Origin of the sequence: Vibrio sp. SCSIO 43132 (genome assembly GCF_019904195.1) — a bacterium.
Taxonomy (GTDB): domain Bacteria; phylum Pseudomonadota; class Gammaproteobacteria; order Enterobacterales; family Vibrionaceae; genus Vibrio; species Vibrio nigripulchritudo.
Genome location: NZ_CP063199.1, coordinates 3574821 through 3628574, shown reverse-complemented (window position 1 = coordinate 3628574; position 53754 = coordinate 3574821). Strand labels below are relative to the sequence as shown.

The following is a 53754-nucleotide window of genomic DNA, read 5'->3' as shown; positions in this document are numbered from 1 at the left end:
GTATGCGCTTTATGGCGGATACAGACCAGGGGCCAATCCCAGTAGAAGTGACAGAAGTTGATGGCGATGAAGTCGTTGTTGATGGAAACCACATGCTTGCAGGTCAGACACTGACGTTTGACGTAGAAGTGATTTCGACTCGTGAAGCAACGGCTGAAGAAATCGAGCACGGTCACATTCATCAAGAAGGTGGTTGCTGCGGTGATGACCATGATCACGACCACGATCATGGCGAAAAAGACGGCTGCTGCGGTGGTGGTAGCTGCGGTTCACACTAATTCGCTGGATTAGTGTCGCTTAAAGTGAACAAGTTTGAGAACGCCGACTGATGACTCAGTTGGCGTTTTTTTATGACCTGTGAGAAATTAGCCCGGCAGTTTTTAGAAATTAAGGATACGTTATGACCAAGCCTTTTTCCATTGCTATTCACGGTGGAGCTGGAACCATTCTGCGAGACAAAATGACCTCTGAAATGAGAGCGGAATACCAGCAAGTCCTGACCGAATCTGTAAAAGCAGGTCACAAGATCTTAGCTTCCGGTGGTGATGCACTAGACGCTGTAGTTGAAGCAGTGAAAGTGATGGAAGACAGTCCTTTGTTTAACGCAGGTAAAGGTTCGGTGCTGACCAATAGCGAAATGGTCGAAATGGACGCATCAATAATGCATGGTGCTGCGAGTGAAGCTGGTGCCATCGCTGGAGTCAGACATATTAAGAACCCCGTTGAGCTGGCTCGTGATGTAATGAAAAAAAGCAATCACGTATTTCTTATTGGTGAAGGAGCAGAAGCCTTCGCATTTGAACACGGCTACGAATTTACCGAGCAAGATTACTTTTTCACTGAACGTCGTTACGAACAGCTTCAGACAATGAAAGAAAAAGGGCTTTTCGCGCTTTCTGAGTCCAAATACCCGGACGATAAAAAATACGGAACGGTTGGCGCAGTGGCTCTCGATAGCAGTGGCAACTTAGCTGCTGCAACCAGCACGGGTGGCGTTACCAATAAAAAATACGGTCGGGTTGGGGATTCCGCTTTGATTGGCTGCGGTACCTTCGCTGAAAATGGCAACGTTGCAGTGTCAACAACTGGCATGGGTGAGTACTTTATTCGTAAAACGGTCGCTTCTGATGTGGCAGCGCGAATGAAGTATCTAAAAGAAGATGTGCATACCGCCAGCGAAACCGTGATTCAGGGCGAGCTAAAAGCCATGGGAGGGGAAGGTGGCTTAATTGCGCTGGATGCCAATGGCGATATTCACTTTGGGATGAACAGTTCGGGCATGTATCGAGCCAGCATTGATCCTTCCGGTAAGCTGGAAGTGAAAATTTTCTCTGACGAATAACAAAAATGCGGGCAATTGCCCGCATTCTCTATTTCATAATCCAAATTGAGGTGCCACAGAGCTTTAGTAGTGTGGAGGTGGCGTCTCTTCAGAAGCATCCGCCATATTGGACGCATCCATATTCTTAACCTTACCCACCACGTATTTCATCTGATCCTGCATTTTAGAGATCAGCAATTGTTGCTGGCTTAACGCATCGTTTAACTCTTCAATGGTTTGCTCCTGAAACGCCAACTGGCATTCCAAGTCTTCGATACGTTGTTGTAATTCCTTGTCGCTTTGCATTTGTATTACTCAGTTTCTATCCGCCACGCTTGTGCAATGCCTGCTGACGTGCCGGAAATGATTCTTTGCTGCTGGTCAAAGGTCGCATCATACACTACCGCACGCGGAGGACGAGCATCTTTTTGCGGCTCGACTTCCCAGTAATCCAGTCGTTTCCCGGTTTGTACATCCCACAGCATGACACGACTTCCCGGCGTTCCCGTCACCAGATGGCGACCATCGTCAGAGAATCGAGCCGATGTGAAAATTAATTGTCTGTCAAAGGCTTTTAGTTCAGAGATCTTTTCACCGTTGGATAAATCCCAAACATAAGCATCATTTGAACCATCGGAAGTAAACGCCAGTTTTCCATCTCGCTGGAGTGCTACTCTGTTAATTCTTGCACCATGTTCAAATTTATAAAGTGCCAGACCTGTCTGCGTATCCCACAAATAGGCGTTATAATCGTTGCCGCCGGACAGTGCGAAGCGACCATTGGGGGAAATAGCCACAGAATTCACTTTTTCTCTGTGAGCAAGGAACTCCAATCGGCGACCAGTGACTAAGTCCACATAAATCGCTTTGCCGTTTGATAAACCCAGTAGAACTTGTTCACCATTGCTGGAAATATCGATATCTCGGATGAGCCCGTCTGAAATGGACCAAAGCCCCTGAGCTTGAGTCCAGCCTAAATCCCACACAGCAAAGTTCTGTTGGGTAGCGGTGATGGCAAAGCGCCCGTTATCGGCGATTCGAATATGGGAAACGGTGTTGGCTTCGGGATCTTGAGCGCCTAGTTGGGCGAGTTCTTCATTATTTTCAAGATCCCACAGCAGGAGCTGATGCTCTTTTGAATAAAGCAAAGCGAATCGTCCATCCCGGCTTAAACCGAAGCTGGTGGTGCCTGTTGGCTCAATATCCCAACGTTGGTCATTTTTTTGGGTAAAAAAGCACCCATTTAACAAAAGGATGACAATGGTGAGAACAACAGAGTGAGAAACTGTTCGCATCGCTGTAGAAATCCGGTTTGTGTCAGTGGACATGAAACCAGTATATTGATACCACAACTTTTTTGCACGAAACTGTGCAAGATATTTAGGGGTCGTCGGAGAGACTCTCCGTCACACAAATTATGAATTTGGAGAAATAAATGAAACCTTTGTTTAAGGCGTCACTGCTAGCTGCAACTGTAGCTCTAGCTGTAGGCTGTCAAGAAGAAGTAAAAGAAGAGCCGAAAGTAGAAGAAACAGCACAAACGGAACAAGCTGCTCCAGCTGTGACTTTCCAGAACGAAGATGAAAAAGCGGCGTACGCGATTGGTGTGTCTTTTGCTAACTACCTAAACACCAGCATTGAGAAGCCTAAAGAAATCGGTATCGAGCTGAAAAAAGAATTGGTGCTTAAAGGTATCGAAGATGTATTTGGTGAGAGCGCTGCACTGAACGAAGATGAAATCCGCTTGGCGCTTGAGTCGCTAGACAAGCGTGTTGCAGAGAAGATGCAAGCACAGGCGGCTGAGAAAGCGGCAGCATCTAAGAAAGAAGGTGACGACTTCCGCGCTGAATTTGCTAAGCAAGAAGGTGTGAGTAAGACAGAATCTGGTCTTCTTTATCAAGTGCTAAACTCTGCTGAAGGTAGCTCTCCAAAAGAAACAGATACTGTTGTTGTTCATTACTCAGGTACGTTGATCGATGGTACTAAGTTCGACAGCTCTTACGATCGTGATCAGCCAGCGACGTTCCCTCTAAACCGAGTTATCCCTGGTTGGACTGAAGGTGTTCAGCTAATGCAGGTGGGTTCTAAGTACAAGTTCGTTATCCCGCCAGAACTGGCATACGGCGAGCAGGACACACCAACGATTCCAGCAAACTCAACACTTGTATTCGAAGTTGAGCTGCTTGAAATCGACGGCGGCGAAGAAGCGGAAACAGCGACTCAGTAAGCACTCGCTTTCATTTTAAAAAGAGCTCTTCGGGGCTCTTTTTTAGTTTGTGCAGAAGTAATTCAGTGCAATGTTTGCTCTAAGTCACTAGATAGTATGGTTATCCGTGCCCGTTTCAAATATTCTGATAAACTTCTACCAAATAGTTGAGATAAGAAAGCACTAGGTAAGGTGACCGTGAATACATCAGAAGCAATTTATGCAGACTCGCTGCTAGAGATGGAGTCGATAGATGTGAAGCCGTTTACAGAACACGATAAAATCATCCTTCGATCTTATGAAGCGGTAGTCGACGGGCTGGCCAGCCTTATTGGCGCCCATTGTGAAATCGTCCTTCACTCTCTCGAAGACTTAAACACGTCTGCTATTAAAATTGCTAACGGTGAAAACACCGGTCGTCAGGTCGGCTCACCGATCACCGATATGGCACTCAAGATGTTAAAAGACATCGAAGGGTCAGAGCGTAACTTTTCACGATCTTACTTTACTCGCGCCAAAGGTGGCGTACTGATGAAGTCCATCACTATTGCGATTCGCAATGGTGAAAACCGCGTGATAGGGCTTCTTTGTATCAACATCAACCTGGATGTACCTTTTTCTCAGGTACTTCAGGCGTTCATGCCAAACGAGGAAGCGAAAGAGGCGGCATCATCGGTAAACTTTGCCAGTGACGTTGAAGAGCTGGTGGATCAGACGGTTGAACGAACCATTGAAGAAATCAATGCGGACAAGTCAGTCTCAAATAACACTAAGAATCGCCAAATCGTGATGGATCTTTATGACAAAGGCATCTTTGACATTAAAGACGCGATCAACCGAGTGGCGGATCGACTGAATATCTCCAAACACACGGTTTACCTGTATATCCGTCAGCGTAAAACCGAGGATGGCGAGAAGTGAGCCTATCACTCAGTTACACCCTGATCGTAAATGGCGGAGTGTACGGAAGCCAGTCAGCAAGAAACGCCTACCAATTTGCACAAGCGCTGTTAGAAAAAGGGCACACTCTGGTGAGTGTGTTCTTTTATCAGGATGGTGTGTCTAACGGCACGCAGCTTTCTGTACCAGCTAACGATGAATTTGATTTAACCAAAGCGTGGCAATCTCTTGCGAAAGAGCATCAGGTTCGGTTAGAGACTTGTGTTGCAGCAGCGCTGCGCCGTGGCATTGTGAGTGAAGATGAAGCAAGCCAGCATGAGCTAGGGCAACATAACTTAGCTAGTGAGTTTGAACAGGCGGGATTGGGCAGCTTGGCAGAAGCCATGTTACAGCAAGACAGAGTGGTGCAGTTTTGAGTCAACTAACTTTTGTTTTTCGAAGCGCGCCCCATTCGACCAGCGCGGGTAGGGAAGGAGTCGATGCATTGCTTGCGGCTTCGGCATATTGTGAAGACATTACCGTTTTATTTATTGGGGATGGTGTGACTCAGTTAGTTTCAGCTCAGGACACCTCTTCTATTCTAAGCAAAAACTACCTGCCAATGTTTAAGCTGTTTGACCTTTACGACATTGAAAGCGTCTATGTATGTGAGTCTTCTCTAAAGGAGCGAGGGTTGGCAGAGGCTGAGTTGGTAATAGATGCTCAGCGTCAGTCGAAAGCAGACTTGGTCCAGCATCTTCAATCTTCCAATAAAGTGCTGACGTTTTAGGTAAACACATGCTTCATATCATCAAAACTCAATTCGCAATTGCTGACGCAATGTCTTATGTATCCGATAACGATGCAATCCTGTTGGTGGAAGATGCTGTGTATGTAAGTAACACTGAGCATAGTGGTTTTACTCATCTTTCAAAATCGATTTCTGAATGCTATGTACTTGAAGCGGATCTCAATGCAAGAGGCGTTGTTAGCTTCGTAAATAGCAACATTCAGGTAGTCGATTTTCTTGGCTGGGTAGCATTAACGGAGCAATATCAACAATCGATGACATGGGAGTAATGACGCTCCCATTTTTCATGTAATGCCTATATCGCGTCACAGCATTTTCTTCTTTTCTTCACGTGTATTTCATCAGACCAGCGAAGCTGGGAAAAAAGATCTGTATATTTCTTGACACTCACCCCCCTGCTGCATAGAATTTTGCGTCCCCAATTGTACTAGGTACATTTTGGGGAATAGATTTTTCACAAAGCTTACTTTCAAGTAATTCAGGAGCTAGTTAATGGCAACTATTAACCAGTTGGTACGTAAGCCACGTGCAAAGCAAGTTGTTAAAAGCAACGTGCCAGCACTAGAAGCGTGCCCACAAAAACGTGGTGTATGTACTCGTGTTTACACTACTACACCTAAAAAACCTAACTCAGCACTTCGTAAAGTTTGTCGTGTACGTCTGACAAACGGCTTCGAAGTAACATCGTACATCGGTGGTGAAGGTCACAACCTTCAAGAGCACAGTGTTGTACTAATCCGTGGCGGTCGTGTAAAAGACCTTCCGGGTGTACGTTACCACACTGTTCGCGGTGCACTTGACTGTGCTGGCGTTAACGACCGTAAACAAGGTCGTTCTAAGTACGGTGTGAAGCGTCCTAAGTCTTAATGTCCCTTTTCTGTTTACAGAAAGGCGTTAAGTAAGGCCAAACACTAAATTTTCATTTTTATTTTTGAAGAAACTGAAAAGTTTTGGATAACCTGAAGAATAAGACAACGGAGAATTTCCATGCCACGTCGTCGCGTCATCGGTCAGCGTAAGATCCTTCCAGATCCTAAGTTCAAATCTGAATTGCTGGCAAAATTCGTTAACATCCTAATGGTTGACGGTAAAAAATCTACTGCAGAGAAAATTGTTTACACTGCACTAGACACAATGGCTGAAAAGTCTGGTAAAGACCACTTAGCTGTATTTGAAGAAGCTCTTGAAAATGTTCGCCCTGCGGTAGAAGTTAAGTCTCGCCGTGTGGGTGGTTCAACTTACCAAGTACCTGTAGAAGTACGTCCGGTTCGCCGTAACGCACTTGCTATGCGTTGGTTGGTTGAAGCTGCGCGTAAGCGTGGTGAAAAATCTATGGCTGCTCGCCTAGCTGCTGAAATGCTAGACGCTGCTGAAAACAAAGGTACTGCGGTTAAGAAACGTGAAGACGTTCACCGCATGGCTGACGCGAACAAAGCGTTTGCTCATTACCGCTGGTAATACCTTCTGTGCTGCGAGGTTCTCTCGCAGCACTTTTCTATTTCCTAAGGTGAACCTTAGTAAGAGGATACAATCGTGGCTCGTAAAACTCCTATTGAGCGCTACCGTAACATCGGTATCTGTGCTCACGTAGATGCAGGTAAGACAACCACAACTGAGCGTATTCTGTTCTACACTGGCCTTTCTCACAAAATCGGCGAAGTTCACGATGGTGCTGCAACCATGGACTGGATGGAGCAGGAGCAGGAGCGTGGTATCACAATCACTTCAGCTGCGACTACTACTTTCTGGCGTGGTATGGAAGCACAGTTCCAAGATCATCGCGTAAACATCATTGATACCCCTGGACACGTAGACTTTACTATCGAAGTAGAGCGTTCTCTTCGTGTACTTGACGGTGCAGTGGTCGTATTCTGTGGCTCATCTGGTGTTGAACCTCAGTCTGAAACTGTATGGCGTCAAGCTGACAAGTACCAAGTTCCAAGAATGGTATTTGTAAACAAGATGGACCGTGCGGGTGCAGACTTCCTACGCGTTGTGGACCAAATTAAAGATCGTCTTGGTGCGAACCCAGTTCCAATCCAATTAAACATTGGTGCGGAAGATGAGTTCAAAGGTGTCATCGACCTTATCAAGATGAAAGCTATCAACTGGAATGAGGCCGACCAAGGCATGACGTTCACATACGAAGACATTCCAGCTGACATGCAAGAACTTGCTGAAGAATGGCATTCTAACCTTGTTGAAGTTGCGGCTGAAGCAAGTGAAGAGCTGATGGAAAAATACCTTGAAGAAGGCGAACTAACAGAAGCTGAAATCAAGGAAGCACTTCGTACTCGTACACTAAACAACGAAATCGTATTGGCTACATGTGGCAGTGCGTTCAAAAACAAAGGTGTACAAGCGGTACTGGATGCTGTGATTGAATTCCTGCCTTCACCTGTTGATGTACCTGCAATTAAAGGTATTGATGACAGAGACAACGAAGTTGAACGTCATGCAGACGACAACGAACCGTTCTCTGCTCTGGCATTTAAGATCGCAACAGACCCATTCGTAGGTACGCTGACATTCATGCGTGTCTATTCTGGCGTTGTGAACTCTGGCGACAGCGTCTATAACTCTGTTAAGCAAAAACGTGAGCGTTTTGGACGTATTGTTCAGATGCACTCGAACAAGCGTGAAGAAATCAAAGAGATTCGCGCGGGTGATATTGCTGCAGCAGTAGGTCTGAAAGACGTAACAACAGGTGACACTCTGTGTAACCAAGACCATAAAGTGGTTCTGGAGCGCATGGAATTCCCTGAGCCGGTAATCCAAATTGCGGTTGAGCCTCGTTCTAAGGCAGACCAGGAAAAAATGGGTATTGCGCTAGGTAAACTAGCTGCTGAAGACCCTTCTTTCCGTGTAGAAACCGACGACGAAACAGGTCAAACACTGATCTCAGGCATGGGTGAGCTTCACCTGGATATCATTGTTGATCGTATGAAACGAGAGTTCAGCGTTGACTGTAATGTCGGTAAACCTCAGGTTGCTTACCGTGAAACTATCCGTGGTGCCACGGAAGTGGAAGGCAAATTCGTTCGCCAGTCAGGTGGTCGCGGTCAATACGGTCACGTATGGCTGAAACTAGAACCTGCTGAAGTTGGCGACGGTTTTGTTTTTGTTGATGAGATCGTTGGTGGTGTGATTCCTAAGGAATACATCAGCTCAGTATCGAAAGGTATTGAAGAGCAAATGAACAACGGTGTGTTGGCTGGCTATCCTGTACTGGATGTGAAAGCAACACTATTCGACGGTTCATTCCACGATGTCGACTCAAGTGAGATGGCGTTTAAAATCGCTGGCTCCATGGCCTTTAAGAAAGGTGCGCTTGAAGCACAACCTGTTCTTTTAGAGCCAATGATGAAAGTTGAAGTAACGACTCCAGAAGACTGGATGGGTGATGTGGTAGGCGATCTTAACCGTCGTCGCGGCATCATCGAAGGCATGGACGAGGGGACAGCTGGCCTGAAGATAATTCGTGCACAAGTTCCGTTGTCAGCTATGTTCGGTTACGCAACTGACTTACGTTCTGCGACACAAGGTCGTGCTTCTTACTCTATGGAGTTTAGTGAGTACGCTGAAGTGCCGAAAAATGTTGCGGAAGCAATCATTGCAGAGCGTGGATAACCGTTATTTGATTAATAACGAATCTATTGCGCTGGCGAGAGTTGGCGCATAAAATAGCAAATTCTGGCGCACCTTGGAGCATAAATTCAGGGTGAATCATAACTAGGAAGGAACACGATCGTGTCTAAAGAAAAATTTGAACGTACGAAACCGCACGTAAACGTTGGTACTATCGGCCACGTTGACCACGGTAAAACAACTCTAACTGCTGCAATCTGTACTACTCTAGCTAAAGTGTACGGCGGTGAAGCGAAAGACTTCGCATCTATCGATAACGCTCCAGAAGAGCGTGAGCGTGGTATCACAATCGCAACGTCTCACGTTGAGTACGACACTCCATCACGTCACTACGCACACGTAGACTGCCCAGGACACGCTGACTATGTTAAAAACATGATCACAGGTGCTGCGCAAATGGACGGTGGTATCCTAGTTGTAGCTGCGACTGATGGCCCAATGCCTCAAACTCGTGAGCACATCCTACTAGGCCGTCAGGTTGGTATCCCATACATCATCGTATTCATGAACAAGTGTGACATGGTTGATGATGAAGAGCTTCTAGAGCTAGTAGAAATGGAAGTTCGTGAACTTCTTTCTGAGTACGAATTCCCAGGTGATGACCTACCAGTAATCCAAGGTTCAGCTCTTGGCGCTCTAAACGGCGAGAAGCAGTGGGAAGACAAGATTGTTGAGCTTGCAGAAGCACTAGATTCTTACATCCCAGAGCCAGAGCGTGCTGTAGACCAGCCGTTCCTACTACCGATTGAAGACGTATTCTCAATCCAGGGTCGTGGTACAGTAGTAACTGGTCGTATCGAGCGTGGTATCCTAACAGTAGGTGACGACGTAGAGATCGTAGGTATCAAAGAAACTACAACTACTACATGTACTGGTGTAGAGATGTTCCGTAAGCTTCTAGACGAAGGTCGTGCGGGTGAGAACGTTGGTGCACTTCTACGTGGTACTAAGCGTGATGAAGTAGAGCGTGGTCAAGTACTGGCTGCACCTGGTTCAATCAACCCACACACTAAGTTCGAATCAGAAGTATACGTACTGTCTAAAGATGAAGGTGGTCGTCACACTCCATTCTTCAAAGGTTACCGTCCACAGTTCTACTTCCGTACAACTGACGTAACTGGTGACATCCAGCTTCCAGAAGGCGTTGAAATGGTAATGCCTGGCGACAACGTACAAATGACTGTTGAACTAATCGCTCCAATCGCGATGGACGAAGGTCTACGTTTCGCAATCCGTGAAGGTGGCCGTACAGTAGGTGCTGGTGTTGTTGCGAAAATCTTCGACTAATATCGAATGATTTTGCGATAATCGCATCTTGAAAAGAGGAGCTTAGGCTCCTCTTTTTGTTTATGTATCAATTCCTTTCTTATCCCTTCACCTTTATATAACCAATCATTCTAATCAAAATGCCAATAGGATTGGCAATGCTAACCATTCTCGTTTATATTTCTAATTGAAGTAAATTGGATGTAAAAAATGTTTGTTTGTATTTGCCACGGTGTATCCGACAAAAAAATTCGACAGCTTGCTCTTGAAGAGGGCATCACAGATATCAAGGGAATTAGGCAGTGTACGCCACTCGGATCTCAATGTGGTAAATGCGTAAAAAGTGCGAAGGAAATTCTTAACGACACAGTAGCAACATTATATAAGAAAGTCGGCTAACTCATTTTTGAGAATGCCCTAAAATGATTTTGACACCTTCTTAATTGGTTCTAAAGTTAAAAGAGCCGATCAAGGAGGGCTTTGTCATGAAAGGTGATCCAAAAATCATCCAACACCTTAACACCATTTTAGGAAACGAACTTGTTGCTATTAATCAGTACTTCTTACATGCACGCATGTACAAAGATTGGGGCTTAAAGCACCTTGCTGAAAAAGAGTACGAAGAATCTATTGACGAAATGAAACATGCCGATCATCTGATTGAGCGTATTTTGTTTCTTGAAGGTTTGCCAAATTTGCAAGATCTCGGCAAGTTGATGATAGGTGAAGACACCAAGGAAATGTTGGAGTGCGACCTTAAGCTAGAAATGGACGCAATCCCGGATCTGAAAGAAGCAATTGCCTATGCGGAAAATGTTCGCGACTTTGTTTCAAGAGACCTTTTTCAGGATATCTTAGAAGACGAAGAAGAACATGTTGATTGGCTTGAAACGCAGCTTGGCTTAATAGATAAGGTCGGGATCGAAAACTACCAACAAGCTCAGTTTGTCGACGAAGACTAGCTTAGACCGCTCAATTACACAAAAAGCGAACCCCAAATGGTTCGCTTTTTTGCTATTTGCCTTCTTTTTAGACTAATTTTCCAACGACTCTTGCATACAACTTTGTGATCTGTATAATACCGCGCACTGGCTTAGCCAGTTGTGAACCAATGAGCAGTGAGGAGTAAGCGTTCCGCTTAGTAATGTAAACTCAGCTTATGTTCGCGGTTAATACAATTAGCGACCTTTCGAGGTAAAGTTAATCGAAAATTAACTGACAATGTATCCGATTTGGATACTACGGTTTCACATAAATCAATCGGCATTCTCTCGTCTATTCGAGTATGAGTGGCGATATTGTTTGTGTAATTTATTATTATTGGAGCTCTGTCTCATGCAGAACCAACGTATTCGTATCCGCCTTAAAGCTTTCGATTACAAACTGATCGACGCTTCTACAGCGGAAATCGTTGAAACAGCAAAGCGTACCGGCGCACAGGTTCGTGGTCCTATCCCACTTCCTACTCGTAAAGAGCGTTTCACTGTTCTTATCTCTCCACACGTCAACAAAGATGCACGTGACCAGTACGAAATCCGTACTCACAAGCGTCTAATCGACATCGTAGAGCCAACTGACAAAACTGTTGACGCTCTGATGCGCCTAGATCTAGCTGCTGGCGTTGACGTACAAATCAGCCTAGGTTAAGGGAGATTAGAAGAATGATTGGTCTAGTCGGACGTAAAGTGGGTATGACCCGCGTATTTACCGAAGAAGGCGTTTCTATCCCAGTAACTGTTGTTGAGGTTGAAGCGAACCGTATTTCTCAAGTGAAAACTCTTGAGACTGATGGCTATGCAGCAATCCAGGTAACTACTGGTACGAAGAAAGCTAACCGTGTTGTTAAAGCCGAAGCTGGTCACTTTGCGAAAGCAGGTGTTGAAGCAGGTCGCGGTCTTTGGGAATTCCGTATAGAAAACGGCGAAGAGTTTGAAGTTGGCGCTGAGCTAAACGTAGAACTTTTCAACGAAGTTAAAAAAGTAGACGTTACTGGCACATCTAAAGGTAAAGGTTTCCAAGGCGCTGTTAAGCGTTGGAATTTCCGTACTCAAGATATGTCTCACGGTAACTCATTGTCTCACCGTGCTCCTGGTTCTATCGGTCAATGTCAGACTCCAGGTCGCGTGTTTAAAGGCAAGAAAATGGCAGGTCACATGGGTGCTGAGCGTGTAACGACTCAAAACCTAGAGATCGTACGCGTAGACGCTGAGCGCAATCTGCTTCTTATTAAAGGTGCAGTACCAGGCGCAACTGGCGGCAACGTGATCGTAAAACCAGCTGTTAAAGCATAACGTCTAGGAGTAAGTAATGGAATTGATGGTTAAAGGTGCTGATGCACTAACTGTTTCCGAGACTACTTTCGGACGTGACTTCAACGAAGCTCTTGTACACCAAGTAGTTGTTGCGTACGCAGCAGGTGCTCGTCAAGGTACTCGTGCTCAAAAGACTCGTTCTGAAGTATCTGGCGGTGGCGCTAAGCCATGGCGTCAAAAAGGTACTGGCCGTGCACGTGCTGGTACAATCCGTAGCCCAATCTGGCGTACAGGTGGTGTTACTTTTGCTGCGAAACCACAAGATCACAGCCAAAAAGTAAACAAGAAAATGTACCGTGGTGCTATGAAGAGCATTCTTTCTGAGCTAGTTCGTCAAGAGCGTCTAATCGTTGTTGATAGCTTCTCAGTTGAAGCGCCAAAAACTAAAGAGCTTGTAGCTAAGCTTAAAGAGCTTGAGCTAACTGACGCGCTAATCGTGACTAGCGAAGTAGATGAGAATCTATTCCTAGCTGCTCGTAACCTATACAAAGTTGACGCACGTGACGTTGCTGGTATCGACCCAGTTTCACTAATCGCGTTCGACAAAGTTGTAATGACTGCTGAAGCAGTTAAGCAAGTTGAGGAGATGCTAGCATGATCACTGAAGAGCGTATCCTAAAAGTTCTACGTGCGCCGCACATCTCTGAAAAAGCAACCATGGCTGCTGAGAAAGCGAACACTATCGTTTTCAAAGTAGCAAAAGATGCAACTAAAAAAGAGATCAAAGCTGCTGTAGAAAAGCTTTTTGAAGTTGAAGTTAAGTCTGTAAATACTCTTATCACTAAGGGTAAGACCAAACGTCAAGGTCTACGCCAAGGTCGCCGCAGCGACGTTAAGAAAGCGTACGTTACTTTGAAAGAAGGTCAAGATCTTGACTTTGTTGGCGGCGCGGAATAACAGGAGTAGTTGAAAAATGGCTATTGTTAAATGTAAGCCGACTTCCCCTGGTCGTCGTCATGTTGTTAAAGTTGTTAACGCTGACCTACACAAGGGCAAGCCATACGCACCTCTTCTAGAGAAAAACTCTAAGAACGGTGGTCGTAACAACAACGGTCGTATCACAGTACGTCACATCGGCGGTGGTCACAAGCATCACTACCGTGTAATTGACTTCAAACGTACTAAAGATGGTATCCCAGCGAAAGTTGAGCGTCTTGAATACGATCCAAACCGTAGCGCAAACATCGCTCTAGTTCTGTACGCAGACGGTGAGCGCCGCTACATCATCGCACCAAAAGGCATCCAAGCTGGTGACCAGATTCAATCTGGTGTAGATGCGCCAATCAAAGCAGGTAACACTCTGCCGATGCGCAACATCCCTGTAGGTTCTACAGTTCACTGTGTTGAACTTAAGCCTGGTAAAGGTGCTCAGCTAGCTCGTTCGGCTGGTGCTTACGCTCAAATCGTTGCTCGTGACGGTGCGTACGTAACTATCCGTCTACGTTCTGGCGAAATGCGCAAAGTTCTTTCTGAAGGCCGTGCAACAATCGGTGAAGTTGGTAACTCTGAGCACATGCTACGTGAACTTGGTAAAGCTGGTGCTTCACGCTGGCGCGGCGTACGTCCAACCGTACGTGGTGTAGTAATGAACCCGGTTGATCACCCACACGGTGGTGGTGAAGGTCGCACATCTGGCGGTCGTCACCCAGTATCTCCTTGGGGTATGCCTACTAAGGGCTTCAAGACTCGTAAGAACAAACGCACTGACAAGTACATCGTACGTCGTCGTAACAAGTAATCTATATAAGAGGAATCGCCATGCCACGTTCTCTCAAGAAAGGTCCATTTATTGACCTACACTTGCTGAAGAAGGTAGAGAAAGCGGTGGAAAGCGGAGACAAGAAGCCTATTAAGACTTGGTCCCGTCGCTCAATGATCATTCCATCAATGATTGGTTTGACCATCGCTGTCCATAATGGTCGTCAACACGTTCCAGTATTTGTAACTGATGAAATGATCGGTCACAAACTGGGCGAATTCGCACCTACTCGTACTTACCGCGGTCACGCTGCGGATAAGAAAGCTAAGAAGAAATAAGGAGTAAATAATGGAAGCTATTGCTAAACATAACTTTGCTCGTATTTCTCCTCAGAAAGCTCGCTTAGTTGCAGACCAAATCCGCGGTAAATCTGTGGATCAGGCTCTAGAACTTCTAACTTTCAGCAACAAAAAAGCTGCTGAACTAATCAAGAAAGTTCTGGAATCAGCAATCGCGAATGCAGAGCATAACGAAGGTGCAGACATCGACGATCTGAATGTCGCTAAAATCTTCGTAGATGAAGGCCCAACCATGAAGCGTATTATGCCTCGTGCGAAAGGTCGTGCGGATCGTATCTTGAAGCGTTCAAGCCACATCACTGTTGTTGTAGCAGATCGCTAAGAGACTAGGAGAGTAAGCAATGGGTCAAAAAGTACATCCTAATGGTATTCGTCTTGGCATCGTTAAGCCTTGGAATGCTACTTGGTTTGCTAACACCAAAGATTTCGCTGACAACCTAGACGGCGACTTCAAGGTACGTCAGTTCCTAACGAAGGAACTTTCGAAAGCGTCTCTTTCACGTATCGTTATCGAGCGTCCTGCCAAGAGCATCCGTGTGACTATTCACACTGCTCGTCCAGGCGTTGTAATCGGTAAGAAAGGCGAAGACGTAGAGAAGCTACGCACAGCTGTAGCTAAAATCGCAGGTGTACCAGCGCAAATTAACATCGCTGAAGTACGCAAACCTGAGTTGGACGCACAACTTGTTGGTGACAGCATCGCGTCTCAGCTAGAGCGTCGTGTTATGTTCCGTCGTGCTATGAAGCGTGCGGTACAAAACGCAATGCGTCTAGGCGCTAAAGGTATCAAAGTGGAAGTAAGCGGTCGTCTAGGCGGCGCTGAAATCGCACGTACTGAGTGGTATCGTGAAGGTCGTGTACCTCTACACACTCTTCGTGCTGACATTGATTACGCAACTTCTTCGGCTCACACCCAATACGGTGTAATCGGCATTAAAGTTTGGATCTTCAAAGGTGAGATCCTAGGCGGCATGCCAGCAGCTAACGCTGTAGAGCCAAAAGGCGACAAGCCTAAGAAGCAGCGTAAAGGCCGTAAGTAAGGAGTCGACTGATGCTACAACCTAAACGTACTAAGTTCCGTAAGGTTCAGACTGGTCGCAACCGTGGTCTAGCTAAAGGTACTGAAGTAAGCTTCGGCGAATTCGGTCTTAAAGCTGTTGGCCGTGGTCGTATCACTGCTCGTCAGATTGAAGCGGCTCGTCGTGCTATGACACGTCACATTAAACGTCAAGGTCAAATCTGGATTCGTATTTTCCCAGACAAGCCTATCACTGAAAAACCGCTTGAAGTTCGTCAAGGTAAGGGTAAAGGTAACGTTGAGTACTGGGTAGCCCAAATCCAACCTGGTAAGGTTATGTACGAAATGAATGGCGTACCTGAAGAGTTGGCACGTGAAGCGTTCCGCCTTGCGGCACGTAAACTGCCTGTAAAAACTACCTTTGTAACTAAGCAGGTGATGTGATGAAAGCACTAGATCTACGCGAAAAAAGCGTTGAAGAGCTTAACGCTGAGCTATTGAATTTGCTGCGTGAGCAGTTCAACTTGCGCATGCAAGCTGCAACTGGTCAACTACAGCAGACTCATACTCTGAAAGCTGTGCGCCGTGATATCGCACGTGTGAAAACTGTTTTGACTGAGAAGGCAGGCGCATAATGAGCGACAAAATTCGTACTCAACAAGGTCGTGTAGTTAGCGACAAGATGGACAAGTCTATCGTTGTTGCAATCGAACGCATGGTGAAACACCCAATTTACGGCAAGTTCGTAAAGCGTACGACTAAACTGCACGCACACGACGAAAACAACGAGTGTGGCCTAGGCGATACCGTTGAGATTCAAGAGTGTCGTCCACTGTCTAAGAAGAAGTCTTGGACTTTGGTAAAAGTTGTAGAAAAAGCGAAGTACTAATTTCGTTTTGATACGATAGAAAAAGCGGCTCCAAATTATTTTTGGGGCCGCTTATTTTTTGGCTACCCAAGTACAAAAAAGGGTGGTACAATTCGCAGCCCTTATAAAGAGGCAGCCCGACCCGTGAAGGGTCTAGTTTTAATATTTAGCGGAGCACTAAAATGATCCAAATGCAAAGTACACTCGACGCTGCGGATAACTCCGGCGCTCGCAGAGTAATGTGTATTAAGGTTCTGGGTGGCTCTCACCGCCGTTATGCACATATCGGAGATATCATCAAAGTTACTGTTAAGGAAGCAATTCCACGCGGTAAAGTTAAGAAAGGTGATGTTCTGAAAGCGGTGGTAGTGCGCACTCGTAAAGGCGTTCGTCGTCCAGACGGTTCTGTCATTCGCTTCGACCGTAATGCTTGTGTATTGTTGAACGACACTACTGAGCAACCAGTCGGCACACGTATCTTTGGTCCAGTGACTCGTGAACTTCGTAACGCGAAATTCATGAAGATTGTTTCACTGGCTCCAGAAGTTCTGTAAGGAGCGGCACACAATGGCAGCTAAAATCCGTCGTAACGACGAAGTAATCGTTCTTGCCGGTAAAGATAAAGGCAAGCGCGGTAAAGTAACTAAGGTTCTAGCAACCGGTAAAGTTATCGTTGAAGGTATCAACCTTGTTAAGAAACACCAAAAGCCTCAACCGGCTCTAGGTCAACAAGGTGGCATCGTTGAACAAGAAGCAGCAATCGATGCTTCTAACGTTGCAATCTTTAACGCGGCTACTGGTAAAGCAGACCGCATCGGTTTCCGTTTTGAAGAAGGCAAAAAAGTGCGTTTCTTCAAATCAAACGGCGAAACTGTTTCTAACTAATAGAATGTAATTTGGAGTTCTACTATGGCGAAACTGCATGATTACTACAAGTCGTCTGTAGTCGCTGAGCTTACCAAAGAGTTCGGCTACTCAAGCGTCATGCAAGTCCCTAGGATTGAAAAAATCACCCTAAACATGGGCGTTGGTGAAGCAATCAACGACAAGAAACTGCTAGAAAACGCAGCAGCTGATATGGCAACGATCTCTGGTCAAAAGCCACTTATCACTAAAGCGCGTAAATCAGTAGCAGGCTTCAAGATTCGTGAAGGCTACCCAATTGGTTGTAAAGTAACCTTACGTGGCGAACGTATGTGGGATTTCTTCGAGCGTCTAATCTCGATTGCACTTCCACGTGTACGTGATTTCCGTGGTGTTAGCGCGAAGTCTTTTGACGGTCGTGGTAACTACAGCATGGGCGTTCGCGAGCAAATCATCTTCCCGGAAATCGACTACGATAAAGTCGATCGTGTACGCGGTCTTGATATCACTATCACGACGTCTGCGAGTTCCGATGAGGAAGGCCGTGCTCTGCTGGCTGCCTTTAACTTCCCATTCCGTAAGTAAGGTGAAGGGTTACTGTTATGGCTAAACAATCAATGAAAGCACGTGAAGCTAAGCGTGCAAAGCTAGTAGCTAAGTTCGCTGAGAAGCGTTCAGCGCTTAAAGCTATCATTAGCGATGTAAACGCATCTGAAGAAGATCGTTGGAATGCAGTTCTAAAATTGCAATCTCTTCCACGTGATTCAAGTGCATCACGTCAGCGCAACCGTTGCAACCAAACTGGTCGTCCACACGGTTACCTACGTAAGTTCGGTCTAAGCCGTATTAAGGTTCGTGAAGCTTGCATGAAAGGCGAGATTCCGGGTCTTCGTAAGGCTAGCTGGTAATTGCCACTTAATCATTTGGAGTAAAATCTATGAGCATGCAAGATCCGATTTCGGATATGCTGACCCGCGTTCGTAACGGTCAGGCAGCAAACAAAGTTGCTGTTAAAATGCCTTCTTCAAAGCTGAAAGTTGCAATTGCTGCACTACTAAAAGCTGAAGGTTACATCGCAGACTTCGCTGTAAGCGGCGAAGCGAAACCAGAGCTAGAAGTAACTCTTAAGTACTTCCAAGCTAAACCAGTAATCGAGCAAATCCAACGTGTTTCACGTCCAGGTCTGCGCGTCTACAAAAAGAAAGACGAGCTACCTTCCGTGATGGGCGGTTTGGGTGTTGCTGTAGTTTCCACTTCCAAGGGTCTAATGTCTGACCGTGCTGCTCGTAAAGCAGGTCTTGGTGGTGAAATCATCTGCTACGTAGCTTAATAATAGGAGTAGGATATGTCTCGTGTTGCTAAAGCACCTGTCGCTATTCCAGCTGGCGTAGAGGTGAAACTAAACGGCCAAGAACTTAGCGTTAAAGGTCCTAAAGGCGAACTGTCTCGTTCATTCAACGATGGCGTAGTAGTTGCGCAAGAAGAAGGTAAGCTTACTTTCGGTCCACGTGAAGGTGTTGCTAACGCATGGGCACAAGCTGGTACAGCTCGCGCACTTGCTAACAACATGGTTGTTGGTGTTACTGAAGGCTTTACTAAGAAGCTAACTCTTAAGGGTGTTGGTTACCGTGCTGCTATTAAAGGCAACGCAGTTAGCCTAACTCTAGGCTTCTCTCACCCAGTTGAGCACGCAGTGCCAGCGGGTATTAAAGCTGAATGTCCAAGCCAAACTGAAATCGTACTAACTGGTGCTGACAAGCAACTAGTTGGTCAGGTTGCGGCTGACATTCGTTCTTACCGTGAGCCTGAGCCATACAAAGGTAAAGGTGTTCGTTACGCAGATGAAAATGTGCGTACCAAAGAAGCTAAGAAGAAGTAAGGTAACACTATGGATAAGAAAGCATCTCGCATCCGTCGTGCTACACGTGCACGTCGCAAGATTGCAGAACTTCGCGCGACTCGCCTAGTAGTACACCGTACTCCACGTCACGTGTACGCTCAGGTTATCGCTGCAAACGGCTCTGAGGTTATCGCTGCTGCTTCTACTGTAGAAAAAGCGATCCGTGAGCAAGTTAAGAATACTGGTAACGTAGACGCTGCTAAAGCTGTAGGTAAAGCTATTGCTGAGCGCGCTATCGAAAAAGGCATCTCTGATGTTGCTTTCGATCGTTCTGGTTTCCAATACCACGGTCGAGTAGCGGCGCTAGCAGATTCTGCTCGCGAAGCTGGTCTGAAATTCTAAGGTAGGGTTGGAAGATGGCTAAAGAACAACAACAAGCTACAGATTTGCAAGAAAAGCTAATTGCTGTTAACCGTGTTTCTAAAACGGTTAAAGGTGGTCGAATCTTTAGTTTTACTGCACTAACAGTTGTTGGTGACGGTAACGGTCGTGTTGGTTTCGGTTACGGCAAAGCTCGTGAAGTACCAGCAGCGATCCAAAAAGCAATGGAAAAAGCGCGCCGTAACATGGTTACTGTAGCGCTTAACGACGGTACTCTTCACCACGCGGTGAAAGGTCGTCACACTGGCTCTAAAGTTTACATGCAGCCAGCTGCAGAAGGTACTGGTATCATCGCAGGTGGTGCGATGCGTGCAGTACTTGAAGTTGTAGGTGTTCACAACGTACTTGCAAAAGCATACGGTTCTACGAACCCTATCAACATCGTTCGCGCGACGATCGATGGTCTGAGTGGCATGAAGTCTCCTGAGATGGTTGCTGCTAAGCGTGGTCTAACTGTTGAAGCTATTTCGGAGTAAGAACACCATGGCAACTATTAAAGTAACTCAAACTAAAAGCTCAATTGGCCGCCTACCAAAGCACAAAGCGACTTTGCGTGGTCTAGGTCTTCGTCGTATCAACCACACTGTAGAACTTGAAGATACTCCGTGCGTACGCGGTATGATCAACAAAGTTTACTACATGGTTAAAGTTGAGGAGTAATCAGAATGCGTTTGAATACTCTATCACCGGCTGCTGGTTCTAAACCTTCTAAGAAGCGTCTAGGTCGCGGTATCGGTTCAGGCCTTGGTAAAACAGGTGGTCGCGGCCACAAAGGTCAAAAATCACGTTCTGGCGGCAGCGTTCGTCCAGGTTTCGAAGGCGGTCAGATGCCTCTGAAACAACGTCTACCAAAATTCGGTTTCACTTCTCGTAAGAGCCTAGTGACTTCTGAAGTTCGTCTAGGTGAACTAGCGAAGGTAGAAGGTGACGTGGTTGATCTAAACAGCTTGAAAGCTGCTAACGTAATCACTAAGAACATCGAATTTGTAAAAGTTGTTCTTTCTGGTGAAATCAGCAAAGCTGTGACTGTTAAAGGTCTACGCGTAACTAAAGGTGCTAAAGCTGCAATCGAAGCTGCAGGCGGTAAAATCGAGGAATAATTCTCGAGGGACGAGGTACAGATGGCTAAAAAACCAGGACAAGATTTTCGTAGTGCTCAAAGCGGCTTAGCTGAATTAAAGTCGCGCTTACTATTCGTATTAGGTGCACTTTTAGTATTCAGAGCAGGCTCTTTTGTGCCGATCCCTGGTATTGACGCAGCTGTACTTGCCGATTTGTTCGAACAGCAAAAGGGTACCATCGTTGAAATGTTCAACATGTTCTCCGGTGGTGCACTTGAGCGTGCTTCTATATTAGCGTTGGGCATCATGCCGTATATTTCGGCTTCGATTGTTGTCCAACTGCTAACTGTAGTTCATCCTGCGTTAGCTGAACTCAAGAAAGAGGGTGAAGCCGGCCGTCGTAAGATAAGCCAATATACGCGTTACGGCACGCTTGTACTTGCTACATTCCAAGCAATTGGTATTGCAACAGCTTTGCCAAGCATGGTCACAGGTCAATTGGTCGTTATCGATCAAACCATGTTTACTGTTATTGCAACCATCAGTCTAGTAACCGGTACCATGTTCCTAATGTGGTTAGGTGAACAGATTACTGAGCGAGGAATTGGTAACGGTATCTCATTGATTATCTTTGCAGGTATCGTTGCTGGATTGCCATCGGCAATCGGTCAAACAATTGAGCAAGCGCGTCAAGGTGAACTGAACGTACTTCTTCTGCTGCTTATTGCTGTACTGGCGTTTGCAGTTATCTACTTCGTTGTTTTCATGGAGCGTGGTCAGCGTCGAATCGTCGTTAACTATGCTAAGCGTCAACAAGGTCGTAAGGTATTTGCTGCGCAAAGTACTCACTTGCCACTTAAAATTAACATGGCAGGTGTGATCCCAGCGATATTTGCGTCTAGTATTATTTTGTTCCCAGGAACATTAGCACAGTGGTTTGGTAATACAGGTGGTGAGGACAGCGCATTCAGTTGGTTAACTGATGTGTCTTTGGCCCTTAGCCCTGGACAACCTCTGTATGTAATGCTTTATGCGGCAGCGATTATTTTCTTCTGTTTCTTCTACACGGCATTGGTTTTCAATCCGCGTGAAACAGCAGATAATCTGAAGAAGTCTGGAGCGTTCGTACCCGGTATCCGCCCAGGTGAGCAGACAGCTAAGTACATTGATAAAGTAATGACTCGTTTAACCCTAGCAGGTGCGTTGTACATTACCTTTATCTGTCTGATTCCCGAGTTCATGATGATCGCTTGGAACGTACGTTTCTACTTTGGCGGTACATCGCTACTTATTGTAGTGGTAGTTATCATGGACTTTATGGCACAGGTACAGACTCATCTGATGTCACAACAGTATGATTCTGTGTTGAAAAAAGCGAATCTGAAAGGCTACGGTCGTTAATTCGACGGTAGGCTCAGATTTCATTACGGAGTTTAGCAATGAAAGTTCGTGCTTCCGTTAAAAAAATCTGCCGTAACTGTAAAGTAATCAAGCGCAACGGTGTTGTTCGCGTGATTTGCAACAGTGAGCCAAAGCACAAGCAGCGCCAAGGCTAATCTAAGCAGAAATTTTTACTTGAAAAGTAAGGTAGTGTCGAGTATATTCCTCGGCCTACCTTTTGCGTGCAAAAGAAGTAGTATGCCGCAGCGTATCCATAACGGGCTTTGCTGCGGATAATTCTTTTATGAAACACTAGGAGTGAATAATGGCCCGTATAGCAGGCATTAACATTCCTGATCAGAAACATGCTGTAATCGCTCTAACGGCGATCTACGGCATCGGTAAAACTCGCTCTCAAGCTATCCTAGCTGAAGTGGGTATTGCTGAACATGTTAAGATCAGTGAACTATCTGAAGAGCAGATCGATCAACTGCGTGATGGTGTAGCTAAGTACACTGTAGAAGGTGATCTACGTCGTGAAGTATCCATGAACATCAAGCGTCTTATGGACCTTGGCTGTTACCGTGGTCTTCGTCATCGTCGCAGTCTACCACTACGTGGACAGCGTACTAAAACCAATGCTCGCACCCGTAAGGGTCCGCGTAAGCCGATCAAGAAATAATCGGGAAGGTAGAGTACAATGGCAAAACAACCAACTCGCGCTCGTAAGCGCGTACGCAAGCAAGTAGCTGATGGCGTAGCGCACATCCATGCTTCTTTTAATAACACAATCGTGACCATCACTGACCGTCAAGGTAACGCACTAGCTTGGGCTACTGCAGGCGGTTCTGGTTTCCGTGGTTCTCGTAAGTCAACTCCGTTTGCAGCTCAGGTTGCAGCAGAGCGCGCTGGCGAAATGGCTAAAGAATATGGCCTAAAGAACTTGGAAGTTATGGTTAAGGGCCCAGGTCCAGGTCGTGAGTCAACTATCCGTGCACTAAACGCAGCAGGATACCGCATCACTAACATCGTTGATGCAACTCCGATCCCTCATAACGGTTGTCGTCCACCTAAGAAACGTCGCGTATAACGTTTCTAGGAAAGTTGGAGAAGAATCATGGCAAGATATTTGGGTCCTAAGCTGAAGCTTAGCCGTCGCGAAGGCACTGACTTATTCCTTAAGTCTGGTGTTCGTGCGATTGATACCAAGTGTAAAATCGATAACGCACCAGGTGTACACGGCGCTCGTCGCGGTCGTCTATCTGAGTATGGCGTTCAGCTTCGTGAGAAGCAAAAAGTTCGTCGTATGTACGGCGTTCTAGAAAAACAATTCCGTAACTACTACAAAGAAGCAGCTCGTCTTAAGGGCAACACAGGTGAAAACCTACTTCAGCTTCTTGAAGGTCGTCTTGATAACGTAGTTTACCGCATGGGCTTTGGCGCAACTCGCGCAGAAGCACGTCAGCTAGTTAGCCATAAAGCTATCCTAGTAAACGGTAAAGTTGTAAACGTTCCTTCATTCAAAGTTGCGGCAAACGACGTTGTATCTATCCGTGAGAAAGCTAAGCAGCAATCTCGCATCAAAGCAGCTCTAGAAGTTGCTGAACAACGCGAAAAACCAACTTGGATTGAAGTAGATGGCGGTAAGATGGAAGGTACGTTCAAGCGTTTGCCTGAGCGTTCAGATCTATCAGCTGACATCAACGAACACCTGATCGTCGAGCTTTACTCTAAGTAAGGTTTAAATTAAAGAGAGGACACAATGCAGGGTTCTGTAACAGAATTTCTTAAGCCACGTCTTGTTGACATTGAACAAATCAGCACGACACACGCAAAAGTAACTCTTGAGCCATTAGAGCGTGGCTTTGGTCATACTCTAGGTAATGCGCTTCGTCGCATTCTTCTATCTTCAATGCCTGGTTGCGCAGTAACTGAGGTTGAGATTGAAGGCGTTCTTCACGAGTACAGCACCAAAGAAGGTGTACAAGAAGATATCTTAGAGATCCTTCTTAACCTGAAAGGTCTTGCTGTTAAAGTGGCAGAAGGCAAAGATGAAGTGTTTATTACACTGAACAAATCAGGCTCAGGCCCTGTTGTTGCAGGTGACATCACCCATGATGGTGATGTAGAGATCGCTAACCCAGAGCACGTTATTTGTCATCTAACTGATGACAATGCTGAAATCGCTATGCGTATTAAAGTAGAACGTGGTCGTGGTTATGTTCCAGCATCGTCTCGTATCCATACTGAAGAAGATGAGCGTCCTATCGGTCGTCTGCTTGTTGACGCGACTTACAGCCCAGTAGACAAAATTGCCTACACTGTAGAAGCGGCACGTGTTGAGCAGCGTACTGACCTTGACAAGCTTGTTATCGACATGGAAACGAACGGTACTCTTGACCCTGAAGAAGCAATCCGTCGTTCAGCTACTATCCTTGCTGAACAATTGGATGCCTTCGTTGATCTTCGTGACATCCGTGTTCCTGAAGAAAAAGAAGAGAAGCCGGAATTCGATCCGATCCTATTGCGTCCTGTAGACGATCTTGAACTAACAGTTCGCTCTGCTAACTGTTTGAAAGCAGAAGCGATTCACTACATCGGTGATCTTGTACAGCGTACTGAGGTTGAGCTACTTAAAACGCCTAACCTTGGTAAGAAGTCTCTTACAGAGATCAAAGACGTACTTGCGTCACGCGGTCTGTCTCTAGGTATGCGCCTAGAAAACTGGCCACCAGCGTCAATCGCTGAAGATTAATCGATACTAGTTAGAAGGATTAGGTCATGCGCCATCGTAAGAGTGGTCGTCAACTCAACCGCAACAGCAGTCATCGCAAAGCGATGTTCAGCAACATGGCTAGCTCTCTAGTACGTCATGAAGTTATCAAGACTACTTTGCCAAAAGCAAAAGAGCTGCGTCGCGTCGTTGAGCCTTTGATTACACTAGCTAAGACTGACAGCGTTGCTAACCGTCGTCTTGCATTTGCTCGCACTCGTGATAACGAAGTTGTGGCAAAACTATTTAACGAACTAGGTCCACGTTTTGCTGCTCGTCAGGGCGGTTACACTCGTATCCTAAAAGCTGGCTTCCGTGCTGGCGACAAAGCTCCAATGGCTTACATTGAGCTTGTTGATCGCCCAGAAGTTGCTGAAGAAGCAGCTGCTGAGTAATCAGTTCGTAATGAACTCAAAAGCCGAGCATTAGCTCGGCTTTTTTGTGTCTTCTGATCAGGTTTTCAGTGCCTGATCCAAATCCGCAATGATATCGTCTATGTGCTCAATACCGACAGACAGACGGATCATTTCAGGTACCACACCAGCAGCAGCTTGTTCTTCTACACTCATTTGTCTGTGCGTAGTAGAAGCCGGGTGACAGGCTAATGACTTGGCATCACCAATGTTGACCAGTCTTTTGAACAGCTCCAAAGCATCATAGAAACGCACGCCAGCCTCATACCCGTCTTTCAAGCCAAAAGACAAAATCGCCGAAGGTTTACCATTCATATATTTTTGCGCGAGATCGTAGTGTTCTGAATTAGATAATCCGGCGTAGCTGACCCAACTGACTTTGTCGTGACCTTCCAAATATTCTGCGACCTTTTTAGCATTGTCACAATGGCGTTCCATACGAAGGGAAAGTGTTTCTAGTCCTTGCATCAGCATAAACGCGTTCATTGGTGAAAGTGCTGAACCAGTGTTGCGAAGAGGCACAGTACGAGCTCGACCAATGAATGCGGCTTCGCCAAACGCTTCGGTGTACACCACTCCATGATAAGAAGGCTCAGGTTGATTAAACACTGGGAATCGATCTTTGTGCTGTGCCCAGGGGAATTTTCCTGAGTCGACAATCACTCCTCCAAGAGTTGTACCGTGACCGCCAACATATTTAGTCAGAGAATGAACGACGATGTCTGCACCATATTGAATGGGCTTACAGAGAATAGGAGTGGCGACGGTATTGTCCACAATTACCGGTACGCCTTTTTGGTGTGCGAGAGTCGCAATTCCTTCAATGTCCACAATATTACCAGCGGGATTACCAATGGATTCGCAATATACAGCTTTGGTATTCTCATCGATAAGCTCAGCCAAACTCTCAGGTTTGTCATCTTTGGCAAATCGAACATCAATTCCTTGCTGGGGAAGCATGTGTGCAAACAAGGTGTACGTACCTCCATACAACTGAGGCGTTGAAACTATGTTGTCTCCGCTTTGTGCCAGCGTCAGGATGGCGTAATTGATGGCTGCACTACCTGCGCTTACCACCAGACCAGCAATTCCCCCTTCTAAGGCTGCCATTCTTTGTTCCAACACGTCATTTGTTGGATTCATAATGCGTGTGTAGATATTGCCCGGCACTTCGAGGTTGAAAAGATCGGCGCCGTGTTGAGCGTTATCGAATTCGTACGCAACAGTTTGATAAACGGGAGTTGCTACTGCTTTTGTGGTTGGATCTGTTTGATAGCCGTGGTGGATGGAAAGGGTTTCGTCTTTCATAGTACCTACTCGTCCTTGATAAAAAGGTTAGAGTGGCACAAATTTTCTGTGTTGAAAGAGAGGGTGGTCAAAAACCACCCATTTTCAGATTACTTCCAGATTTGACCTAGAGAGTCTAACAGCCCGGTCGAAGCGTTCTGTGAACCCAAGTATTTAAGGATTATAGGAGCAAACTGCCCCACCATAGACGGGTCTAGCCCAAGCTTAGTGAATATATCGGTTACCGCACCAAAATTGCTGGCAAGCCCTGCCAGACCAGGGATTGAACCAGTAAGTGAACTTAATCCGGGGATAGAAGAAGCAAGCTCGCTGTTTTGAGAAGAACTAAGCGAGTTAGATGCCAATGCGAGAAGGGCTCCTGCACCACCAGTTGCCTGAGTAGGAGACACATCAAGTTGAGAGCTGAGCATCTTCACTAAGTCGGAATCTGCTTGGGTATCTACCTGACTTGAGAAAGCATCATTTGCCAATGAACCAAGATCGAGAGCAGGTTTTTCTTCGGACTTACCAAAGCCAAAAAAGGCATGGCTTGGAGAGGCTAACAGCAGCGCAGAAAGCGCTAAAATCGTTGTTTTAATTTTCATAACTCATTCCTTTTGAAAGGCACTTATTAATCCTAGATGGATTTTCCGTTTCGAGCAGATAATCGTGCCGAGAATACAAAACGGGAATGAGCAGTGTACGTGAAGACATAAAAAAAGCGGTGCCTGGCACCGCTTCATTTTTGAGACGAATAGAAATTACAGGATAGCCAGTAGTTCTACTTCGAATACTAGAGCAGCGTATGGAGGAATTGATGCGCCAGCACCACGCTCGCCGTACGCTAGGTCTTGAGGAATGTATAGTTTCCACTTAGAACCTACAGGCATTAGTTGAAGTGCTTCAACCCAGCCTTTGATTACGCCTGTTACAGGGAACTCTGCAGGTTGACCGCGAGAAACAGAGCTGTCGAATACAGTACCGTCTGTTAGTTCACCGTGGTAATGAACGCGAACTGTTTTGTCAGAAGATGGGATTTCGCCAGTGCCTTCAGTGATAACTTCGTACTGTAGACCAGACTCAAGTACTGTTACTTCTGGACGTAGAGCGTTGTCTTTCAGGAAAGCTTCGCCGTCTGCCGCTGCTGCTTTAGCCGCTTCTGCACGTGCTGCTTCTGCACGAGTGTGAAGCTCTTGAAGTGCGTTGTTGATTTCATCAACTTCGATTTCTGGCATGTCGCCAGTTAGTGCTGTCGCGATACCTTTTGCGATAGCGTCAACGTTCAGACCTTCAAGACCACTGCCCGCAAGTTGCTGACCCATTTGCAGACCAATTCCGTAGCTCGCTTTCTGCTCTACGGTTTCTAATTTGATTTCAGACATCTTGTCTCTCTATTGTGTGAGTTTGTGCAGCAAAAGGATAGCAGTTCTACTAGCGCGAAGAAACGTCAAATGCCAATATAAGTCAAGATACTGTTAACTTGTGTTGCACTGAGTTTTTTTCGCTGCACAGGTTCATGGATAATAGGAAGACAGTTCGTTAGGGTGTAAGCATTATGAATCGGAGAGTGGCACGTTCGCGCCAGCCGGGAATATTCGAACAATTCAAAAGCAAAATAGAAAAGGTCGATTGGCGAGAGAAAGCGAAATCGGTCAAAACGTATTGGTTAGATTTACCTAAATTGCATCGCCGTGCCATTCCTTCTTTGGCAGCGGTGGTGATTGTGTTGCTTCTTATTCCCGTGTCTGATGAAGAAAACGCACCTGATGCAACAGAACAACAAGCAGAGAACACACGCAAGCCTTTGGAAATCAACACTACGGGGTTAAGTGAACAAACTTCCAATAACTCGTCTTCTTCCCGAGAGGACACTTGGGAGCAATACACAGTCAAGGGTGGCGATACACTGGCGCAGGTATTTCGAGCGAACTCTTTACCCATGGCGGATTTGAATGCCTTGGTCAAAATTGAAGGTTTAGATAAGCCATTAAGTAAAATTCGGGAAGGGCAACTGATTCGTTTCAAGTTAGATGATGCTGGAAAGCTCGACATCTTACAGTTGGAAAGTCGAACTGGTTCAGTCATGTTCTTCCGGTTGTCTGATGGTAGTTTTGGACGAAGTAAATAATCGAAAACTCAGGGGGCTAATGAAGCCCCTTGAGTTTATTGATGGTGTGCCAGATAAGCGACCGATTCTTCCTTACCCATATATTTTCCGAGCGTCTTTTGCGGAACATTCAGCAAGTCGACAACAATCAGACCGTCCAGTGCGTCGTTGAATTCTGGGTCGACATTAAAGCAAACCAACTGACCATTCAGCCCCAGATACTGCCTTAGCAAAACAGGAAGACCTTTTCCTTTTTCCATCCTTGCCAGCACCTTAGAAAGCAGTTGAACGCTGCCCAAAGCACTTAACATGTCGTTGCGCCAGAATACATTGCGATCTTCTTTGAGTGGCACCGATGGTGAAACCAGATTTGCTTTGTGCTGATCGTAATGGTGGATCGACAGACAGCTCGCCATCAGTTGTCTGGCTACCTGGCTATAATCGTTGCTGATGCTGACAGGACCAAACAGATGTGTGTATTCAGGGTTCTTGTAGACGTAACTTGCGATCCCTTTCCAAAGCATAAGCAGAGACTGGATGTTTCTCTGATAGGGTTTGTTGACCACAGAACGCCCTAGTTCTATGGATTGATCTAAGCTTTCGATAAATTCCTGACTGTATTTAAACAGGCTTCGGGAATAGAGCCCTTCCAGACCTTGCTTCTCTAAGATCTTATCTACTTTTCCCAGGCGATAACTGCCAACCAGTTGTTGATCTTTTTCATGCCAGATGAACAGGTGATCGTAGTACTCGTCGTAATGATCGAGATCGAGGGCTTTTCCGGTGCCTTCACCGACATCTCGAAAGTTGGCTTCTCGAACCCTTCCTATCTCCTGAATGATATTTGGTATCTGGGCTTTCCGAGCGCAGAAAACATGAAAATCACCTTGAGAGATCAGACGCGTGTCGCCTGGAAGTGATTCGATCTCATCTTTCAGTACCAAGGGATCAACAGCATCTCTGACCGGAACCGAGAATTGAGCGGCTAACTCATGTTCTGATTCCGTTTGTTGCTTTCGCAACAAGTAAGTGTTCAACCTCAGGTAATGCACCAGATCTTGCTCGGTTTCCAGAGATTTAAGCTCCGAGTAAAGGATCGGTTCACCGATCGATAACTGGATCTGAGAAGAGCTTTTTCCGATCATTTCTCTGCCTAACATTGCAGTACGCAACAGCGGGTGAATTTTACCTGCAAAGTAGAACAGTGAACTGTTTCTGCCTTCAATATAGATAGGCACACAGGTGGCTTCACTTTTTTTGACCAGTTTGGCTACAGAGCGGCTCCAAGCTTTATCCTGCAATTGGGCATCCTGAAACGTAGACACTTCACCGGCAGGGAAAATGATCAACGCATTGCCATCTGCAAGGTGCTGATGAGCGTGGCGCATAGCCGTTAAATTGGTTTTCATTGCCTTTTTCGATTCGAAAACGTCTACCCCGATAAACAGATCAGACAGTTCTGGCAATTGCTTTAGCATCTCGTTCGCCATGACTTTAACATCGGGGCGACGGTGCCTCACCAGTGCTGCCAGTATGACCCCTTCAATTGCCCCCAAAGGGTGATTTGCGACGATCACAACGGGTCCCGATTCCGGAATACTGTCCAACGAACCTTGTTGTACCCTGTAATCAATATTGAGTGCTGAGAGGGTGTAATCCATAAACTCAAAGCAATCGAGATCCATAGGTCGCTTTTGGTAGAGCGAATCTAAATAACTCAGCCCGGTTAATCGTTCTGCCACTCTTTCTACAATGCGAAATGGTGTTTTTGCCGGGAGCTGAAAAGGAGAAGTCTGCATAGGGTTCTCCTAGTTGCTCACTAAAGATGGCCAGTTTTGGTCACCTTTTTCAATGAAGCCTGGAATGTCTTTTTCCCAGCGAGATTTGATATCAGCGTCGTAGTTGAGGTAAAGCTTGCCATCCACAATGTTCCACTGAAGTGGGTCACCGGGGGCTGTGTCGTTTTTCTCTCCGACTGCCCATGCACAATAGCCACCATATTGCGGCGCGTATTTCTCGGGGTTTTTAACGAACTTATCGAGGTTTTCTTTGGACGTGAAATACCAGTTAGCTCCCTGATATTCAATTTTGTAATCACTGTTCCCCTTTTGTGGCTCGCTAGCTTCAAAGTAACTCACAGCGTCATAGCCTGATATGGCTTTATTGCTGAAGAAGCCAGTATAGATAGGGTCTGCCGCATAGCTTAATGAAGAAAACAGCCCGAGTAATGCAGTACATAAAATAACGATAATACGTTTCATAGTTAGATCCTCGCTATGCGATTTTTACATTCGATGTAGGAAGTAATGAAATTCGGTTTTGGGTCAGATAGGATTCACTGACACCAGTACAGGGTGAACCTGGGTAGTAACTCATGCCTTTTTCGGATTCATTGACCAGAATGTGCGTAAAGCTGACGGTGTGCGCGTCTTTGCGGTGCATACAGGTCGAAAGATGTCCCTTGCTTGGAATATGAGATGAGTGAAAGGCCAGCAGTTGATCCACATTGGCTTCGATAGCGGTAAACGACTGATAGCATTCGCTGCGCAGTTCAAACGCCATTTGGTAATCGACCGACGATGAAATCAAAGGTGGATTCGGGCGGATGTAGACCAGAGATTGCCCTGTCCAGCACACTCCTTTTACTGTGGAGTTATGTTTGGTCAGATCCGGTTCAAATATCAGCATTGAAAACGGCGCGAATTGCGAGAGTTCAATGGATTGTAAGTACTCATCTACTTGAGCGTAGTTGGTGAATGACGCGAGAGATTTTACCAATTGCCCGCGGCTGGTAAGTTCTCCTTTTGGCATCACCCCCTGGTAGTAATTGAGCAGGCAAATGGACTGCCCATGCTCATTGGTGGCTATCCAACTGCCGCCGCCATCCGGGTCGACAGGCATCAGATACTCAACACCTTGTTGGCAAAATGGCGTTGGTGGCACGGCTTGTGCCCGGCTTTTCTGTTCATCTCGGTTGAAAAATACTTGATAGCCGTTGTCTGTCAGAAGCCAAGATACGGTACACATCAACTCTTCTCCCTTAGGTAAGAAGATGTTGCCGGAGCAAACCCCAATTCTTTGTCAGTTTGATACCCTAGCTGAATAGCCAGCACCTTCATCAGAGCATAATGGTGAGTAGCATGAGCGGCAGCAAAGGCGATTTCTCTCTCCAGCTGTGCAGACACTTCTGCGCTCAGAGTTTCAGATAACGCCACTTCCGTTTTTACCGTGACTGTCTGCTTGATTTCATCGGGAGTTAGCTGACTTAACCATTGTTTAATTGACTGAAACTCTACAATGGCAAGCTCTCGCGTTTTTTCTACATCATGACCTCGCCTGCGCTGGTTATAGTCAACGCCATTTTCAAAATCAGAGAGCGCATGAAAGATATCCAGAACGTGGCGACAATGCTCTCCCATAGAGCTCGTTACCAGAGGAGGTGCCGCTTTTTGATAGTCTTCATTGCCAATTTGCATCAACAGAGCAATACCTTGCTCGATAGTTTCAATGGTGCCAGTAATGGTGGCTGAAAAACCCTGAACGGGGGCAGTAAGCGAAATAGGCGCAATTTGCATAAGTTATCCTTATTCTAGTCGGTTTGCGGATACACACTGACAAGCTGTTTTTCTTCCCGCCACGCAGCGAGAAGCTGACTGATAGACGGTGGTTTGTGTCCGGCTTTCTTTTGTAGTGCGCCGATCGCAAACAGCGTTCGATATTGAAAAAGCAAAGTAGAAAAAATCTCTTTAAGAGGTGTTTTTCTGTCCCAAATGTGTGCAGCCTCTGAACTGGCACCATTGATTTCCAATATGGTGAAGTTCTTTCCATCCATGAGCTGGTGAATATCCTGAAACTTGATGTCGAGGCGGCCATAACAAAAACCGTCCACATCATCAAAAATACGGTCGAGCTGACGAGCCAGAGCATCCGAAATAAACTCGTTGCCATTACGGAATATGCTGCCCCGGCTATGGCTTCCCGCAAATGCCAACTGAAAAGATTCACCTTTATCCAGTACGAGATTGAGTTTGTCCTGATGGCGAGGGAAATACAGATGTGTTAACTGACCTGCGCGGGAATCGGATTCAATAAGTTGCTTGAGTGTGGAGACTCCATCTCCGGTCACAAAGGGCGCGTACTTGAGAGTCAGAGAAATGACCTTACCGCGTTTTTCCCCCGGGTAGCGTATGTAGAACACACCGGCTTCGGCAGGGTACGGGGCTTTTTCCTGCAGCAGAAAGCGTGAGTGCAATGGAAAACTCGCAAAATACGCTTCCAGTTGTTCCAGATTGTGCAGTAACTTTACGCCTGCACCACGACAGCCAAGGTCTGGCTTGGCGACAATAGGAAAATCCAACTGATTTTGTTGCATTAGCTCATAGGCATGAGCTGCCTGAAGTGCGTTACTTTCCCCGTTTTGTGTCATGGTGATAAACGGGGAAATCCACTGTTTGGCATAGTCACCTGCCAAAGAAAGAATGTCGTGCTTTGACTCACCCACCATGCCACTCAGTTTGATAGAAGGGTTTGCCACCAGTGGTAAACGAACGTCTCCGTAACGAAGCGCCAGAGCAAGGCTCTGCAGGACGACTGGTGTATAGAAAACCCAGGCAGGCAAAAATTCATAAGGTGAAATACTGCCTTGTTGATCCTGTATAAACTTCGGCATGCCTTTGTTGATGCCCGTATCTACTTCGATCGCTTCAATCTGGCTATTCAGTGCCATCGGCGAACTTGTCATTGTATTCTCCCCGAAAAACGAGATTTCATGAGTCGGTTACCTGTGATTAAGGTGATGAAGAGCACCGGAACCAATAACCATTGATGAGAGCTGGCTTGAATCCAGGCTTGTTGACCAAGCCAGAAAGTGCAGCCAAAGATAAGCGCTGTCCATAACGCTGTAGCAAACAAAACGGCAGCCATAAAAGATGCCAGTGGAAGCTGAAAGAAACCGCTAAGGGAATAACCCAACGTTCTCAGTCCCGGAATAAATCGGATAATGAATAAATTAAAGATGGGGCGTGTGTGCAGCTTATTCCGCACCCAGCGCATAGACTTGTGAGAAAGCAGTCGATAGCGCAACCAACGAGAACGTTGCGCCCACTTGCCCAGGTAATATAACCCCAGGTCGCCTGTTGCAATGCCGATAAATATAGCCAGCAATGCCATGGAAGTTGGCATGGCATCCTGAGTTGCGAGTCCGGCTGCACCCAATATGGCAAGATCTTCAAGCAAATACGAAATCAGAACAATCCCAAGCATCAAGCTCAGGAGTGTCTGTTGCGACGCCCAAAGATTAAACTGTTGCGCATATTCAGCCACGGTTATCTGCACCTTTGTATGAATTCAGTGATGCCATTCTGAAATGTCTGCGATGAGCAGAGAACATTCAGGAATAGCGTATTAACTTCAACAAAGACCGGATAAAAGTGCTGAAGTATTCACCATGTCATAAAAAGTTTAGACGTTATTGCGGAGAATGAGGCTTCTTAACGTTTTTTATTGGCATCATTGGTAAGACAATCAGCAAGATACCTATGGCAGTCAGCCAGTCGGGTATTTCAGCAAACCACCAGATGCCAAATAAGGTGACAAATAGCAGACCAGAATACTCTGCTAGCGCAATTTGAGACGTTTCCGCTTTCTTATAAGCAGCCACAGCAAAACCATTGTAGGAAAGAATGCAGGCAGCGCTCAGAACAATCCAGACCAGAGAAGTCATGGAAAGAGGTTGCCAGTGGAACCAAGCTAATATCCCGGAAACGGGGAGGGAGAACAAAGAAGTCCAGAAGAGCGTGGCAGATACAGGCTGATTACCCGGCAGTTTACGCACTAGAACATTGAACAGCGCCAGTGTGATGGCGGTGCCTAAAGCGAAAATTGCAGCCCAATGGAATTGGGAAGGTCGCAGCACCAACAACACGCCAATAAAACCGACAAGAGTACCAATGACTTTTCCTGTGGCGGGTTTTTCGTTCAATACCCACAGAGACAGAGGAAGCATCAATAGTGGCGCGGCATAAAAGACGGCATTAGCAGTAGCGAGCGGTAAGTGAGTAATTGCTACCATCATACATCCACTGCCAACTAAGATAAGGTGGGCGCGAAGTAAATTGATACTGGCACCTTTCAACCTTCTTTCCGTCGGTAGCAAACGCAGAAAAAGTGGCAATATCACCAGAACCGAAATGAGTTGGCGTATGAACATGTACTGAAACACGCTGGCACCATCATCAAGCATCTTAACTGCGACATCCGAAATGGCGGCCAGCAGGTTACCGATGATTAAGAACAAAAGCGCTAAATTAGTCGGAGCGAGCGGCACGTTACTTAGGCTCTCTTATCATGCCAATATGTGGAATACCGTCTTCAAGGTACATCTCAGTGCACTGAACAAAACCGTGTCGATTGTAATAATCGCTCAAATGCTGTTGTGCACTGATTTTGATTGCCACTTTCCCCCATTGCATCTCCAGGTGAGTGACCGCTTGCTCCATGAGTTCATGCCCCAAGCCATGACCTCGAGCACTTTCTTTGGTCACCACTCTGCCAATGCTGGTGGTTTCTGGGTAGCTGATCCCTCTGGCAAGCAACCTGGCACAAGCAATCAGTTCTTCTCCTTCGTAACCCAGCAGGTGATAAACCCCATCTAAATGGTCTTTGTCATCCAGTTCTGGATAAGGGCAGTCTTGCTCTACCACGAATACATCCACGCGTAGTTTGAGCATTTGGTAGAGCTGGATGTTAGAGAGTTGATCAAAAGAAAGGAGTTGCCAGTTTGCCATAGTGAACCTCGTATTACGTAAGAGACCAACTTAAGACAACCAAAGTAAGTACTCGTTAACTTTTGTTAATTTTATCCTTTATTCGCTTTTTGATCCGGCTGAGGCTGATGTGTGTGATCCCCAGATAGGCTGCAATCTGATAGTCGGTCACACGTGATAGCAACTCTGGATAGGTTTCACAAAACAGGCTGTATTTTTGTTCAGGCGAGTGAAGCAGCATAAAGCGTTCTTTCCCTTCTTTATACATCAACTGGGTTTCCAGCAGGCGAATATATAGAGGGTGAGATTCTGCTCGCCAACGCTCGATCAATTCGACCGGAAACGACAACAGTTTGATTGGTGTCAGCGATTCCAGAAGATAAGGAGACGGCTCGCTCTTCACCAGGCTTTCGAAGCTGATCAGCCAATCCACCTCCCAGTAGAACTCTTTGCTGTACTGTTTGCCATCACTGGTGAGGTAACAAGCGTGGCAAAGCCCTTCCAGCAGGAAGTAAACGTGCGAAGGAAACTCCCCCTGATGCGTCAGAATATGCCGAGTAGGGAGTTCGAGTAGGGTAGCGCAAGAAAAAATGGACTCAATTTCATCATTCGAAAGATTGAATTGTTCGAGATTCTGTTTGAATAATTCTTCCATGTCAGTTTTGAGTATCTATCTTTGCTTGTACTTACATTGCGAGAAGTGTAACTGATATTTGTACTGGTTACATTAATCAGATGTGCGTGTCGATAAGTATAGTTTATAGTGTTGATTTTATGGGAAATACAGGTGATATCTATCCCTATTTTTATTGCATAGATATTGGGTGTTAGGATGTTAAATATATCTGCTTCTGTAGGTTTGAAAGGAATCAACAAAAAAGACGATGTAAAACTTGTTCAGGTGCTTTTAAATAGTTATTTAGGAAAGAAAAAGTTAGATGATGATGGGATTGCTGGGAAAAATACCATCAGAGAGATAATTTCATTTCAACGCAAGATTATGCCGGGTTGGAAACCTGATGGAAGAGTAGACCCTAAAGGGCGAACATTTTCATCGCTATTAGCTTTCTTTAACAAGAAGGAGCAAGCAAAACTATCAAACTCCATTAAGACGAGACAAAAGTATTGCATGCTTAAGGCTGAACCAGAACTTTCGCTAAATGAATATAAAGTTACATATAAGCACAATATTCCTAATTCAAAGAGAATTGTTAGTGTGAACTCAATGTCCGTCATTAAACTAGCATTGGCACGTTCTGGCATGAAGCACGCTGTAATTACAAGTACATTAAGAACACCTCAGGAGCAAGCCTCGATTATGTACCGTGAGGCGTCCAAGAATTTAAAAAAGCAGTATAAGTTATATAGCTGGAAAGGTGACAAAGTCTTAAGAGTTTATGAAGAGAACAAAGATAAAAGTCGAACGGATGCCATAAAATTAATGGTTGATGAAATAGATAGATTGAAAGATGCGGGGCAAGGAATATCTAGACATGTTGTTAGTGTTGAAGAATATAAGAAACTAAATGTCATTGATATTGGTGTCGGCTCTACAAGAGCTATGAATGATAATTTTAATAAAAATGAATTTAGTAAAAGGCTGAAAGAACTGGCTGAAGAAGGGTACATTGAAAAGTATATCGATGAGACCAATATTTCAAATCAGTGCTGGCATATTGAGGTTCGAACCGATAAAAAGATGAAAGTTAAGGTTATCTAATATGAAAAAATTCCTATGGTTATTGATTCTCCTCCCCATGTTTGCTTATGCCGATGATTGCAATTTGTCAGTCCTCAAAGTGGACTATGATGAAAAAGTCTTAAAGACATTCAAGCAAGAAGACAGGGAAAGGTATGTGCAATATTTTTTCTTTGATGATGGTGATTTGTTGATTTATGAACATCAATTCTGTTTTATGGATGACTACCAGATAGATTATTTCTCGAAAAAACTGGACGAAGAAAAGGTGCAAGCTCGCTTAGCAGAATTTATTTCCTCGATCAGCGCAAAACATCACTTAAAAATTAAGACAGATTTCTTCTCTCCGATACTGGCGACTGGTGGAGCTGATCATCATTTCTACTCTGCAAATAGCGAAAATGTTGAAGTTTCTCGAGCTTTGGAAAAAGCGGATTTTCGAGTTTTGCCTGAAAACTTCAGTTTATATATTGGTATAGGTGGGATGCATTAAAAAACCGCAGCCTTGGCTGCGGTTTATCTTAATCAGAGTTGGCTTTGTTGGGTAGGGGTTACTTCTGAAGTTCCAGGCGGTAGACACCGAAACCTACGTCATCTGTTGCCACACGCTCCATTGGGTACTGACCTTTATCTTTAATAAAGGAAGCTGCCTTATCGCTAGGTGATGTTTCAAAGCGAATGTCCAGCTTGGTGTTGCTGTTGATCGGCGCAAATGTCCAGTTGTTGTCTGCACTTGGTGCAAACTGACCTTTTTCCTGACTGACACGAGAAATGTAATTCGCCAAAACCGTGCGGTTTTCATCTGGGGCATCGAACGCCACAAATTCTGAACCCGTACCTGGGAACTTGTTGCTGTAGGCGCGGTAATTGTTGGAAGCGATGATGAAGTCTTGCTTCATATCGATAGGCTTACCCTGATAAGTCAGACCAATAATACGCTCCGAGTCCGGGTTAATGACTTTACAGTCGCCATCGTATTTCGCTGGTTGAGTGATATCGATCTGGTAGTTCACACCGTCAATCACATCGAAGTTGTAGGTACGGAAACCGTCCCAGTCAATCAGACCTTGCGGGGCAGTGGAATTCACATCGATTTGCTTGAATTGCCCGGCAGAACACTCCAGCCACTCTTTCACTTCATTACCCGTGACTTTCAAGGCAACCAAAGTGTTCGGATATAGGTAAAGATCCGCAGCGTTACGGAAGGTCAGCTCGCCAGACTCAACTTCTGTGAAGTTAGCTGGGTCATTTTTACGACCGCCAGCTTTAAACGGTGCAGCCGCAGACAGAACAGGAATGCCATCAAGATCAGGGTCACCCTGAATAAAGCGTTCTACGTAGTCTTTTTGCGCTAAATTGACGATTTGAATCGTTGGATCATCCTGAACCAGTGCAAGGAAGCTGTACATCACATCATTCGCTTTACCAATTGGCTGGTTAACAAAGTCACGCGTGCCTTTGTGATCGGATTCCAGCGCTTTTACGATCGCTTGATCCGGCTCAGCCAGCGCACTTTTGGTTTTCTTATCAAAGATTGGGCGTGCTTCTGCTTGCCCGCCTGAGACTTTCCAGCCCTCATCGTCTTTTTCAAGTACCAAGTCCATTACACCGACATGGCTACCCCAGCGACCTGGCATGACAGAAACTACACCATTGATGGTGCCTTTCTTGTTATCGATGCCTTGAATGTTATCGAACCCTTTACCCGGAAATACGGCGTGCGCATGACCAAACGCAATGGCGTCAATACCTTCTACTTCAGACAAGTACAAGGTTGAGTTTTCAGCACCCGCTTTGAATGGGTCGGTTGATACACCGGAGTGAGGAATCGCGACAATCACGTCAGCGCCTTCTGCTTTCATCTTTGGTACCAGTTCTTCGGCGGTCTCTTTGATGTCTTTTGCGAAGACTTTTCCTTCAAGGTTTTTCTTATCCCAAACCATGATTTGTGGCGGTACAAAGCCAATGTAACCCACTTTGACTTCCTGCATGTCGCCATCGGTGTCTTTAAACTGGTGGGTTTTGATGATGTACGGGGTGAAGTAGTGCTCGCCGGTTTTCTTATCGAAAACGTTTGCGCTAATGTAAGGGAAGTTGGCGTCGTCCAGCGTTTCCATTAGGAAGTCCAACCCATAGTTGAATTCATGGTTACCAATGTTACCTACATCGTAGTTAAGCTGGTTCATCGCCTTATAAACAGGGTGAACTTCGCCTTTTTCGATGCCTTTGGCAGCCATGTAGTCACCCATTGGGCTACCTTGAATCAGATCCCCATTGTCGACCAGCACACTGTTAGTCACTTCTTTCTGGGCTTCTTTCACCAGAGTTGCTGCACGCGTCAGACCAATTTTCTGAGATGGCTTGTCTTTGTAATAGTCATAATCCATCACATTGGTGTGAATATCTGTCGTTTCGATGATTCTTAATTTAATGGTGTCTGCCATTGCCGGACCCGCAATGGTTAACATGCCGCCAAGTACTGCAACGGAAAGAGGTTTCACAGCCAGCTTCATGATTTGCTCCAGAGTAATAAGATGAAAATGGACGTGTCGAAATGTAACAAAAATTCATGAAACAGATTTGTCTTGCTTATCAATTGTGTGATCTAGGGTGAAGGTGGAAATGTCAGAGTGTTAGCCAAAGACCAAATTTTCTGTTGGGTTTGTAATTGACTGCTTCATTAAACCGCATCTTATAAATAGAAATTCAGGACGATGTAGGGAAAGTTTGCCACGAAATGAATAATTGGCTCATTGCTGATTTCTCATGCCTTTTTGTTCTTATCAACTTTTCGAATAAAAAATGAAATTTTAGAATTTCAGGTAATAACGGTAGCTGGTCATAATGCCAGCATCACAGGAAAAATGATGATGAGCACCATGGCCGGTAAAGACACACTGACATTCCCTAATAAAAAGCCTCGTTTAGTGGCAGACCATTCGAAATCGCTTCGAAAAAGCAAACTGCGTCCGGGCGAAGTGGCATTAGTAGGGGCTGGTCCTGGTGATGCTGAATTGCTGACACTGAAGGCGCTGAGCTACCTTCAACAAGCCGATGTCGTGTTATACGACTATCTGGTATCTGATGAAATTATGGCATTGGTCCCAGACGACACCATTCTGGTGTGTGTCGGAAAACGCGCAGGGCACCACAGTGTGCCTCAGGAGAAGACCAATCAATTGCTGGTGGATTTTGCTCGCCAGGGTCATCGGGTTGTGCGTATTAAAGGTGGCGATCCGTTTGTATTTGGTCGTGGCGGTGAAGAGCTGGAAGTACTCTTTGATGCGGGTGTCCCGTTTCAGGTTATTCCAGGCATTACCGCTGCAGCAGGGGCAACAGCTTATGCGGGGATCCCTCTTACGCATCGTGATTATGCTCAGTCTGCCATGTTTATTACTGGTCACCTCAAAGCAGAAAGCGATCAGATGGACTGGTCAACATTGGCACGTGGTAATCAGACCTTGGTTATCTACATGGGACTGATGAAATCAAGCTACATTCAGGATCAGTTGATCGAGCATGGTCGGGACAGCTCAACCCCGATCGCCATCATCGAACGTGGTACTCAATCCTGTCAGAAAGTATTCAAAGGCCAGCTAAGTGAGTTGGCGGATTTAGCCGCGCATGCGGAATCGCCTTCCCTCATTGTGGTAGGGGAAGTGGTTAGTCTGTCTAGCAAGCTGAGCTGGTTTGGTGAAAACCAACAAGATTTAGAGCCTGCAATGAGTTTTGCGTAACTCTTGTTCGACTCTGAGCAATTTGAAAGCTCGTCGACGAGCCTTAAAGGAAGCGATAGAAAATGGATCAACAACGATTAACTCACTTAAAGCAGTTGGAAGCGGAGAGCATTCATATCATCCGTGAAGTAGCTGCTGAGTTCGACAACCCTGTCATGATGTACTCCATCGGTAAAGACTCATCGGTAATGTTGCACTTAGCACGTAAAGCATTCTACCCGGGGAAAATTCCTTTCCCACTACTGCACGTGGATACCGACTGGAAATTCCGAGAAATGATCGAATTTCGCGATCGCACTGCAGAGAAATACGGTTTTGACCTTTTGGTCCACAAGAACCCAGAAGGTTTAGCCATGGGTGTTGGTCCGTTTACTCACGGTTCTTCCAAGCACACCGACATCATGAAAACTCAGGGTCTGAAACAAGCTTTGAACAAATACGGCTTTGATGCTGCGTTTGGTGGTGCCCGTCGTGACGAAGAGAAGTCTCGTGCTAAAGAGCGTGTGTACTCTTTCCGCGACAAGAACCACACATGGGACCCGAAAAACCAGCGTCCTGAGCTTTGGAAAACATACAACGGTCAGGTAAACAAAGGGGAGAGCATTCGTGTATTCCCACTTTCAAACTGGACCGAGCTAGACATCTGGCAATACATCCTTCTGGAGAACATTGAAATCGTGCCTCTGTACCTGGCAGAAAAACGCCCAGTGGTAGAGCGCGATGGCATGCTGATCATGGTTGATGATGATCGCATGGAAATTCGTCCAGATGAGAAAGTAGAAGAGCTAAGCGTTCGTTTCCGTACTCTTGGTTGTTACCCACTAACGGGTGCGATTGAATCTGAAGCAACCACATTACCAGAAATCATCGAAGAGATGCTGGTGGCTACATCTAGTGAACGTCAGGGACGTGCTATCGACCACGACCAATCAGGGTCGATGGAACTTAAGAAACGTCAAGGCTACTTCTAAATCTAAGGAAAGAAATCATGAACAGTGCTGTTGAAGCTCAATTAGCCGAATTGGGGATCGAAGGTTACCTCAATCAACACCAACACAAATCTCTACTTAGATTCCTGACTTGTGGTTCAGTAGATGATGGTAAAAGTACATTAATCGGTCGCTTGCTGCATGACTCCAAGCAGATTTATGAAGATCAGCTAGCGGCAGTTCACTCTGACAGCCAACGTGTGGGTACTACAGGTGAGAAGCCTGACCTGGCACTTCTGGTTGACGGCTTACAAGCCGAGCGTGAGCAAGGGATCACTATCGACGTAGCGTACCGTTACTTCTCGACGCAGAAGCGTAAGTTCATCATTGCCGACACTCCGGGACACGAGCAGTACACGCGTAACATGGCGACAGGTGCGTCGACGTGTGACGTCGCCGTCATCCTTGTGGATGCGCGTAAAGGCGTTCTGGATCAAACGCGTCGTCACTCATTTATCTCAAGTCTGTTGGGTATTCGTCACTTTATTGTGGCAGTCAACAAAATGGACCTAGTGGAGTTTTCTCAAGAGCGTTACGAGCAAATCAAGCAAGAGTACCTGGAGTTCTCTAAGAAGCTTGAAAGCAACATCGACATCCAACTGATCCCAATTTCAGCTCTGGAAGGCGACAACGTGGTGGATAAGAGCGAGCCAATGAGCTGGTACGAAGGTCCATCACTGCTTGAGCTACTGGAAGATGTAGACGTAGATCAGGAGAAAGGCGACGGCGAGTTCCGTTTCCCAGTTCAGTACGTTAACCGTCCAAACCTCGACTTCCGTGGTTTCGCGGGCACTGTGTCTTCTGGTTCTATTTCAGTGGGTGATGCGATTCGCGCTCTGCCATCGGGTAAAACATCGAAAGTAGAAAGCATTGTGACTTTCGACGGAAATCTAGAATCTGCATTTGCAGGTCAGGCAGTAACGCTAACACTTGAAGATGAAATCGACATCAGCCGTGGTGACTTGATTGTTCTGGAAAATGCGGACATCGACTCAACCAACCGCGTGCTGGCAGACGTAGTCTGGATGACGGAAGACGCACTTAAGCCGGGTAAAGAGTACGACATCAAGATCGCGGGTAAGAAAACCGTTGGTCAGGTTGAAGCGATTCAATACCAGTACGACATCAACAACCTGTCTCAGCATGACGCTCAAGAAGTACCATTGAACGGTATCGCTGCTTGTGAGTGGTCTCTGAATGAAACGGTAGCGTTGGATGCGTATCAAGACTGTGCAGATACTGGTGGTTTCATCATCATCGACCGCCTGACCAATGTCACGGTAGGTGCAGGTCTGATTCGCGAGCGTCTGAGCGAAGCTGAAGTTCAAGTAGGGGATTTCTCCGCTTTTGAACTGGAACTGAATGCTCTGATTCGCAAGCACTTCCCACATTGGGATGCAAAAGACTTAAGTAAATTACTTAAATAAGCTCAAGGGTGAGAGCCCTTAGATAAGGGAGCGAAAACGCTCCCTTACTTTTCTCAGAGAGTAGGGTATGTGGGAACAAGGATTTGTATTAGCAGTGCTACTTGGCATCGTGACCTGTTTACTGGTCACGCGCATTAAGCCGAGTATTGTTTTTGCTGGTGCGGCGTTTCTTGCTTATATGGCCGGACTGAGTGACATCACCGATATCGCTGCAAACTTTACTAACTCTTCTTTGCTGACATTGGTGCTGTTGATTCTGGTGTCGTGTGCGTTAGAAAAATCCCGCTTAATCAGTTGGGTAAGCCGACATATTTCAGAAGGACGTTTAGGAACTGTTGTCGCTAAGCTTGGGGTTTCAACGGCTTTATTGTCGTCTTTTACCAACAATACTGCCGTAGTTGTTTCACTCATTGGCGCGATAAAACGCAATCAGCAACATTCACCATCCCGTTTGCTGATTCCGCTCAGCTACGCGGCGATTCTTGGCGGTACATTGACGCTTATCGGTACCTCCACCAACCTGATCATCAACAGCTTTGTAGAAGATGCCGGGTTACCAAGCCTGAATTTTTTTACGCCAACCATGATTGGTTTATCCGTATTGGTGGGTGGGATGCTGATTTTGATTCCACTGAGCTACCTTCTGCCTAATCATGATGATCAATCTCAGGATGATCTTCCTTATTTCTTAGAAGCCATTGTTGAACCTGGGTCGCCTCTGGTTGGAAGAACCATTGCTGAAAACAATCTGCGAGCACTGAGAAAACTTTTCCTTGCGGAAGTGATCCGCAATGGTGAAACCATGGCATCGGTGGATCCGGACTTTGTATTGCAGGCGAAAGATCGTTTGTTGTTTTGTGGTGACGTAGAAAGTGTTGCGACACTTCAAGAGATCCAAGGTCTAACGCTTTTTGGTCAGCATCACCTTAACGGTCAGAGCTTTGTTGAAGTGGTGGTGAGCTCATCGGCATCGATTTGCAACAAAACGCTGAAATCTTCCCAGTTCCGTGAACGCTTTGACGCCGTTGTAGTGGCAATTCGCCGCGGTCACGAGCGCTTAGAAGGCGGTTTAGGGAACGTACGTTTAACCGCTGGAGATACGCTGGTTCTGGTGCCCGGTAAACGATTTGAAGCCGAGCGTCAGTCACACTCACGTGAATTTGTACTGGTTAACGATCTGGATTCCACAGCACGCTTGGATGCCAATAAGTCCGCCATGGTATTGGCAGGTTTTGCCACAGTGATTGGTTTGGCTTTGCTTGATGTGTTGCCTTTGCTTAAAGGTCTGGCGGGTTATCTGCTGATTCTTTTAGCGGCAGGAACCGTTACGTTCAGCGAACTGAGACGGCGATTCCCAACCGATATTGTCGTGATTGTGGGCAGTGCGCTGACGATAGCGCAATTGATGATGTCCTCCGGGCTGTCTGTGAAAATCGGTGACATGTTTATCGAAGCCTTCAATGGCTGGGGGGTGTTAGGAGGGTTGATTGCGACGTATCTTCTAACGCTTGTCTTGACGGAACTCATCACCAATAACGCGGCGGCTGCTTTGGCATTTCCTCTTGGCTACAGTATGGCCATCGGCTATGGCGTGGACCCAATGCCATTCATTATGGCAGTACTGTTTGGAGCCAGTGCGAGCTTTATCTCGCCTTACGGTTACCAGACGAACTTGCTGGTTTACAGCGTGGGTAATTACCACATAACGGATTACATCAGGGTCGGGTTACCCATTTCTTTGGTTTACTCAGTATTGGTGCTGACACTGATCCCATATTTTTTCCCATTTTAAGTCCACCGCCGATTGGGTGAGGTGGCAGTAAATAAAGGACTAGAAAATGACAACAGTAACTGTAGAGCGCGATGAAAACGTCGTATGGCATCAGCATTCTGTCGATAAAACGTCTCGTGCTAAGCAGAAAAACCAACAACCTGCTGTGCTGTGGTTCACTGGCTTGTCTGGTGCTGGTAAGTCTACGGTTGCTGGCGCATTAGAAGTGAAATTAGCCGAGATGGGTTACCACACCTATCTGCTTGATGGCGATAATGTACGCCATGGCTTGTGCTCTGACTTAGGCTTCTCTGCACAAGATCGCCGCGAGAACATTCGCCGAATTGGCGAACTGGCTAAGCTGATGGCAGATGCCGGTTTGATTGTGCTTTCTGCGTTTATTTCTCCTCATCGTGCAGAGCGTCAGATGGTTCGCAATATGCTGGACGAAGGCGAGTTCATTGAAGTTTTTGTCAATACGTCTCTGGACGTGTGTGAAGAGCGTGACCCGAAAGGTCTATACAAGAAAGCACGCGCAGGGGAAATCAAAAATTTCACAGGCATCGACTCTGAATACGAAACGCCTGAAAATCCGGAAATCGATCTGCCAGCCGGTGAGAAGACGATTGATGAGCTGGTTGAGCTTTGCTTAGCTGACTTACGCCAACGCGGAATCATCAAATAACGCGTAGAAAAAGACGGGTTTGAAATAATAAAGGGAATCACTGAGTGATTCCCTTTTTGATTTTGAGCGGGTTGTTAATCTGGCTTAAACGCTCTGATTAACGTTACTTCCTGCTTCCGTCTGAACCGTGAATTTTTGTGCCAGAAGAGCGAGCAACTGATCGTAATAGTTGGTGTTGGGTTTGTTACCCAGCAGGCGACAAAGCTCGTCTCCTGTGGGGGTAAAACGATAGTACAGCAGGCGAATGCCTTTGCTCATTGGCTGAAGCGCAATGTTCTTGCCCTGATAACTCACCATTAAGGCAGGGTCGAATTCCACCTCACCGGATTCCAGCTCGGTACCCAAAACCAATCCCAATTCAATAAGGTGCAATAAACTTGAGTATGGAAGCTGGTACGTCCCCATGTTTACTACACTGGTGTTCTCTTTCTTGTAGAAACCGAAAAAGCCGTCTTTCGATTTAAAGCCCAGCAGTAGCTTCTTACTGTTATCGCTACCAAAGCTGCATGCCAGAGATGCCGCGCGCTGAAGGTTTTGAGCTTCCCTTGGAGACATGTCTTTCAGCACCTGTAAGGCTTTCATTGATGTTGAGCCTGGATTGGTGATTTCGCGCTTTAGCACCTGACTCCAGAGCTTTTGCATTGAGGAGTTATGGATATCCTGTGCCATATCGAAGAAGCGATGTAGCCAGTCGGCATCGGGTTCACCTGCGGTTTCGTTATTACAACTGGCATGGGCAAACTTCAGGATCTGTTCCAGATTTTTCTGGCGCTGCTCTTGTCTCTTTTTCTGGCGGCTGATGGCTCGTTCTAACGCAGACTTCTGTGGTTTTTCATCCTGTAGCAGAGCATCCAGCTCATGAACCTGAGCAATTTGGATAACGCGGCTGGCACTGTCACGTATGTAACTGCTCTTTTTGTTGGAAGTGCTTTTGGTGCTGGTTTGCTCTATGACTACAGGCTTTTTGTCGTCTGCCATTGATTCGATTCCAAATAAAGTTTAAGTGCTGCATTAATATACTAAATTCACTCTCTGGGGCGAGTCCAGCGTTCTATACCCAAACTGCCGCAAGATGCAGGATTCAGAGCTCTATCTTCTGCCTCAGTTCAAGGAAAAGAGCGCCGCGTAATGATGATTCCTTTCCAAGCTCTTTGTCGACGAAATGAGGCAGAAGATAAGCTCCCAAGGGCGAGTTTGCTTGGCTTTCATACTGCGTTATCGATTTTTGATTTAGAACCACTAAACCTTCAAATCGATGCCTTGCCTGAAAGCCAATCAACTCTCGCTGAACCTAGCATCTTGCGATAGTTTGGGTATATCGAAACTTTATCAAGATTTTGACTATTCGGCTTGCTAACGATTTGTTAAAATTGTTGCGAGTATATTGGAGGTGATATGCGGTTTATCAAAGGAGATAAGCTCAAGAAGCACGTGTCCGTTGCGCTCTTGCTTTTGATTTACATCGCAGTGTTAGCCTACCTCTCAAATTTCATTGTGTAATGAAGGATTCAATAAGGTAGACCAAACACTCATATTTTATGCGGCTTAAGCGTCGTCGTACTCTTCTATTTTAATTCCTTCGATCAGATAACCTGTCTCAGCCAAATCGGAATTAATGGTCTCAGTTTTCAACGTTCCCACAACATAAATCACGTCCCAAAGCTGGTGGATAGGTGCACCTTCTTTGAACTTCACGTAGATGATTTGATTCGGTGGCGGAGGAGGAACGTGGATACAAGCACCGAAGTAAGGCACCAGTAAAAACTCGGTGACTTTCTTGTCATCGCCTTCTAAAGGAATAACAAATCCAGGGATTTTTACCTGACTGCCATGCAATTCCTGACGTACGCTGCCAACTTTGGATTGTTGAACATTCGCATTGGTGTGATCCGTTACTGGCATACCACCAGCGGTAAACTGCTGGCGTTCACTTTCTGGAATCAGATCTATCCAGTCCAGAGTGAGCGTTTCTGCAGATACTTTCTCGACTACGACTTTTTCTGCTTGTACTGGTGACAAAAAGCCTAACCAGCAACAAAGAAGGAGCAGAATCTTTTTCATGAGGTTTCCTTTAAATCCTTATTGTCATGCCGTCTGCCAAAGACTGACGGTACGCCCTGAACGCGGGGATAAACCCAATCAGTATACCTGCGCTCTGCACTAATCCAAGTAACATCCACTCGTGGGCGCTTAATGCAGTGAGCTCTATATTTATGCCATACAATTGCGCGATGATGGGGCTGATTATTGCGATTAAAATGTAAAGAAGTGCGACGCCAAACATAATCCCTGCCAGAGTTAATGCACTGGCTTCACTGATGAGCAAAAAGAAAATATGTTTTGGTCTGGCTCCCATGGCTCGCAAAATCGCCATCTCACGCCGACGCTCCTGCAGGCTGGTCAGAAGGCTGCTGAGCATGCCCAGTAAACCTGCTACAACCACAAACCCTGATACCGCAAGCAGTGCCTGTTCGGCAACCGACATCATGCCCCAGAGCTCATGCAGGGCGATGCCCGGTAAAATAGCGCTCAAAGGTTCTTTGGTGTAGGTGTTGATTTGTCGTTGCAGGGCGAAGGTATGAATCTTCGATTTCAGCCCAAGCATAAAGGAAGTGATTTGTTTTGGCTGAAAATTTTGCTGTTCTAGCAGTTCTGCACTTGGCGTATTGCCAATTTTTGCACCAGACTCCCAACCAACATGAATGGCTTCGATGGCTTGCAGCGATACGTGAACCGTTTTATCAACCGGGGTGCCCGTTGGTGCAAAGATGCCGACAATCTTAAATGGCAGATTGTCGTGGCGGTTAAACGCTTTGTCTGCGATTCCGTGGGCGATGATGATCTCGTCGCCAATTTTGTAGTTCAGTGTTTTTGCGACATCTGCGCCGATAACGGTTTCAAACAGACTGTCAAATGGTCTTCCATCTCTGAGTGAGAGAGGCTGCTTCTTACCATATCGGAAATGTTCGAAGTAACTTTGATTGGTCCCTAGTACCCGGAAACCCTGATGTGAGTCTCCAAGCGACATCGGGATAGCCCATTTTACTGAGCGATGCTGACTGAATTCTTCAAAGCTTTTCCAATCAATGTTGTTGGTGGCATTGCCGATTCGAAAGACCGAATACAGCAACAGGTTCACTTGCCCTGAACGCGAACCCACAATCAGATCGGTGCCGGATACGGTATTGGCAAAGCTGCTTTTTGCCTGTGTTCGGATGCGTTCTACGCCGAGCAACAGAACCACGGAAATAGCGACCGTCAAAATGGTCAGCAGCGCAGTGGCTTTGCGGTTCCCTAAACTTTTTCGGGCTAAATGAAAAATAGCCATTATCCTCGCCCTCCTGCTGCTTGGTTGATGGTAGGGAGATCGATGGTGCGATCAAAGAAAGGTTCGAGTGTCGGGTCATGACTGACAAAAACCAGTGTGGTATTCGCTTGTGAAGCTTCTTCCATCAGAAGTTCAATAAAGGCTTCTCGGTTGTCATGGTCGAGTGCTGAAGTGGGTTCATCTGCAATCAGCAGTTCCGGATGACCAATCAGAGCTCGGGCAGCCGCGACACGTTGTTGCTGACCAATACTCAAGTCTATGACCGGTGTATGAATCTTTTCTTTTGGCAGATGAAGTCGTTCAAGCAGATGTTTGGCTTCCTGCTCCAGTGATTGTTTTACTTTGTTTTTTCTGGTGCTGGAAAACTGACAGGGAAGCAGAACATTATCGATGACCGACAGGTACGGAAGCAGGTTAAATTGCTGGAAGATATAGCCAATGTGATCGGCTCTGAAACGGTCTCTTTTGCCCTGTGAAAGCTCAGATACCGCTTCGTTTAATAGGTTAACGCTGCCTTTCTGAGGTGTCAGAATACCGGTGAGTAATCCGAGCAGAGTGGATTTCCCACACCCACTGGGACCTTTAATAAACACACGCTCTTTTGCCTGGATGGAAAATTCATCGATGATCAGTGTATCCGGAGCATCCGGTGCCCAGGCATAACGGATGTCTTGCAAAGTAATGATCTGCGAAGACGTTGGAGAGTCTGGCATGGTGTAATCCGTCTATTGTTATTTGTTATCTTATGGATCAAATACCCAGCCTGACGGCTGGGTATCAATGTCGCTATGTTGCTTTATATCTCAAGATTCGCTGGTTTAGAACGAAACTTTGTGATTATTGGGAGTAAGCTCAGTGGCAACCTGCGCTTTATCCGTAATCATGTTAACCGACATCTTTTCCGTTGACGGGAATTGCTTAAACCACTGTGTATCGATTTGGCTCAGCTTTTCGATGTGTTCACAGTCGAAGTGGTATTCAACAATGAACTCGCCGTGACCACCGTGTTCCTCATGATCATGTCCTTCATGGTCATGGTGCTCATGTTTATCATGATCGTGCTTGTCGTGGTCATGGTGTTCATGTTTGTCATGATCGTGTTTATCGTGGTCATGATGCTCATGTTTGTCATGATCGTGCTTGTCGTGGTCATGATGTTCATGTTTGTCATGATCGTGCATATCGTGGTCATGATGTTCATGTTTGTCATGATCGTGCTTGTCGTGGTCATGATGTTCATGTTTGTCATGATCGTGCTTATCGTGGTCATGATGTTCGTGCTTATCATGGTCATGATCATCATGGGACTCATCTTCGCCAAGAGTATGACGAACTTCTGTGAACGTTGCTTTACAGTGCGCAGCAGAAGAAAGTGTCATGACGTTATTAGCCTGATTCAGCGTCGCTAGTGCTTCTTTTAACTGCTTAGTTTGCTCTGCATTTTTAGGCGCACTTTCAAAACCAACCACATCTGCACCTGGTGCGTGAATTTCCATCAGTAGCTCGTTGCCATCCTGAGCAATATTCAGCTCAACCACACCGTGTACGTGTGCGTCGTGCTGACGAAATTCTTCTGCCTGTGCTGATGTTGTAACGATTGCGGCTGCCAATAGTGAAAGTTTGAATACGTGGTTCATGTTTACCTCTGATTTATAAGTGAAAATATTACGAATTGTGAGCAATAGACTCAGACAGAGGAGGTGAACGCGCGTAATAGGATGGCAGCGGTGCGCGATCAGGTTTCAGGACATCATAGGCCTTGGTCCAGAAAACGTGCGGCACATAAGGAACAGTGATGATTGATCCAGAAATGGCGTGCTTACTGACGGAAAACAGCTCGCAGATATGATCCTCATGATGAGCGGGTTCCCAGTCCTGACTGTGCAAAACGTACGCAGTACTCATCCACATCACCGCAGCGATGGCGAGCATTGAACAGGTTTTGTTGTACGTCCGTGTCAGCATTGAATTCTGGCGTTATCGATAAAGGGCTAAATGTAATAACATAACAGGGCACCTGCAAGCGAATTTTCAGACGTTTCTAACCAGTATCATTGTTCTGTACTCAATCTGCACAGGATGAGCTGGAAAAGCGTCATTTTGGTTAAATTCAGGGCAGTTAACACAAAAAAGCGACCTGATGGTCGCTTTCTGTTTTCTCTACTTTAAACCGCCGCTATTACAGCTCGGTGACGATCTCGCGTGAGAAGGATTTTTCGCAGTATTTGCACTTAAGTCTCACGTCACCATTACGCTCTAACAAAGAAAATACCGTGTCTACAGGTTCGAAGTTAGAGATACAGTTTGAATTCGGACAGGCAAAAACGCCTTGAATACGTTCCGGTAACGAAAGCGCCAGCTTTTTCACGACTTTGTATTCTTCAATCTGATTTACTGTCGCGTGTGGTGCGTACAGCGCGAGTTTTTGCGCCTGATCTTCGTTGATGAACACGTTCTCAATCTTCAGCAGGTCTTTGGCTCCGAGTGCTGAAGAAGGCAGGTTCAGACCAATGGTGACACGCTGCTCAGAATTGTGCATGTCGAACAATCTAAGCACTTTAATACCAATGTGCGCAGGGATATGGTCGATCACTGTGCCGTTGCGAATTGCTTCAACTTGCAATTGAGTTTCTTTAGCCATGATGATTCTCCCTGTTACAGAGTTTCGTTAAGGACAAGTGCCAGAAGCGCTTCACGGGCATATACGCCGTTTTCTGCTTGCTGGAAGAAGTATGCGTACGGCGTTTTATCAACATCGACAGTGATTTCATCCACGCGTGGCAATGGGTGAAGTACTTTCAGGTTGTCTTTCGCTTCAGTCAGGGTCGCGGCAGTTAAAACGTAAGCGGACTTGATGTGAGCATATTCAGACTCGTCGAAGCGCTCTTTCTGCACGCGCGTCATATACAGGATGTCCAGTTCTGGAACCACACTTTCCATTTCGGTATGCAGGCTGTATTGAATGTTTGCGTCGTCCAGTTCTTCACAGATGTAATCCGGCATCGCCAGTGCTTCTGGGGCAATGAAGAAGAAACGGTTGTTATCGAATTTTGCCAGAGCCTGAGTCAGCGAGTGAACCGTGCGTCCGTATTTCAGGTCGCCTACAAACGCGACATTCAGGTTGTCTAAACGCCCCTGTGTTTCATAAATGCTGAACAGATCCAACAAAGTCTGTGTAGGGTGTTGGTTCGCACCGTCGCCAGCGTTAATCACAGGCACGTTATTGGAAAACTCAGACGCCAGACGCGCGGCACCTTCTTGTGGATGACGCATAACAAAAGCGTCTACGTAAGAAGAGATAACCTGAACGGAATCGGCCAGCGTTTCGCCTTTTTTAGCCAGCGAAGTGTTGCCGTCGTTGTCGAAACCAATCACATCTCCACCAATGCGCTGTACTGCTGTTTCGAATGACAGACGCGTACGAGTGGAAGGTTCAAAGAAACAGCTTGCGATGACTTTGTTTTTGATGAGCTCTGGTTGTGGCTCTTTCTTTAACTGAACCGCGGTTTTCACGATCAGTTCCAGTTCATCGCGCGACAGCTCTGAAATGGAGATGATGTGCTTTTGATAGAGTGAGTTCGCCATGATCTTCTTCCCTATGGTGATGCCATAAAAAAGCCCCCCTAAATAGGGAGGCTTTAAAAATTACTACGGGAACAATAAAACAAAACAGGGAAGCCTTGGTGCTTCTTAATCATCGCTAGAGCAGAGATGAGTGTTGGTTTCATTAATCGTTCCTCAGACAAATTGCGGAGAATTATACGCCTAAGGAACGTGATCGCAAGCGATTACATCAGGTTTTTATCCTAATATGCTCTCGCTTTTATCCGAGAGTCGCTACCATCACCGCTTTGATGGTGTGCATTCGGTTTTCTGCCTGATCAAAGACAATCGACTGCTCAGATTCAAACACCTCTTCTGTTACCTCTAAGCCCTGTAATCCGTACTTCTCCGCGATCTCTTTACCAATCACAGTTTCATCGTTGTGGAAGGCTGGCAAACAGTGCATGAACTTGGCATTAGGGTTACCCGTTGCCTGCATTACTTCGGTATTTACCTGGTATGGGGTCATCTGAGCGACACGCTCGTCCCAGGCTTCCGATGCTTCACCCATCGATACCCAAACATCTGTGTAGAGGAAATCGGCACCTTTTACGCCTTCTGTTACGCTTTCTGTAAAGTGAAGTTGAGCGCCCGTGGACTGAGCGATGGTCTGGCATTCGTCAATCAATTCCGCATTTGGCCAGTAAGCTTTCGGAGCTACTACCGTAAAGTGCATCCCCATTTTAGCGGCACCAACTAGTAGTGAATTACCCATGTTGTAACGGGCATCACCTAGGTAAGCAAATTGGATTTCATGAAGCTGCTTACCTTTGCTGTGTTCCAGCATGGTCAGGAAATCTGCCAGAATCTGAGTAGGGTGGAACTCATCGGTTAACCCATTCCAGACAGGCACGCCTGCGTGCGCTCCCAGTTCTTCAGCAATGTCTTGACCAAAGCCCCGGTACTGAATGCCATCGTACATTCTGCCAAGAACACGCGCGGTATCTTTCATCGACTCTTTATGTCCAATCTGAGAACCAGATGGACCAATGTAAGAAACCTGAGCTCCCTGATCGAACGCCGCGACTTCAAATGCGCATCGGGTACGGGTAGACGCTTTTTCGAATATTAATGCGATATTCTTGCCGACCAGTTTCTTCTGCTCTGTGCCTGAGTATTTGGCCGCTTTAAGTTGCTGCGACAGCTGAATCAGAAACTCAATTTCTTTAGGCGTATAGTCAAGAAGCTTAAGGAAATT

Annotated in this window: 73 protein-coding genes (2 of these 73 running past the window's edge); 49 read left to right on the top strand and 24 right to left on the bottom strand. The window is 46.1% G+C overall.

The annotated features are described in order from the left end of the window. Nucleotides 1-278, top strand: the 3' portion of a protein-coding gene (gene slyD / locus INR79_RS16365) for a peptidylprolyl isomerase (RefSeq protein WP_022592283.1). Its footprint begins 277 nt before the window's first position; the window shows 278 of its 555 coding nt (coding positions 278-555); the start codon falls outside the window, past its left edge; the stop codon is at nt 276-278. Between the two features lie 122 nt (nt 279-400). Next, the gene (locus tag INR79_RS16360) at nt 401-1342 is read left to right on the top strand and encodes an isoaspartyl peptidase/L-asparaginase family protein (protein ID WP_022612615.1); all 942 of its coding nucleotides are present in this window, start codon (nt 401-403) and stop codon (nt 1340-1342) included. Nucleotides 1343-1405: 63 nt separating this feature from the next. Here the strand turns inward: INR79_RS16360 and INR79_RS16355 are convergent, their stop codons facing one another. Both INR79_RS16355 and INR79_RS16350 read right to left on the bottom strand, forming a co-directional pair. Beyond that, the gene (locus INR79_RS16355; RefSeq protein WP_004399885.1) at nt 1406-1627 is read right to left on the bottom strand and encodes a SlyX family protein; all 222 of its coding nucleotides are present in this window, start codon (nt 1625-1627) and stop codon (nt 1406-1408) included. Nucleotides 1628-1632: 5 nt separating this feature from the next. Further along, nucleotides 1633-2616: a WD40 repeat domain-containing protein gene (locus INR79_RS16350; protein ID WP_004399886.1), complete on the bottom strand. Its 984-nt coding sequence runs from the start codon at nt 2614-2616 to the stop codon at nt 1633-1635. 140 nt (nt 2617-2756) lie between these two features. On the opposite strand from INR79_RS16350, the gene fkpA reads away from it, so the two are divergent. From fkpA to rplQ, 39 genes are all read left to right on the top strand, one after another. After that, nucleotides 2757-3548, top strand: a complete 792-nt coding sequence (gene fkpA, locus INR79_RS16345; protein ID WP_022551715.1) for an FKBP-type peptidyl-prolyl cis-trans isomerase — start codon at nt 2757-2759, stop codon at nt 3546-3548. Nucleotides 3549-3725: 177 nt separating this feature from the next. Beyond that, the gene (locus tag INR79_RS16340) at nt 3726-4448 is read left to right on the top strand and encodes a transcriptional regulator (protein WP_004399888.1); all 723 of its coding nucleotides are present in this window, start codon (nt 3726-3728) and stop codon (nt 4446-4448) included. Continuing rightward, on the top strand, nt 4445-4843 hold the full coding sequence (gene tusD, locus INR79_RS16335) for a sulfurtransferase complex subunit TusD (protein WP_223095123.1): 399 nt from the start codon (nt 4445-4447) through the stop codon (nt 4841-4843). Before INR79_RS16340 ends, tusD begins: the two co-directional genes overlap by 4 nt. After that, complete coding sequence (gene tusC, locus INR79_RS16330; RefSeq protein ID WP_223095121.1) at nt 4840-5196, top strand: sulfurtransferase complex subunit TusC; 357 nt, start codon at nt 4840-4842, stop codon at nt 5194-5196. Before tusD ends, tusC begins: the two co-directional genes overlap by 4 nt. Nucleotides 5197-5204: 8 nt before the next feature. Continuing rightward, complete coding sequence (gene tusB, locus INR79_RS16325) at nt 5205-5486, top strand: sulfurtransferase complex subunit TusB (RefSeq protein WP_223095119.1); 282 nt, start codon at nt 5205-5207, stop codon at nt 5484-5486. 223 nt (nt 5487-5709) lie between these two features. After that, nucleotides 5710-6084, top strand: coding sequence for a 30S ribosomal protein S12 (rpsL, locus tag INR79_RS16320; RefSeq protein ID WP_004399892.1), 375 nt, complete (start codon nt 5710-5712; stop codon nt 6082-6084). 120 nt (nt 6085-6204) lie between these two features. Next, the gene (rpsG, locus tag INR79_RS16315; RefSeq protein WP_004399893.1) at nt 6205-6675 is read left to right on the top strand and encodes a 30S ribosomal protein S7; all 471 of its coding nucleotides are present in this window, start codon (nt 6205-6207) and stop codon (nt 6673-6675) included. A 75-nt stretch (nt 6676-6750) separates the two neighbouring features. Continuing rightward, complete coding sequence (gene fusA / locus INR79_RS16310; protein ID WP_004399894.1) at nt 6751-8847, top strand: elongation factor G; 2097 nt, start codon at nt 6751-6753, stop codon at nt 8845-8847. Between the two features lie 120 nt (nt 8848-8967). Next, nucleotides 8968-10152 carry an elongation factor Tu gene (gene tuf, locus INR79_RS16305; protein ID WP_022551711.1) on the top strand — a complete coding sequence of 395 codons (1185 nt, stop codon included), beginning with the start codon at nt 8968-8970 and terminating at the stop codon, nt 10150-10152. Nucleotides 10153-10341: 189 nt separating this feature from the next. After that, nucleotides 10342-10530 carry a (2Fe-2S)-binding protein gene (locus tag INR79_RS16300; RefSeq protein WP_004398475.1) on the top strand — a complete coding sequence of 63 codons (189 nt, stop codon included), beginning with the start codon at nt 10342-10344 and terminating at the stop codon, nt 10528-10530. 86 nt (nt 10531-10616) lie between these two features. Next, a complete protein-coding gene (bfr, locus tag INR79_RS16295; protein ID WP_004398474.1) occupies nt 10617-11093 on the top strand; it encodes a bacterioferritin in 477 nt (158 codons plus the stop codon). A 373-nt stretch (nt 11094-11466) separates the two neighbouring features. Continuing rightward, on the top strand, nt 11467-11778 hold the full coding sequence (gene rpsJ, locus INR79_RS16290) for a 30S ribosomal protein S10 (RefSeq protein WP_001181007.1): 312 nt from the start codon (nt 11467-11469) through the stop codon (nt 11776-11778). 14 nt (nt 11779-11792) lie between these two features. Beyond that, nucleotides 11793-12422: a 50S ribosomal protein L3 gene (gene rplC, locus INR79_RS16285; RefSeq protein WP_223095117.1), complete on the top strand. Its 630-nt coding sequence runs from the start codon at nt 11793-11795 to the stop codon at nt 12420-12422. A gap of 16 nt (nt 12423-12438) precedes the next feature. Beyond that, entirely contained in the window at nt 12439-13041 is a 603-nt protein-coding gene (gene rplD / locus INR79_RS16280) for a 50S ribosomal protein L4 (RefSeq protein WP_004398472.1), read from the top strand. Further along, nucleotides 13038-13340 carry a 50S ribosomal protein L23 gene (gene rplW / locus INR79_RS16275; protein ID WP_004398471.1) on the top strand — a complete coding sequence of 101 codons (303 nt, stop codon included), beginning with the start codon at nt 13038-13040 and terminating at the stop codon, nt 13338-13340. Before rplD ends, rplW begins: the two co-directional genes overlap by 4 nt. Nucleotides 13341-13356: 16 nt before the next feature. Then, the gene (rplB, locus tag INR79_RS16270; protein WP_004398470.1) at nt 13357-14181 is read left to right on the top strand and encodes a 50S ribosomal protein L2; all 825 of its coding nucleotides are present in this window, start codon (nt 13357-13359) and stop codon (nt 14179-14181) included. Between the two features lie 20 nt (nt 14182-14201). Beyond that, nucleotides 14202-14480 carry a 30S ribosomal protein S19 gene (rpsS, locus tag INR79_RS16265; RefSeq protein WP_004398469.1) on the top strand — a complete coding sequence of 93 codons (279 nt, stop codon included), beginning with the start codon at nt 14202-14204 and terminating at the stop codon, nt 14478-14480. 10 nt (nt 14481-14490) lie between these two features. Next, nucleotides 14491-14823, top strand: coding sequence for a 50S ribosomal protein L22 (gene rplV, locus INR79_RS16260; RefSeq protein ID WP_004398468.1), 333 nt, complete (start codon nt 14491-14493; stop codon nt 14821-14823). 19 nt (nt 14824-14842) lie between these two features. Next, nucleotides 14843-15541, top strand: coding sequence for a 30S ribosomal protein S3 (gene rpsC / locus INR79_RS16255; RefSeq protein WP_004398467.1), 699 nt, complete (start codon nt 14843-14845; stop codon nt 15539-15541). Nucleotides 15542-15552: 11 nt separating this feature from the next. Further along, entirely contained in the window at nt 15553-15963 is a 411-nt protein-coding gene (gene rplP / locus INR79_RS16250; RefSeq protein WP_004398466.1) for a 50S ribosomal protein L16, read from the top strand. Further along, on the top strand, nt 15963-16154 hold the full coding sequence (gene rpmC, locus INR79_RS16245; RefSeq protein WP_004398465.1) for a 50S ribosomal protein L29: 192 nt from the start codon (nt 15963-15965) through the stop codon (nt 16152-16154). The genes rplP and rpmC overlap by 1 nt, the downstream gene beginning before the upstream one ends. Continuing rightward, nucleotides 16154-16408, top strand: coding sequence for a 30S ribosomal protein S17 (gene rpsQ / locus INR79_RS16240; RefSeq protein ID WP_004398464.1), 255 nt, complete (start codon nt 16154-16156; stop codon nt 16406-16408). The genes rpmC and rpsQ overlap by 1 nt, the downstream gene beginning before the upstream one ends. A 161-nt stretch (nt 16409-16569) precedes the next feature. After that, nucleotides 16570-16941, top strand: coding sequence for a 50S ribosomal protein L14 (gene rplN, locus INR79_RS16235; RefSeq protein WP_004398463.1), 372 nt, complete (start codon nt 16570-16572; stop codon nt 16939-16941). 13 nt (nt 16942-16954) lie between these two features. Next, nucleotides 16955-17272 (top strand): 50S ribosomal protein L24, encoded by a 318-nt coding sequence (gene rplX / locus INR79_RS16230; protein ID WP_004398462.1) that lies wholly within the window; start codon nt 16955-16957, stop codon nt 17270-17272. Nucleotides 17273-17296: 24 nt separating this feature from the next. Beyond that, entirely contained in the window at nt 17297-17836 is a 540-nt protein-coding gene (gene rplE / locus INR79_RS16225; RefSeq protein ID WP_004398461.1) for a 50S ribosomal protein L5, read from the top strand. 17 nt (nt 17837-17853) lie between these two features. Beyond that, nucleotides 17854-18159 carry a 30S ribosomal protein S14 gene (gene rpsN / locus INR79_RS16220; RefSeq protein ID WP_004398460.1) on the top strand — a complete coding sequence of 102 codons (306 nt, stop codon included), beginning with the start codon at nt 17854-17856 and terminating at the stop codon, nt 18157-18159. Between the two features lie 29 nt (nt 18160-18188). Continuing rightward, on the top strand, nt 18189-18581 hold the full coding sequence (gene rpsH / locus INR79_RS16215; protein ID WP_004398459.1) for a 30S ribosomal protein S8: 393 nt from the start codon (nt 18189-18191) through the stop codon (nt 18579-18581). A gap of 15 nt (nt 18582-18596) precedes the next feature. Next, nucleotides 18597-19130, top strand: coding sequence for a 50S ribosomal protein L6 (rplF, locus tag INR79_RS16210; RefSeq protein ID WP_004398458.1), 534 nt, complete (start codon nt 18597-18599; stop codon nt 19128-19130). A 9-nt stretch (nt 19131-19139) separates the two neighbouring features. Beyond that, on the top strand, nt 19140-19493 hold the full coding sequence (gene rplR / locus INR79_RS16205) for a 50S ribosomal protein L18 (protein WP_004398457.1): 354 nt from the start codon (nt 19140-19142) through the stop codon (nt 19491-19493). A gap of 14 nt (nt 19494-19507) precedes the next feature. After that, nucleotides 19508-20008: a 30S ribosomal protein S5 gene (gene rpsE / locus INR79_RS16200; RefSeq protein WP_223095115.1), complete on the top strand. Its 501-nt coding sequence runs from the start codon at nt 19508-19510 to the stop codon at nt 20006-20008. Nucleotides 20009-20015: 7 nt separating this feature from the next. Further along, entirely contained in the window at nt 20016-20192 is a 177-nt protein-coding gene (gene rpmD / locus INR79_RS16195; RefSeq protein ID WP_004398455.1) for a 50S ribosomal protein L30, read from the top strand. A gap of 5 nt (nt 20193-20197) precedes the next feature. After that, nucleotides 20198-20632 (top strand): 50S ribosomal protein L15, encoded by a 435-nt coding sequence (gene rplO, locus INR79_RS16190; RefSeq protein ID WP_004398454.1) that lies wholly within the window; start codon nt 20198-20200, stop codon nt 20630-20632. A gap of 21 nt (nt 20633-20653) precedes the next feature. After that, complete coding sequence (gene secY, locus INR79_RS16185; protein ID WP_004398453.1) at nt 20654-21994, top strand: preprotein translocase subunit SecY; 1341 nt, start codon at nt 20654-20656, stop codon at nt 21992-21994. A gap of 38 nt (nt 21995-22032) precedes the next feature. Next, nucleotides 22033-22149 carry a 50S ribosomal protein L36 gene (gene rpmJ, locus INR79_RS16180; protein WP_004398452.1) on the top strand — a complete coding sequence of 39 codons (117 nt, stop codon included), beginning with the start codon at nt 22033-22035 and terminating at the stop codon, nt 22147-22149. A 149-nt stretch (nt 22150-22298) separates the two neighbouring features. Then, nucleotides 22299-22655: a 30S ribosomal protein S13 gene (gene rpsM / locus INR79_RS16175; protein WP_004398451.1), complete on the top strand. Its 357-nt coding sequence runs from the start codon at nt 22299-22301 to the stop codon at nt 22653-22655. Nucleotides 22656-22673: 18 nt separating this feature from the next. Beyond that, on the top strand, nt 22674-23063 hold the full coding sequence (gene rpsK / locus INR79_RS16170; RefSeq protein WP_004398450.1) for a 30S ribosomal protein S11: 390 nt from the start codon (nt 22674-22676) through the stop codon (nt 23061-23063). A gap of 27 nt (nt 23064-23090) precedes the next feature. Then, nucleotides 23091-23711 (top strand): 30S ribosomal protein S4, encoded by a 621-nt coding sequence (gene rpsD, locus INR79_RS16165; RefSeq protein WP_004398449.1) that lies wholly within the window; start codon nt 23091-23093, stop codon nt 23709-23711. A gap of 24 nt (nt 23712-23735) precedes the next feature. Next, a complete protein-coding gene (locus INR79_RS16160) occupies nt 23736-24728 on the top strand; it encodes a DNA-directed RNA polymerase subunit alpha (protein ID WP_004398448.1) in 993 nt (330 codons plus the stop codon). Nucleotides 24729-24754: 26 nt separating this feature from the next. Beyond that, a complete protein-coding gene (gene rplQ, locus INR79_RS16155) occupies nt 24755-25141 on the top strand; it encodes a 50S ribosomal protein L17 (RefSeq protein WP_004398447.1) in 387 nt (128 codons plus the stop codon). 57 nt (nt 25142-25198) lie between these two features. Here the strand turns inward: rplQ and INR79_RS16150 are convergent, their stop codons facing one another. The 3 genes from INR79_RS16150 to INR79_RS16140 form a co-directional block, all read right to left on the bottom strand. Beyond that, a complete protein-coding gene (locus tag INR79_RS16150; RefSeq protein WP_223095113.1) occupies nt 25199-26467 on the bottom strand; it encodes an O-acetylhomoserine aminocarboxypropyltransferase/cysteine synthase family protein in 1269 nt (422 codons plus the stop codon). 89 nt (nt 26468-26556) lie between these two features. Further along, a complete protein-coding gene (locus INR79_RS16145; protein WP_223095111.1) occupies nt 26557-27051 on the bottom strand; it encodes a DUF2780 domain-containing protein in 495 nt (164 codons plus the stop codon). A 156-nt stretch (nt 27052-27207) separates the two neighbouring features. Then, nucleotides 27208-27828 carry an FKBP-type peptidyl-prolyl cis-trans isomerase gene (locus tag INR79_RS16140; protein ID WP_004398444.1) on the bottom strand — a complete coding sequence of 207 codons (621 nt, stop codon included), beginning with the start codon at nt 27826-27828 and terminating at the stop codon, nt 27208-27210. A gap of 173 nt (nt 27829-28001) precedes the next feature. Here INR79_RS16140 and INR79_RS16135 point away from each other — a divergent pair, with 173 nt between their 5' ends. Next, a complete protein-coding gene (locus tag INR79_RS16135) occupies nt 28002-28574 on the top strand; it encodes a LysM-like peptidoglycan-binding domain-containing protein (RefSeq protein WP_200766567.1) in 573 nt (190 codons plus the stop codon). 35 nt (nt 28575-28609) lie between these two features. Here INR79_RS16135 and INR79_RS16130 read toward each other — a convergent pair whose 3' ends face one another. The 9 genes from INR79_RS16130 to INR79_RS16090 all read right to left on the bottom strand — a co-directional run bounded on the left by INR79_RS16130 (nt 28610) and on the right by INR79_RS16090 (nt 35972). Continuing rightward, a complete protein-coding gene (locus tag INR79_RS16130; RefSeq protein ID WP_022551707.1) occupies nt 28610-30352 on the bottom strand; it encodes a lysophospholipid acyltransferase family protein in 1743 nt (580 codons plus the stop codon). Between the two features lie 9 nt (nt 30353-30361). Further along, the gene (locus INR79_RS16125) at nt 30362-30814 is read right to left on the bottom strand and encodes a YHS domain-containing (seleno)protein (RefSeq protein WP_004398441.1); all 453 of its coding nucleotides are present in this window, start codon (nt 30812-30814) and stop codon (nt 30362-30364) included. Nucleotides 30815-30827: 13 nt separating this feature from the next. Further along, nucleotides 30828-31580, bottom strand: a complete 753-nt coding sequence (locus INR79_RS16120) for an NRDE family protein (RefSeq protein WP_004398440.1) — start codon at nt 31578-31580, stop codon at nt 30828-30830. After that, nucleotides 31580-32128 (bottom strand): hypothetical protein, encoded by a 549-nt coding sequence (locus INR79_RS16115; RefSeq protein ID WP_022551705.1) that lies wholly within the window; start codon nt 32126-32128, stop codon nt 31580-31582. The genes INR79_RS16120 and INR79_RS16115 overlap by 1 nt, the downstream gene beginning before the upstream one ends. Nucleotides 32129-32142: 14 nt before the next feature. Continuing rightward, nucleotides 32143-33279, bottom strand: coding sequence for a glutathione synthetase ATP-binding protein (locus INR79_RS16110; RefSeq protein WP_022551704.1), 1137 nt, complete (start codon nt 33277-33279; stop codon nt 32143-32145). Between the two features lie 11 nt (nt 33280-33290). After that, complete coding sequence (locus tag INR79_RS16105) at nt 33291-33815, bottom strand: DedA family protein (protein WP_375342720.1); 525 nt, start codon at nt 33813-33815, stop codon at nt 33291-33293. A gap of 205 nt (nt 33816-34020) precedes the next feature. Next, nucleotides 34021-34878 carry a DMT family transporter gene (locus INR79_RS16100; protein WP_223095109.1) on the bottom strand — a complete coding sequence of 286 codons (858 nt, stop codon included), beginning with the start codon at nt 34876-34878 and terminating at the stop codon, nt 34021-34023. Nucleotide 34879: 1 nt separating this feature from the next. Beyond that, nucleotides 34880-35338, bottom strand: coding sequence for a GNAT family N-acetyltransferase (locus tag INR79_RS16095; protein ID WP_223095107.1), 459 nt, complete (start codon nt 35336-35338; stop codon nt 34880-34882). A 55-nt stretch (nt 35339-35393) separates the two neighbouring features. Next, entirely contained in the window at nt 35394-35972 is a 579-nt protein-coding gene (locus INR79_RS16090; RefSeq protein WP_223095105.1) for a Crp/Fnr family transcriptional regulator, read from the bottom strand. A 177-nt stretch (nt 35973-36149) separates the two neighbouring features. On the opposite strand from INR79_RS16090, the gene INR79_RS16085 reads away from it, so the two are divergent. Beyond that, nucleotides 36150-37037 (top strand): peptidoglycan-binding domain-containing protein, encoded by an 888-nt coding sequence (locus INR79_RS16085; RefSeq protein WP_223095103.1) that lies wholly within the window; start codon nt 36150-36152, stop codon nt 37035-37037. A 1-nt stretch (nt 37038) separates the two neighbouring features. Further along, nucleotides 37039-37509 carry a hypothetical protein gene (locus INR79_RS16080; protein ID WP_223095101.1) on the top strand — a complete coding sequence of 157 codons (471 nt, stop codon included), beginning with the start codon at nt 37039-37041 and terminating at the stop codon, nt 37507-37509. Nucleotides 37510-37567: 58 nt separating this feature from the next. Here INR79_RS16080 and cpdB read toward each other — a convergent pair whose 3' ends face one another. Next, nucleotides 37568-39529: a 2',3'-cyclic-nucleotide 2'-phosphodiesterase gene (gene cpdB / locus INR79_RS16075; protein ID WP_045964799.1), complete on the bottom strand. Its 1962-nt coding sequence runs from the start codon at nt 39527-39529 to the stop codon at nt 37568-37570. Between the two features lie 366 nt (nt 39530-39895). On the opposite strand from cpdB, the gene cobA reads away from it, so the two are divergent. The 5 genes from cobA (at nt 39896) to cysC (ending at nt 45625) form a co-directional block, all read left to right on the top strand. After that, nucleotides 39896-40753, top strand: coding sequence for a uroporphyrinogen-III C-methyltransferase (cobA, locus tag INR79_RS16070; RefSeq protein WP_038125075.1), 858 nt, complete (start codon nt 39896-39898; stop codon nt 40751-40753). Nucleotides 40754-40815: 62 nt separating this feature from the next. Next, entirely contained in the window at nt 40816-41724 is a 909-nt protein-coding gene (gene cysD, locus INR79_RS16065) for a sulfate adenylyltransferase subunit CysD (protein ID WP_004398431.1), read from the top strand. Nucleotides 41725-41741: 17 nt separating this feature from the next. Then, nucleotides 41742-43169 (top strand): sulfate adenylyltransferase subunit CysN, encoded by a 1428-nt coding sequence (gene cysN / locus INR79_RS16060; RefSeq protein WP_004398430.1) that lies wholly within the window; start codon nt 41742-41744, stop codon nt 43167-43169. A gap of 67 nt (nt 43170-43236) precedes the next feature. Beyond that, entirely contained in the window at nt 43237-44961 is a 1725-nt protein-coding gene (locus INR79_RS16055) for an SLC13 family permease (RefSeq protein ID WP_223095099.1), read from the top strand. A gap of 46 nt (nt 44962-45007) precedes the next feature. Further along, the gene (gene cysC, locus INR79_RS16050) at nt 45008-45625 is read left to right on the top strand and encodes an adenylyl-sulfate kinase (RefSeq protein WP_004398428.1); all 618 of its coding nucleotides are present in this window, start codon (nt 45008-45010) and stop codon (nt 45623-45625) included. Nucleotides 45626-45709: 84 nt separating this feature from the next. Here cysC and INR79_RS16045 read toward each other — a convergent pair whose 3' ends face one another. From INR79_RS16045 to argF, 9 genes are all read right to left on the bottom strand, one after another. Further along, nucleotides 45710-46603 carry a TIGR03899 family protein gene (locus INR79_RS16045; protein WP_223095097.1) on the bottom strand — a complete coding sequence of 298 codons (894 nt, stop codon included), beginning with the start codon at nt 46601-46603 and terminating at the stop codon, nt 45710-45712. A 567-nt stretch (nt 46604-47170) separates the two neighbouring features. Continuing rightward, nucleotides 47171-47686, bottom strand: a complete 516-nt coding sequence (locus INR79_RS16040) for a DUF3299 domain-containing protein (RefSeq protein WP_004398426.1) — start codon at nt 47684-47686, stop codon at nt 47171-47173. Nucleotides 47687-47696: 10 nt separating this feature from the next. After that, nucleotides 47697-48953 carry an ABC transporter permease gene (locus INR79_RS16035; protein ID WP_410482886.1) on the bottom strand — a complete coding sequence of 419 codons (1257 nt, stop codon included), beginning with the start codon at nt 48951-48953 and terminating at the stop codon, nt 47697-47699. Continuing rightward, entirely contained in the window at nt 48953-49666 is a 714-nt protein-coding gene (locus tag INR79_RS16030) for an ABC transporter ATP-binding protein (RefSeq protein WP_004398424.1), read from the bottom strand. Before INR79_RS16030 ends, INR79_RS16035 begins: the two co-directional genes overlap by 1 nt. A gap of 105 nt (nt 49667-49771) precedes the next feature. Further along, nucleotides 49772-50590 carry a zinc uptake protein ZrgA gene (gene zrgA / locus INR79_RS16025; RefSeq protein WP_223095095.1) on the bottom strand — a complete coding sequence of 273 codons (819 nt, stop codon included), beginning with the start codon at nt 50588-50590 and terminating at the stop codon, nt 49772-49774. A gap of 28 nt (nt 50591-50618) precedes the next feature. Further along, the gene (locus tag INR79_RS16020; protein ID WP_022551691.1) at nt 50619-50918 is read right to left on the bottom strand and encodes a DUF2607 family protein; all 300 of its coding nucleotides are present in this window, start codon (nt 50916-50918) and stop codon (nt 50619-50621) included. Nucleotides 50919-51132: 214 nt separating this feature from the next. Then, nucleotides 51133-51594, bottom strand: coding sequence for an aspartate carbamoyltransferase regulatory subunit (gene pyrI, locus INR79_RS16015; protein WP_022551690.1), 462 nt, complete (start codon nt 51592-51594; stop codon nt 51133-51135). Between the two features lie 14 nt (nt 51595-51608). After that, on the bottom strand, nt 51609-52538 hold the full coding sequence (pyrB, locus tag INR79_RS16010; RefSeq protein WP_004398420.1) for an aspartate carbamoyltransferase: 930 nt from the start codon (nt 52536-52538) through the stop codon (nt 51609-51611). Nucleotides 52539-52776: 238 nt separating this feature from the next. Then, on the bottom strand, nt 52777-53754 hold the 3' portion of the coding sequence (gene argF, locus INR79_RS16005) for an ornithine carbamoyltransferase (protein WP_022610882.1). 24 nt of this gene lie beyond the right edge of the window; the window shows 978 of its 1002 coding nt (coding positions 25-1002); its start codon lies off the right edge, out of view; it ends in the stop codon at nt 52777-52779.

What these genes read in the sequence shown, in the direction of transcription:
- rplC (WP_223095117.1), top strand. Translation starts at nt 11,793, where the DNA reads ATGATTGGTCTAGTCGGACGTAAAGTGGGTATGACCCGCGTATTTACC.
- rpsH (WP_004398459.1), top strand. Translation starts at nt 18,189, where the DNA reads ATGAGCATGCAAGATCCGATTTCGGATATGCTGACCCGCGTTCGTAAC.
- tusB (WP_223095119.1), top strand. Translation starts at nt 5,205, where the DNA reads ATGCTTCATATCATCAAAACTCAATTCGCAATTGCTGACGCAATGTCT.
- rpmJ (WP_004398452.1), top strand. Translation starts at nt 22,033, where the DNA reads ATGAAAGTTCGTGCTTCCGTTAAAAAAATCTGCCGTAACTGTAAAGTA.
- INR79_RS16040 (WP_004398426.1), bottom strand. Translation starts at nt 47,686, where the DNA reads ATGAAAAAGATTCTGCTCCTTCTTTGTTGCTGGTTAGGCTTTTTGTCA.
- rpsQ (WP_004398464.1), top strand. Translation starts at nt 16,154, where the DNA reads ATGAGCGACAAAATTCGTACTCAACAAGGTCGTGTAGTTAGCGACAAG.
- INR79_RS16080 (WP_223095101.1), top strand. Translation starts at nt 37,039, where the DNA reads ATGAAAAAATTCCTATGGTTATTGATTCTCCTCCCCATGTTTGCTTAT.
- rplP (WP_004398466.1), top strand. Translation starts at nt 15,553, where the DNA reads ATGCTACAACCTAAACGTACTAAGTTCCGTAAGGTTCAGACTGGTCGC.
- rplR (WP_004398457.1), top strand. Translation starts at nt 19,140, where the DNA reads ATGGATAAGAAAGCATCTCGCATCCGTCGTGCTACACGTGCACGTCGC.
- INR79_RS16105 (WP_375342720.1), bottom strand. Translation starts at nt 33,815, where the DNA reads ATGCTTGGGATTGTTCTGATTTCGTATTTGCTTGAAGATCTTGCCATA.
- rpmD (WP_004398455.1), top strand. Translation starts at nt 20,016, where the DNA reads ATGGCAACTATTAAAGTAACTCAAACTAAAAGCTCAATTGGCCGCCTA.
- cysD (WP_004398431.1), top strand. Translation starts at nt 40,816, where the DNA reads ATGGATCAACAACGATTAACTCACTTAAAGCAGTTGGAAGCGGAGAGC.
- rplO (WP_004398454.1), top strand. Translation starts at nt 20,198, where the DNA reads ATGCGTTTGAATACTCTATCACCGGCTGCTGGTTCTAAACCTTCTAAG.
- INR79_RS16120 (WP_004398440.1), bottom strand. Translation starts at nt 31,580, where the DNA reads ATGTGTACCGTATCTTGGCTTCTGACAGACAACGGCTATCAAGTATTT.
- INR79_RS16360 (WP_022612615.1), top strand. Translation starts at nt 401, where the DNA reads ATGACCAAGCCTTTTTCCATTGCTATTCACGGTGGAGCTGGAACCATT.
- INR79_RS16095 (WP_223095107.1), bottom strand. Translation starts at nt 35,338, where the DNA reads ATGGCAAACTGGCAACTCCTTTCTTTTGATCAACTCTCTAACATCCAG.
- cpdB (WP_045964799.1), bottom strand. Translation starts at nt 39,529, where the DNA reads ATGAAGCTGGCTGTGAAACCTCTTTCCGTTGCAGTACTTGGCGGCATG.
- INR79_RS16115 (WP_022551705.1), bottom strand. Translation starts at nt 32,128, where the DNA reads ATGCAAATTGCGCCTATTTCGCTTACTGCCCCCGTTCAGGGTTTTTCA.
- INR79_RS16020 (WP_022551691.1), bottom strand. Translation starts at nt 50,918, where the DNA reads ATGCTGACACGGACGTACAACAAAACCTGTTCAATGCTCGCCATCGCT.
- INR79_RS16110 (WP_022551704.1), bottom strand. Translation starts at nt 33,279, where the DNA reads ATGGCACTGAATAGCCAGATTGAAGCGATCGAAGTAGATACGGGCATC.
- cysN (WP_004398430.1), top strand. Translation starts at nt 41,742, where the DNA reads ATGAACAGTGCTGTTGAAGCTCAATTAGCCGAATTGGGGATCGAAGGT.
- rpmC (WP_004398465.1), top strand. Translation starts at nt 15,963, where the DNA reads ATGAAAGCACTAGATCTACGCGAAAAAAGCGTTGAAGAGCTTAACGCT.
- rpsN (WP_004398460.1), top strand. Translation starts at nt 17,854, where the DNA reads ATGGCTAAACAATCAATGAAAGCACGTGAAGCTAAGCGTGCAAAGCTA.
- rpsS (WP_004398469.1), top strand. Translation starts at nt 14,202, where the DNA reads ATGCCACGTTCTCTCAAGAAAGGTCCATTTATTGACCTACACTTGCTG.
- cysC (WP_004398428.1), top strand. Translation starts at nt 45,008, where the DNA reads ATGACAACAGTAACTGTAGAGCGCGATGAAAACGTCGTATGGCATCAG.
- INR79_RS16160 (WP_004398448.1), top strand. Translation starts at nt 23,736, where the DNA reads ATGCAGGGTTCTGTAACAGAATTTCTTAAGCCACGTCTTGTTGACATT.
- cobA (WP_038125075.1), top strand. Translation starts at nt 39,896, where the DNA reads ATGGCCGGTAAAGACACACTGACATTCCCTAATAAAAAGCCTCGTTTA.
- rplE (WP_004398461.1), top strand. Translation starts at nt 17,297, where the DNA reads ATGGCGAAACTGCATGATTACTACAAGTCGTCTGTAGTCGCTGAGCTT.
- rplV (WP_004398468.1), top strand. Translation starts at nt 14,491, where the DNA reads ATGGAAGCTATTGCTAAACATAACTTTGCTCGTATTTCTCCTCAGAAA.
- rpsJ (WP_001181007.1), top strand. Translation starts at nt 11,467, where the DNA reads ATGCAGAACCAACGTATTCGTATCCGCCTTAAAGCTTTCGATTACAAA.
- secY (WP_004398453.1), top strand. Translation starts at nt 20,654, where the DNA reads ATGGCTAAAAAACCAGGACAAGATTTTCGTAGTGCTCAAAGCGGCTTA.
- INR79_RS16125 (WP_004398441.1), bottom strand. Translation starts at nt 30,814, where the DNA reads ATGAAACGTATTATCGTTATTTTATGTACTGCATTACTCGGGCTGTTT.
- rplW (WP_004398471.1), top strand. Translation starts at nt 13,038, where the DNA reads ATGATCACTGAAGAGCGTATCCTAAAAGTTCTACGTGCGCCGCACATC.
- rplN (WP_004398463.1), top strand. Translation starts at nt 16,570, where the DNA reads ATGATCCAAATGCAAAGTACACTCGACGCTGCGGATAACTCCGGCGCT.
- INR79_RS16300 (WP_004398475.1), top strand. Translation starts at nt 10,342, where the DNA reads ATGTTTGTTTGTATTTGCCACGGTGTATCCGACAAAAAAATTCGACAG.
- rplQ (WP_004398447.1), top strand. Translation starts at nt 24,755, where the DNA reads ATGCGCCATCGTAAGAGTGGTCGTCAACTCAACCGCAACAGCAGTCAT.
- rpsM (WP_004398451.1), top strand. Translation starts at nt 22,299, where the DNA reads ATGGCCCGTATAGCAGGCATTAACATTCCTGATCAGAAACATGCTGTA.
- rpsC (WP_004398467.1), top strand. Translation starts at nt 14,843, where the DNA reads ATGGGTCAAAAAGTACATCCTAATGGTATTCGTCTTGGCATCGTTAAG.
- INR79_RS16045 (WP_223095097.1), bottom strand. Translation starts at nt 46,603, where the DNA reads ATGGCAGACGACAAAAAGCCTGTAGTCATAGAGCAAACCAGCACCAAA.
- rplD (WP_004398472.1), top strand. Translation starts at nt 12,439, where the DNA reads ATGGAATTGATGGTTAAAGGTGCTGATGCACTAACTGTTTCCGAGACT.
- INR79_RS16350 (WP_004399886.1), bottom strand. Translation starts at nt 2,616, where the DNA reads ATGCGAACAGTTTCTCACTCTGTTGTTCTCACCATTGTCATCCTTTTG.
- INR79_RS16090 (WP_223095105.1), bottom strand. Translation starts at nt 35,972, where the DNA reads ATGGAAGAATTATTCAAACAGAATCTCGAACAATTCAATCTTTCGAAT.
- INR79_RS16055 (WP_223095099.1), top strand. Translation starts at nt 43,237, where the DNA reads ATGTGGGAACAAGGATTTGTATTAGCAGTGCTACTTGGCATCGTGACC.
- bfr (WP_004398474.1), top strand. Translation starts at nt 10,617, where the DNA reads ATGAAAGGTGATCCAAAAATCATCCAACACCTTAACACCATTTTAGGA.
- INR79_RS16130 (WP_022551707.1), bottom strand. Translation starts at nt 30,352, where the DNA reads ATGCAGACTTCTCCTTTTCAGCTCCCGGCAAAAACACCATTTCGCATT.
- INR79_RS16035 (WP_410482886.1), bottom strand. Translation starts at nt 48,953, where the DNA reads ATGGCTATTTTTCATTTAGCCCGAAAAAGTTTAGGGAACCGCAAAGCC.
- rpsE (WP_223095115.1), top strand. Translation starts at nt 19,508, where the DNA reads ATGGCTAAAGAACAACAACAAGCTACAGATTTGCAAGAAAAGCTAATT.
- rplX (WP_004398462.1), top strand. Translation starts at nt 16,955, where the DNA reads ATGGCAGCTAAAATCCGTCGTAACGACGAAGTAATCGTTCTTGCCGGT.
- INR79_RS16355 (WP_004399885.1), bottom strand. Translation starts at nt 1,627, where the DNA reads ATGCAAAGCGACAAGGAATTACAACAACGTATCGAAGACTTGGAATGC.
- rpsD (WP_004398449.1), top strand. Translation starts at nt 23,091, where the DNA reads ATGGCAAGATATTTGGGTCCTAAGCTGAAGCTTAGCCGTCGCGAAGGC.
- rpsL (WP_004399892.1), top strand. Translation starts at nt 5,710, where the DNA reads ATGGCAACTATTAACCAGTTGGTACGTAAGCCACGTGCAAAGCAAGTT.
- rpsG (WP_004399893.1), top strand. Translation starts at nt 6,205, where the DNA reads ATGCCACGTCGTCGCGTCATCGGTCAGCGTAAGATCCTTCCAGATCCT.
- rplF (WP_004398458.1), top strand. Translation starts at nt 18,597, where the DNA reads ATGTCTCGTGTTGCTAAAGCACCTGTCGCTATTCCAGCTGGCGTAGAG.
- rpsK (WP_004398450.1), top strand. Translation starts at nt 22,674, where the DNA reads ATGGCAAAACAACCAACTCGCGCTCGTAAGCGCGTACGCAAGCAAGTA.
- rplB (WP_004398470.1), top strand. Translation starts at nt 13,357, where the DNA reads ATGGCTATTGTTAAATGTAAGCCGACTTCCCCTGGTCGTCGTCATGTT.
- INR79_RS16145 (WP_223095111.1), bottom strand. Translation starts at nt 27,051, where the DNA reads ATGAAAATTAAAACAACGATTTTAGCGCTTTCTGCGCTGCTGTTAGCC.
- zrgA (WP_223095095.1), bottom strand. Translation starts at nt 50,590, where the DNA reads ATGAACCACGTATTCAAACTTTCACTATTGGCAGCCGCAATCGTTACA.
- INR79_RS16140 (WP_004398444.1), bottom strand. Translation starts at nt 27,828, where the DNA reads ATGTCTGAAATCAAATTAGAAACCGTAGAGCAGAAAGCGAGCTACGGA.
- fkpA (WP_022551715.1), top strand. Translation starts at nt 2,757, where the DNA reads ATGAAACCTTTGTTTAAGGCGTCACTGCTAGCTGCAACTGTAGCTCTA.
- INR79_RS16150 (WP_223095113.1), bottom strand. Translation starts at nt 26,467, where the DNA reads ATGAAAGACGAAACCCTTTCCATCCACCACGGCTATCAAACAGATCCA.
- INR79_RS16085 (WP_223095103.1), top strand. Translation starts at nt 36,150, where the DNA reads ATGTTAAATATATCTGCTTCTGTAGGTTTGAAAGGAATCAACAAAAAA.
- pyrB (WP_004398420.1), bottom strand. Translation starts at nt 52,538, where the DNA reads ATGGCGAACTCACTCTATCAAAAGCACATCATCTCCATTTCAGAGCTG.
- pyrI (WP_022551690.1), bottom strand. Translation starts at nt 51,594, where the DNA reads ATGGCTAAAGAAACTCAATTGCAAGTTGAAGCAATTCGCAACGGCACA.
- INR79_RS16135 (WP_200766567.1), top strand. Translation starts at nt 28,002, where the DNA reads ATGAATCGGAGAGTGGCACGTTCGCGCCAGCCGGGAATATTCGAACAA.
- INR79_RS16030 (WP_004398424.1), bottom strand. Translation starts at nt 49,666, where the DNA reads ATGCCAGACTCTCCAACGTCTTCGCAGATCATTACTTTGCAAGACATC.